Annotated in this window: 55 protein-coding genes and 2 tRNA genes (2 of these 57 cut by a window edge); 35 read left to right on the plus strand and 22 right to left on the minus strand. The window is 69.7% G+C overall.

The genetic code is table 11. The features are described from left to right. Positions 1 to 793, minus strand: the 5' portion of a protein-coding gene (locus ACIPJ2_RS13135; protein WP_402729182.1) for a hypothetical protein. Its footprint begins 458 nt before the window's first position; the window shows 793 of its 1,251 coding nt (coding positions 1-793); its start codon is at positions 791 to 793; its stop codon lies beyond the left edge, outside the window. 120 nt (positions 794 to 913) lie between these two features. Then, the gene (locus ACIPJ2_RS13140; RefSeq protein ID WP_402729183.1) at positions 914 to 1,180 is read right to left on the minus strand and encodes a hypothetical protein; all 267 of its coding nucleotides are present in this window, start codon (positions 1,178 to 1,180) and stop codon (positions 914 to 916) included. Between the two features lie 166 nt (positions 1,181 to 1,346). Between ACIPJ2_RS13140 and msrA the strand changes: the two genes are divergently transcribed. The 5 genes from msrA (at position 1,347) to ACIPJ2_RS13165 (ending at position 5,039) form a co-directional block, all read left to right on the plus strand. After that, positions 1,347 to 1,874, plus strand: a complete 528-nt coding sequence (msrA, locus tag ACIPJ2_RS13145; RefSeq protein WP_402729184.1) for a peptide-methionine (S)-S-oxide reductase MsrA — start codon at positions 1,347 to 1,349, stop codon at positions 1,872 to 1,874. Between the two features lie 43 nt (positions 1,875 to 1,917). Then, complete coding sequence (locus ACIPJ2_RS13150; protein WP_402729185.1) at positions 1,918 to 2,124, plus strand: methyltransferase; 207 nt, start codon at positions 1,918 to 1,920, stop codon at positions 2,122 to 2,124. 129 nt (positions 2,125 to 2,253) lie between these two features. After that, on the plus strand, positions 2,254 to 2,811 hold the full coding sequence (locus tag ACIPJ2_RS13155; RefSeq protein ID WP_281267319.1) for a single-stranded DNA-binding protein: 558 nt from the start codon (positions 2,254 to 2,256) through the stop codon (positions 2,809 to 2,811). Between the two features lie 52 nt (positions 2,812 to 2,863). Beyond that, a complete protein-coding gene (gene ettA / locus ACIPJ2_RS13160; protein ID WP_281267320.1) occupies positions 2,864 to 4,549 on the plus strand; it encodes an energy-dependent translational throttle protein EttA in 1,686 nt (561 codons plus the stop codon). 7 nt (positions 4,550 to 4,556) lie between these two features. Next, on the plus strand, positions 4,557 to 5,039 hold the full coding sequence (locus ACIPJ2_RS13165) for an acyl-CoA thioesterase (RefSeq protein ID WP_402729186.1): 483 nt from the start codon (positions 4,557 to 4,559) through the stop codon (positions 5,037 to 5,039). A gap of 29 nt (positions 5,040 to 5,068) precedes the next feature. On the opposite strand, the gene ACIPJ2_RS13170 is transcribed toward ACIPJ2_RS13165, so the two are convergent. After that, a complete protein-coding gene (locus ACIPJ2_RS13170; protein WP_402729187.1) occupies positions 5,069 to 5,932 on the minus strand; it encodes an acyl-CoA thioesterase in 864 nt (287 codons plus the stop codon). Between the two features lie 46 nt (positions 5,933 to 5,978). On the opposite strand from ACIPJ2_RS13170, the gene ACIPJ2_RS13175 reads away from it, so the two are divergent. Together ACIPJ2_RS13175 and ACIPJ2_RS13180 are read left to right on the plus strand one after the other, a co-directional pair. Beyond that, on the plus strand, positions 5,979 to 6,680 hold the full coding sequence (locus ACIPJ2_RS13175; protein ID WP_402729188.1) for a hypothetical protein: 702 nt from the start codon (positions 5,979 to 5,981) through the stop codon (positions 6,678 to 6,680). A 49-nt stretch (positions 6,681 to 6,729) separates the two neighbouring features. Further along, on the plus strand, positions 6,730 to 7,572 hold the full coding sequence (locus ACIPJ2_RS13180; protein WP_402729189.1) for an NAD-dependent epimerase/dehydratase family protein: 843 nt from the start codon (positions 6,730 to 6,732) through the stop codon (positions 7,570 to 7,572). Positions 7,573 to 7,636: 64 nt separating this feature from the next. Here ACIPJ2_RS13180 and ACIPJ2_RS13185 read toward each other — a convergent pair whose 3' ends face one another. The 4 genes from ACIPJ2_RS13185 to pepN form a co-directional block, all read right to left on the minus strand. Beyond that, positions 7,637 to 9,133: a chitinase gene (locus ACIPJ2_RS13185; protein ID WP_402729190.1), complete on the minus strand. Its 1,497-nt coding sequence runs from the start codon at positions 9,131 to 9,133 to the stop codon at positions 7,637 to 7,639. A 124-nt stretch (positions 9,134 to 9,257) separates the two neighbouring features. Further along, positions 9,258 to 9,728 (minus strand): globin, encoded by a 471-nt coding sequence (locus ACIPJ2_RS13190; protein WP_402729191.1) that lies wholly within the window; start codon positions 9,726 to 9,728, stop codon positions 9,258 to 9,260. Then, positions 9,725 to 10,795 carry a mechanosensitive ion channel family protein gene (locus ACIPJ2_RS13195; RefSeq protein WP_402729192.1) on the minus strand — a complete coding sequence of 357 codons (1,071 nt, stop codon included), beginning with the start codon at positions 10,793 to 10,795 and terminating at the stop codon, positions 9,725 to 9,727. Before ACIPJ2_RS13195 ends, ACIPJ2_RS13190 begins: the two co-directional genes overlap by 4 nt. A 74-nt stretch (positions 10,796 to 10,869) precedes the next feature. After that, on the minus strand, positions 10,870 to 13,449 hold the full coding sequence (pepN, locus tag ACIPJ2_RS13200) for an aminopeptidase N (RefSeq protein WP_402729193.1): 2,580 nt from the start codon (positions 13,447 to 13,449) through the stop codon (positions 10,870 to 10,872). 122 nt (positions 13,450 to 13,571) lie between these two features. Here pepN and ACIPJ2_RS13205 point away from each other — a divergent pair, with 122 nt between their 5' ends. Beyond that, positions 13,572 to 14,216, plus strand: a complete 645-nt coding sequence (locus ACIPJ2_RS13205) for a DsbA family protein (protein WP_402729194.1) — start codon at positions 13,572 to 13,574, stop codon at positions 14,214 to 14,216. 119 nt (positions 14,217 to 14,335) lie between these two features. Here the strand turns inward: ACIPJ2_RS13205 and ACIPJ2_RS13210 are convergent, their stop codons facing one another. After that, the gene (locus ACIPJ2_RS13210; protein WP_402729195.1) at positions 14,336 to 14,872 is read right to left on the minus strand and encodes a GNAT family N-acetyltransferase; all 537 of its coding nucleotides are present in this window, start codon (positions 14,870 to 14,872) and stop codon (positions 14,336 to 14,338) included. Between ACIPJ2_RS13210 and ACIPJ2_RS13215 the strand changes: the two genes are divergently transcribed. Genes ACIPJ2_RS13215 through ACIPJ2_RS13225 form a run of 3 tightly spaced genes read left to right on the plus strand, consistent with a single transcriptional unit; the run spans position 14,871 to position 16,922 of the window. Next, a complete protein-coding gene (locus ACIPJ2_RS13215) occupies positions 14,871 to 15,476 on the plus strand; it encodes a helix-turn-helix domain-containing protein (RefSeq protein ID WP_402729196.1) in 606 nt (201 codons plus the stop codon). The genes ACIPJ2_RS13210 and ACIPJ2_RS13215 overlap by 2 nt on opposite strands. Before the next feature lie 9 nt (positions 15,477 to 15,485). Next, positions 15,486 to 15,983, plus strand: a complete 498-nt coding sequence (locus tag ACIPJ2_RS13220; RefSeq protein ID WP_402729197.1) for a ribose-5-phosphate isomerase — start codon at positions 15,486 to 15,488, stop codon at positions 15,981 to 15,983. Between the two features lie 9 nt (positions 15,984 to 15,992). Then, complete coding sequence (locus ACIPJ2_RS13225; protein ID WP_402729198.1) at positions 15,993 to 16,922, plus strand: Fpg/Nei family DNA glycosylase; 930 nt, start codon at positions 15,993 to 15,995, stop codon at positions 16,920 to 16,922. A gap of 7 nt (positions 16,923 to 16,929) precedes the next feature. Here ACIPJ2_RS13225 and ACIPJ2_RS13230 read toward each other — a convergent pair whose 3' ends face one another. Together ACIPJ2_RS13230 and ACIPJ2_RS13235 are read right to left on the minus strand one after the other, a co-directional pair. Further along, entirely contained in the window at positions 16,930 to 18,399 is a 1,470-nt protein-coding gene (locus ACIPJ2_RS13230) for an amidohydrolase (protein ID WP_402729199.1), read from the minus strand. After that, positions 18,396 to 19,022 carry an FMN-binding negative transcriptional regulator gene (locus ACIPJ2_RS13235; protein ID WP_402729200.1) on the minus strand — a complete coding sequence of 209 codons (627 nt, stop codon included), beginning with the start codon at positions 19,020 to 19,022 and terminating at the stop codon, positions 18,396 to 18,398. The genes ACIPJ2_RS13230 and ACIPJ2_RS13235 overlap by 4 nt, the downstream gene beginning before the upstream one ends. 159 nt (positions 19,023 to 19,181) lie before the next feature. On the opposite strand from ACIPJ2_RS13235, the gene ACIPJ2_RS13240 reads away from it, so the two are divergent. Genes ACIPJ2_RS13240 through ACIPJ2_RS13270 form a run of 7 tightly spaced genes read left to right on the plus strand, consistent with a single transcriptional unit; the run spans position 19,182 to position 27,689 of the window. Beyond that, positions 19,182 to 20,774 (plus strand): ABC transporter substrate-binding protein, encoded by a 1,593-nt coding sequence (locus ACIPJ2_RS13240; RefSeq protein WP_402729201.1) that lies wholly within the window; start codon positions 19,182 to 19,184, stop codon positions 20,772 to 20,774. A gap of 8 nt (positions 20,775 to 20,782) precedes the next feature. After that, entirely contained in the window at positions 20,783 to 22,186 is a 1,404-nt protein-coding gene (locus ACIPJ2_RS13245) for a M14 family zinc carboxypeptidase (RefSeq protein WP_402729202.1), read from the plus strand. Next, complete coding sequence (locus tag ACIPJ2_RS13250) at positions 22,186 to 23,127, plus strand: ABC transporter permease (protein ID WP_402729203.1); 942 nt, start codon at positions 22,186 to 22,188, stop codon at positions 23,125 to 23,127. Before ACIPJ2_RS13245 ends, ACIPJ2_RS13250 begins: the two co-directional genes overlap by 1 nt. Further along, positions 23,124 to 24,014 (plus strand): ABC transporter permease, encoded by an 891-nt coding sequence (locus ACIPJ2_RS13255; protein ID WP_402729204.1) that lies wholly within the window; start codon positions 23,124 to 23,126, stop codon positions 24,012 to 24,014. Before ACIPJ2_RS13250 ends, ACIPJ2_RS13255 begins: the two co-directional genes overlap by 4 nt. Before the next feature lie 44 nt (positions 24,015 to 24,058). Continuing rightward, positions 24,059 to 25,477 carry a serine hydrolase gene (locus ACIPJ2_RS13260; protein WP_402729205.1) on the plus strand — a complete coding sequence of 473 codons (1,419 nt, stop codon included), beginning with the start codon at positions 24,059 to 24,061 and terminating at the stop codon, positions 25,475 to 25,477. Next, complete coding sequence (locus ACIPJ2_RS13265) at positions 25,474 to 26,040, plus strand: GbsR/MarR family transcriptional regulator (RefSeq protein WP_402729206.1); 567 nt, start codon at positions 25,474 to 25,476, stop codon at positions 26,038 to 26,040. Before ACIPJ2_RS13260 ends, ACIPJ2_RS13265 begins: the two co-directional genes overlap by 4 nt. Continuing rightward, a complete protein-coding gene (locus ACIPJ2_RS13270; protein WP_402729207.1) occupies positions 26,037 to 27,689 on the plus strand; it encodes an ABC transporter ATP-binding protein in 1,653 nt (550 codons plus the stop codon). Before ACIPJ2_RS13265 ends, ACIPJ2_RS13270 begins: the two co-directional genes overlap by 4 nt. Positions 27,690 to 27,850: 161 nt before the next feature. Here the strand turns inward: ACIPJ2_RS13270 and ACIPJ2_RS13275 are convergent, their stop codons facing one another. Both ACIPJ2_RS13275 and ACIPJ2_RS13280 read right to left on the minus strand, forming a co-directional pair. Further along, positions 27,851 to 28,714: a helix-turn-helix domain-containing protein gene (locus ACIPJ2_RS13275; protein WP_402729208.1), complete on the minus strand. Its 864-nt coding sequence runs from the start codon at positions 28,712 to 28,714 to the stop codon at positions 27,851 to 27,853. Between the two features lie 3 nt (positions 28,715 to 28,717). Further along, complete coding sequence (locus tag ACIPJ2_RS13280; protein ID WP_402729209.1) at positions 28,718 to 29,311, minus strand: hypothetical protein; 594 nt, start codon at positions 29,309 to 29,311, stop codon at positions 28,718 to 28,720. Between the two features lie 106 nt (positions 29,312 to 29,417). Between ACIPJ2_RS13280 and ACIPJ2_RS13285 the strand changes: the two genes are divergently transcribed. The 3 genes from ACIPJ2_RS13285 to ACIPJ2_RS13295 are packed head-to-tail and all read left to right on the plus strand — an operon-like array spanning position 29,418 to position 32,392. Further along, complete coding sequence (locus tag ACIPJ2_RS13285; protein WP_402729210.1) at positions 29,418 to 30,836, plus strand: histidine kinase; 1,419 nt, start codon at positions 29,418 to 29,420, stop codon at positions 30,834 to 30,836. 28 nt (positions 30,837 to 30,864) lie between these two features. Then, positions 30,865 to 31,527, plus strand: a complete 663-nt coding sequence (locus tag ACIPJ2_RS13290) for a response regulator (RefSeq protein WP_402729211.1) — start codon at positions 30,865 to 30,867, stop codon at positions 31,525 to 31,527. Between the two features lie 16 nt (positions 31,528 to 31,543). After that, positions 31,544 to 32,392: an EamA family transporter gene (locus tag ACIPJ2_RS13295; protein ID WP_402729212.1), complete on the plus strand. Its 849-nt coding sequence runs from the start codon at positions 31,544 to 31,546 to the stop codon at positions 32,390 to 32,392. Here the strand turns inward: ACIPJ2_RS13295 and ACIPJ2_RS13300 are convergent. The 3 genes from ACIPJ2_RS13300 to ACIPJ2_RS13310 all read right to left on the minus strand — a co-directional run bounded on the left by ACIPJ2_RS13300 (position 32,365) and on the right by ACIPJ2_RS13310 (position 34,067). Then, a complete protein-coding gene (locus tag ACIPJ2_RS13300; protein WP_281267341.1) occupies positions 32,365 to 32,517 on the minus strand; it encodes a hypothetical protein in 153 nt (50 codons plus the stop codon). The genes ACIPJ2_RS13295 and ACIPJ2_RS13300 overlap by 28 nt on opposite strands. A 126-nt stretch (positions 32,518 to 32,643) precedes the next feature. Continuing rightward, positions 32,644 to 32,952: a hypothetical protein gene (locus ACIPJ2_RS13305; RefSeq protein ID WP_402729213.1), complete on the minus strand. Its 309-nt coding sequence runs from the start codon at positions 32,950 to 32,952 to the stop codon at positions 32,644 to 32,646. 83 nt (positions 32,953 to 33,035) lie between these two features. After that, positions 33,036 to 34,067, minus strand: a complete 1,032-nt coding sequence (locus tag ACIPJ2_RS13310) for a LacI family DNA-binding transcriptional regulator (RefSeq protein ID WP_402729214.1) — start codon at positions 34,065 to 34,067, stop codon at positions 33,036 to 33,038. 104 nt (positions 34,068 to 34,171) lie between these two features. On the opposite strand from ACIPJ2_RS13310, the gene ACIPJ2_RS13315 reads away from it, so the two are divergent. The 7 genes from ACIPJ2_RS13315 to ACIPJ2_RS13345 all read left to right on the plus strand — a co-directional run bounded on the left by ACIPJ2_RS13315 (position 34,172) and on the right by ACIPJ2_RS13345 (position 43,691). Next, positions 34,172 to 35,458 carry an ABC transporter substrate-binding protein gene (locus ACIPJ2_RS13315; protein WP_402729215.1) on the plus strand — a complete coding sequence of 429 codons (1,287 nt, stop codon included), beginning with the start codon at positions 34,172 to 34,174 and terminating at the stop codon, positions 35,456 to 35,458. A gap of 35 nt (positions 35,459 to 35,493) precedes the next feature. Next, entirely contained in the window at positions 35,494 to 36,372 is an 879-nt protein-coding gene (locus ACIPJ2_RS13320; RefSeq protein ID WP_281267345.1) for a carbohydrate ABC transporter permease, read from the plus strand. Continuing rightward, a complete protein-coding gene (locus tag ACIPJ2_RS13325) occupies positions 36,369 to 37,328 on the plus strand; it encodes a carbohydrate ABC transporter permease (RefSeq protein WP_402729216.1) in 960 nt (319 codons plus the stop codon). The genes ACIPJ2_RS13320 and ACIPJ2_RS13325 overlap by 4 nt, the downstream gene beginning before the upstream one ends. Next, positions 37,328 to 38,707, plus strand: a complete 1,380-nt coding sequence (locus tag ACIPJ2_RS13330; protein WP_402729217.1) for a glycosyl hydrolase — start codon at positions 37,328 to 37,330, stop codon at positions 38,705 to 38,707. Before ACIPJ2_RS13325 ends, ACIPJ2_RS13330 begins: the two co-directional genes overlap by 1 nt. Positions 38,708 to 38,731: 24 nt before the next feature. Beyond that, on the plus strand, positions 38,732 to 41,749 hold the full coding sequence (locus ACIPJ2_RS13335) for an alpha-mannosidase (RefSeq protein WP_402729218.1): 3,018 nt from the start codon (positions 38,732 to 38,734) through the stop codon (positions 41,747 to 41,749). A gap of 46 nt (positions 41,750 to 41,795) precedes the next feature. Next, a complete protein-coding gene (locus ACIPJ2_RS13340) occupies positions 41,796 to 42,710 on the plus strand; it encodes an endo-beta-N-acetylglucosaminidase H (RefSeq protein WP_402729219.1) in 915 nt (304 codons plus the stop codon). A gap of 111 nt (positions 42,711 to 42,821) precedes the next feature. Beyond that, positions 42,822 to 43,691 (plus strand): aminoglycoside phosphotransferase family protein, encoded by an 870-nt coding sequence (locus ACIPJ2_RS13345; protein WP_402729220.1) that lies wholly within the window; start codon positions 42,822 to 42,824, stop codon positions 43,689 to 43,691. Positions 43,692 to 44,043: 352 nt separating this feature from the next. Here the strand turns inward: ACIPJ2_RS13345 and ACIPJ2_RS13350 are convergent, their stop codons facing one another. The 3 genes from ACIPJ2_RS13350 to ACIPJ2_RS13360 form a co-directional block, all read right to left on the minus strand. Continuing rightward, on the minus strand, positions 44,044 to 44,325 hold the full coding sequence (locus ACIPJ2_RS13350) for a hypothetical protein (protein ID WP_402729221.1): 282 nt from the start codon (positions 44,323 to 44,325) through the stop codon (positions 44,044 to 44,046). Further along, entirely contained in the window at positions 44,309 to 44,950 is a 642-nt protein-coding gene (locus ACIPJ2_RS13355; RefSeq protein ID WP_402729222.1) for a hypothetical protein, read from the minus strand. Before ACIPJ2_RS13355 ends, ACIPJ2_RS13350 begins: the two co-directional genes overlap by 17 nt. A gap of 567 nt (positions 44,951 to 45,517) precedes the next feature. Further along, positions 45,518 to 45,588: transfer RNA gene (locus ACIPJ2_RS13360), tRNA-Gly, on the minus strand. A gap of 53 nt (positions 45,589 to 45,641) precedes the next feature. Here ACIPJ2_RS13360 and ACIPJ2_RS13365 point away from each other — a divergent pair. The 5 genes from ACIPJ2_RS13365 (at position 45,642) to ACIPJ2_RS13385 (ending at position 48,883) form a co-directional block, all read left to right on the plus strand. Continuing rightward, positions 45,642 to 45,932 carry a hypothetical protein gene (locus tag ACIPJ2_RS13365; RefSeq protein ID WP_402729223.1) on the plus strand — a complete coding sequence of 97 codons (291 nt, stop codon included), beginning with the start codon at positions 45,642 to 45,644 and terminating at the stop codon, positions 45,930 to 45,932. A 57-nt stretch (positions 45,933 to 45,989) separates the two neighbouring features. Then, positions 45,990 to 46,066: transfer RNA gene (locus tag ACIPJ2_RS13370), tRNA-Pro, on the plus strand. Between the two features lie 35 nt (positions 46,067 to 46,101). Further along, positions 46,102 to 47,412, plus strand: coding sequence for a trigger factor (tig, locus tag ACIPJ2_RS13375; protein WP_402729224.1), 1,311 nt, complete (start codon positions 46,102 to 46,104; stop codon positions 47,410 to 47,412). Positions 47,413 to 47,567: 155 nt separating this feature from the next. Then, positions 47,568 to 48,197 carry an ATP-dependent Clp protease proteolytic subunit gene (locus tag ACIPJ2_RS13380; protein WP_281267357.1) on the plus strand — a complete coding sequence of 210 codons (630 nt, stop codon included), beginning with the start codon at positions 47,568 to 47,570 and terminating at the stop codon, positions 48,195 to 48,197. Between the two features lie 26 nt (positions 48,198 to 48,223). Further along, entirely contained in the window at positions 48,224 to 48,883 is a 660-nt protein-coding gene (locus ACIPJ2_RS13385) for an ATP-dependent Clp protease proteolytic subunit (RefSeq protein WP_281267358.1), read from the plus strand. Positions 48,884 to 49,114: 231 nt separating this feature from the next. Here the strand turns inward: ACIPJ2_RS13385 and ACIPJ2_RS13390 are convergent, their stop codons facing one another. Beyond that, the gene (locus ACIPJ2_RS13390) at positions 49,115 to 49,759 is read right to left on the minus strand and encodes a copper resistance protein CopC (RefSeq protein WP_402729225.1); all 645 of its coding nucleotides are present in this window, start codon (positions 49,757 to 49,759) and stop codon (positions 49,115 to 49,117) included. Beyond that, a complete protein-coding gene (locus tag ACIPJ2_RS13395; RefSeq protein WP_402729226.1) occupies positions 49,756 to 50,478 on the minus strand; it encodes a YcnI family protein in 723 nt (240 codons plus the stop codon). Before ACIPJ2_RS13395 ends, ACIPJ2_RS13390 begins: the two co-directional genes overlap by 4 nt. A gap of 229 nt (positions 50,479 to 50,707) precedes the next feature. Between ACIPJ2_RS13395 and clpX the strand changes: the two genes are divergently transcribed. Further along, positions 50,708 to 51,988: an ATP-dependent Clp protease ATP-binding subunit ClpX gene (gene clpX / locus ACIPJ2_RS13400; RefSeq protein ID WP_281267361.1), complete on the plus strand. Its 1,281-nt coding sequence runs from the start codon at positions 50,708 to 50,710 to the stop codon at positions 51,986 to 51,988. Between the two features lie 248 nt (positions 51,989 to 52,236). On the opposite strand, the gene ACIPJ2_RS13405 is transcribed toward clpX, so the two are convergent. Both ACIPJ2_RS13405 and ACIPJ2_RS13410 read right to left on the minus strand, forming a co-directional pair. Then, the gene (locus ACIPJ2_RS13405) at positions 52,237 to 54,261 is read right to left on the minus strand and encodes a M3 family metallopeptidase (RefSeq protein ID WP_402729227.1); all 2,025 of its coding nucleotides are present in this window, start codon (positions 54,259 to 54,261) and stop codon (positions 52,237 to 52,239) included. A 9-nt stretch (positions 54,262 to 54,270) separates the two neighbouring features. After that, positions 54,271 to 54,855, minus strand: a complete 585-nt coding sequence (locus ACIPJ2_RS13410) for a TetR/AcrR family transcriptional regulator (RefSeq protein ID WP_402729228.1) — start codon at positions 54,853 to 54,855, stop codon at positions 54,271 to 54,273. Between the two features lie 139 nt (positions 54,856 to 54,994). Here ACIPJ2_RS13410 and ACIPJ2_RS13415 point away from each other — a divergent pair, with 139 nt between their 5' ends. Next, positions 54,995 to 55,188: the start of an alpha/beta fold hydrolase gene (locus ACIPJ2_RS13415; RefSeq protein ID WP_402729229.1), read on the plus strand. The gene runs 646 nt beyond the window's last position; the window shows 194 of its 840 coding nt (coding positions 1-194); its start codon is at positions 54,995 to 54,997; the stop codon falls past the right edge of the window.

Below are 55,188 nucleotides of genomic sequence, written 5' to 3' on the forward strand. Positions count from 1 at the left end.
CGTTCGGGTCGGTGCCGCGCGTCGCGGTGTACCCGGCGACGGCACCCGCGGACGCGGCGGTGCCCGGCGTCCCGGCGGCTGCGATGCCTGCGCCGGTCCCCGCGGCGGTGGAGCCGGCGGCGGTGGCGGTGGCGGGCTGCGCGGCGGGCGTGATCGGGCCTCCCGGCCGCTGCGGCGCAGGCCGCAGGGAGGTGGTCGTCGGCGTCGGGGCCGGCGTCGGTTCCGGCGCGCGCTTGCCACTCGCCTGGTCGGCGCTCCAGTCCTGCTGACGCTTGATCAGGTCGGCGTCGGGATCGGGCGACTCGAACTTCCAGCGCTCGAGGTCGTACTTGAAGAGCTTGCGTGCCTTGCCGGGCCGGGACTGCCACTCGAGCAGCCGGTCGCGGAACTCGGCGAGGGACTGCTCCGCCTGGAAGCTGAACGTCGAGGAGTTCTTCTTGATGTCGGCGATCTCGTGCTGCGCCCAGTTCGCCGCGAGCGGCGCACCGTTGATCGGCAGCAGGCGGAGACGGATGTCGGCGTCCTCGGCGAGGTGGTCCGCGTACCCGCGCTCCTCGTGACCGAGCGAGCCCCACGACGCGGCCTTGCGTGCCGCCGAGATGATGGCGGCGACGGCGGCGTTCTTGGCTTCCCGCTCCTGCAGGCTCACCACGCGCTTGGTCGCACCGCGTCCGATGAGGGCCGCGACGACACCGGCGACGACGATCGCCACGAAGGGGATCAGCGCTCCGGAGATCACGCGCCACCCCGTGTCCGACGAGGTCCAGTCGAGAAGGTCGTTCCACCAGTCCATGCGCGCACCATACCCACGAGTCGGTCGGTTCCAAGGGAGATCAGGCGGCGTTCCGCGCATCCGGTCCGACGTGATTCCAATGTGGAACATCATCGGATCGAACCGCTCCACGCACCGAGGTCACCAGCGCAGGCAGTCCACCGCGTCGTCGACGGACCAGACGTTCGGCAGTTCGACGAACCGGCGCTCGGCGGCGATGTACCGCCGCGCTCGGAAGGCGGTGTCACCGGCAACGTCGACCCGATCGACGTACCCGACGATCTCGCCGTTGGAACGGGTCACGCGGGAGAGGTCGTCGCGGACGTCGAGGACGCGGAGGTCACCGCGGGAGCGCGCCACGGGGTGCGCGGTCCGGATGCGCAGCTGGGGTTCGGTGGTCGTCTGCATCGAGGTGCCTCCTGTTCCTGGTCGGTGTATTGCTGACGCTACGGCGCACCTCCGACACGCCGGGGCGTGGCGGTGCGCCCGGGGGACAGTGCGAGCCGGCTGCGCGTTGTGGAGGACGCACTCGGGGCTCGGGGCTCCTCGGAGGCCGGGGAGGTACGTTGTGCCCATGACCACGTTCGTGCTCGCAGGTGGATGTTTCTGGTGTCTCGACGCCGTGTACCGCACGCTCCAGGGTGTGCAGGACGTGGTGTCGGGCTACATCGGTGGGACCACGGAGAACCCGTCGTACGAGGCGGTGTGCACCGGTGCCACCGGTCACGCCGAGGCCGTCGCCGTCACCTTCGACGAGACGGAGATCCCGGCCGACGTCATCCTCGACGTGTTCTTCACGCTGCACGACCCGCGGCAGCGCAACCGCCAGGGCGCCGACGTCGGCACGCAGTACCGCTCGGCGATGTTCCCCGCCGACGACGAGCAGCGTGCGCTCTTCGAGCAGGCGATCGAGCGTGCCTCGGACATCTGGGACGGCGGGATCGTCACCACGATCGAGCCGCTCACGACGTTCTTCCCCGCCGAGGAGTACCACCAGGACTTCTTCGCGAAGAACCCCGGTCAGGGCTACTGCCTCGCAGTCGCGCTGCCGAAGGTGAACAAGGTCCGCAAGGCCTACAGTCAGTACATCCTGGCGTCCTGAACAACAGGACCGGACGTCGGGGCCACGAGGAGGTGGTCGAACGATGACACAGAACGACGGAACATGGGTCGCAGTCGGTCCGGCCGGAGCGGTGGGCAGCATCCACCGTGCGCCGGACGGGTTCCGGGTCGAGCTCTACGGACACCGGGAAGGCGGTGGCGGGGTCTACCCGTCGCTCCAGTCCGCGAAGGGTGCGGTCCACGCCGCGCTCGGTCCGCTCGCGACGCGACCGGAGTTTCACGCGCACTGATCCGACGTGGCTGCACCTGGCCAGGAGGCTCGGGGGACTCGTCCTCCACAGTCGCCTGATCGGGTCCACACCACACACATCGAGCCCCGGCCCGCCACGGCGGTCCGGGGCTCGATGACGATCGGTGGCATGAACGACACCATCACCGTCTGCGGCATCGTCGCGACCGAGCCCCGCCACCTCGTCACCGAGACCGGCATCGCCATCACGAGCATGCGACTGGCATCACCGTCCCGTCGCTGGGACCGCCAGAACTCCACCTGGACCAACGGCCCCACCAACTGGTTCACCGTGACGGCCTTCCGGTCGCTCGCGGCGAACGTGCACAAGTCCGTCAAGAAGGGCGACCGCATCCTCGTCACCGGACGGGTGCGGATCAGGACCTGGGAGCGGGACGGCCGCGGCGGCACGTCCGTGGAGATCGACGCGGAAGCGCTGGGGCAGGACCTCGCCTGGGGCATCGGCAACTGGATCAAGGTCCCACGCCACGCATCGGAAGCGACCGCGGTGCCCGGCCCTGGACCGAGCGTCAACCCCGACACGGGGGAGGTCCACGGTGCAGAGGACAGCTCGGGCGACGAAGCCGACGAGACGACTCCGGTCCCGGCAGAAGGGGTGGACGAGGAGCTCCCGGAACCGAGCGCCGCCGCCCGGGCCGCCGACGAAGTCCACCGCGAAGCGGCCTGACGTGCTCGAACCGTCACGCGGGGCCGGACGGGTCACTACACTTGACCGCGATATGGCTGAGTACATCTACCAGATGGTCCGTGCCCGCAAGGCAGTCGGCGACAAGCTGATCCTCGACGACGTCACGATGTCGTTCCTCCCCGGTGCGAAGATCGGCGTCGTGGGCCCGAACGGCGCCGGCAAGTCGACGATCCTGAAGATCATGGCCGGCCTCGACCAGCCCTCCAACGGCGAAGCGAAGCTCACGCCGGGCTTCAGCGTCGGCATCCTCATGCAGGAGCCCGAGCTCGACGAGTCGAAGACCGTGCTCGAGAACGTGCAGGAAGGCGTCGGCGAGATCCACGGCAAGATCTCCCGCTTCAACGAGATCTCCGCGCTGATGGCCGAGCCGGACGCCGACTTCGACGCGCTCCTGGCGGAGATGGGCACCCTGCAGGAAGAGATCGACGCGGCCGACGCGTGGGACCTCGACTCGCAGCTCGAGCAGGCGATGGCCGCGCTCCAGTGCCCCCCGGGGGACGAGCTCGTCACGCACCTGTCCGGTGGTGAGAAGCGTCGCGTCGCGCTCTGCAAGCTCCTGCTGCAGAAGCCGGATCTGCTCCTCCTCGACGAGCCCACCAACCACCTCGACGCCGAGAGCGTGCTCTGGCTCGAGCAGCACCTGCAGCAGTACCACGGCGCCGTCCTCGCCGTGACCCACGACCGGTACTTCCTCGACCACGTCGCCCAGTGGATCGCCGAGGTCGACCGCGGTCGTCTCTACCCGTACGAGGGCAACTACTCGACGTACCTCGAGAAGAAGCGCGCTCGCCTCGAGGTCCAGGGCAAGAAGGACGCCAAGCTCGCGAAGCGTCTGTCGTCCGAGCTCGACTGGGTGCGCAGCAACACCAAGGGTCGTCAGGCGAAGTCCAAGGCCCGTCTCGCTCGTTACGAGGAGATGGTGACGGAGGCCGAGCGCACCAGGAAGCTCGACTTCGAGGAGATCGTGATCCCAGTGGGGCCGCGTCTCGGCTCGCAGGTCATCGACGCCGAGAAGCTGCACAAGCAGTTCGGTGAGCGCGTCATCATCGACGACCTCTCCTTCACGCTCCCGCGCAACGGCATCGTCGGCGTCATCGGCCCGAACGGCGTCGGCAAGACGACCCTGTTCAAGACGATCGTCGGGCTCGAGCCCCTCGACGGCGGCACGCTGAAGATCGGTGAGACGGTCGACATCTCCTACGTCGACCAGAGCCGTGGCGGCATCGACCCGAACAAGAACCTGTGGGAGGTCGTGTCCGACGGACTCGACTACATCCAGGTCGGCAAGACCGAGATCCCGTCCCGCGCCTACGTCTCGCAGTTCGGGTTCAAGGGCCCTGACCAGCAGAAGCGTGCAGGCATCCTCTCGGGTGGTGAGCGCAACCGTCTGAACCTCGCGCTGACGCTCAAGCAGGGCGGCAACCTCCTGCTCCTCGACGAACCGACCAACGACCTCGACGTCGAGACCCTCGGTTCGCTGGAGAACGCACTGCTCGAGTACCCCGGTTGCGCCGTGGTCATCACCCACGACCGGTGGTTCCTCGACCGCATCGCGACGCACATCCTCGCGTGGGAAGGCCTGAACGAGGACGGCACGCCGAACTGGTACTGGTTCGAGGGCAACTTCGAGGCGTACGAGGAGAACAAGATCGAGCGCCTCGGTGCCGACGCGGCCAAGCCCGGTCGCGCGACGTACCGCAAGCTCACGCGGGACTGACCCGCACGTGGCCAGGCTGCACACGCCGGTCCGCATCCGCTGGAGCGACATCGACGCCTACGGGCACGTGAACAACTCCGCGATGCTCCGGCTGCTCGAAGAAGCCCGTGTGCTCGCGTTCTGGGCGCCGGATCCCGACGAGGTCGACGAGTCGGGATCCGCGCCGGAGCCGATCATCGACGGTCGGCCGGGATCCGGCACGATGACGGTCATCGCGGCCCAGCGGCTCGAGTACCTCGCATCGACGCCGTACTTCCGACGACCGCTCGACATCCAGCTCTGGATCGGGCACGTCGGCGGTGCGAGCCTCGACATCTCGTACGAGGTCTGGTCGCCGGCCGGCCACGAGCCCACCGAGCTCTACACGCGGGCCACGACGACGCTGGTGATGGTCGACGCGGCCACGAACCGTCCGCGTCGCCTCACGGCCGTCGAGCGTGCGGCGTGCGAGCCGTACGTCGAACCGCCGGTCGTGTTCTCGAGGCCGTAGCCGACCCGGCCCAGCCCCCCCTGCACGTGTCAGCGGTGCGGGATCCGCATCATGCCCTCCTGCGCCACGCTCGCCAGCAGACGCCCGTCGCGGGAGAACATCCGGCCGAACGCGAGACCCCGGCCACCCTGCGCGCTCGGCGACTCCTGCGTGTACAGGATCCACTCGTCCGCGCGACCGTCCCGGTGCCACCACATCGCGTGGTCGAGGCTCGCGCTCTTGACGCCCGGGGTGCCCCACGCGACCCCGTGCCGCCGCATGATCGGCTCCAGGATCGACAGGTCGCTCGCGTAGGCGAGCACGGCGCGGTGGAGAGCAGGATCGTCGGGCAGGTCGCCCTGCACGCGGAACCACACGGCCTGGTGCGGCACGTGCTCGCCCTGCACGTCGACGAACACCGGGCCCTCGACGTGCCGGAGGTCGATCGACCGCTCGGCCCACGCCCGCGCGACGGGGTGGTCGATCGCCGAGAGGATCGACGCCGCCGAGGGGAGCGACTCCGGCTCCGGCATGCCGACGGGGAAGGGGTCCTGGTGCTCGACGCCGTCGTCCTCCGTCTGGAACGACGCGATCATCGAGAAGATCGGGGTGCCGTTCTGGTAGGCCTGTGCCCGACGTGTGGCGAAGGACCGGCCGTCGTGGATGCGTTCGACGCCGAAGGTGATCGGCACGTCGATGTCGCCCGGTCGCAGGAAGTACCCGTGGATCGAGTGGATGTCGCGGCCGTCGATGGTGGCCTGCGCCGCCACGATGCACTGCGCGAGGACCTGGCCGCCGAAGACCCGGCCGCCGGGGGACCAGTGGTTCGCCCCGGTGAGGATCGTCTCGCGCGTACTCGCGCCGGTGTCCTCGAGTCGCAGGGTCCGCAGGAAGTCCGGTTCGTCGTTGACCACCCCCGCAGTCTACGAAGAGGAGCGCCCCGGTAGGATCGGACACGACATGAGCACCTCGTTCACGCTGCCCGACGCCGCCTCCCTGAGGGACCTCCGCACGTACCTCGGACGTGCCGCCCGCGTCGAGGACGGCTCCGTCCGCCTCATCGCCGACTCCGGGGTGCTCGCCGTCTACACGGCGATCCTGTACCCGCTGGGGTTGCTCGACGAGCTCCCGACGGTGCTCGGGCTCCGCACCTTCTCGCTGACCCAGCCGGCGTCGATCGACGTCGTCGTTCCGCTGGCCTCGTTCCAGGAACGCCTGCGGGTGCTCGCCGACGCGCAGGACGCCGAACACGCCGAGGGTGCGGACCCCACCCGCGCCACCCCGATCGAGGTCGAACTGCCGCACGAGGTCCACACCGTCACCTGGGCTGCGATCTCCCCGCCGCGCGGTGGGTGGATCCCCCTGCCCGACGTCTCCGCCGAGCTCCTCCGTCGCGCGGCGAAGGCCGGCATCGACGAGGTCGCCGACGCGGTGCCGACGAACGCCGGCGAAGCCGTTGTCCGCAAGATCCGGTCCGAGGTCTGGGGGCGACCGATCCCGGGCGTCGAGCACGTCCCGGCCGGAGCGGGGTTCGCGGGGGAGAGCCTCGGCTTCCTCGGGCACGACCCGGTGCGGCTGTTCGAGACCGGCCCTTGGAGCCGCCTCACGACCTCGCGTGGACACGTCCTGGTGAAGCGACGCGCCTGGACCCTGGCGTCCTAGCCCCCGCAGCACGGAGCGCTCGGCCAGCCCCCGGTGCCAGGCTGGCCGCATGCATGTGTTCCTGACCGGCGCGTCCGGCTACATCGGTTCATCCGTCCTCCGTGCACTCGTCGCCCACGGGCACGACGTCACCGCGATCGTCCGTTCCGACGAGAAGGCCAAGGCCGTCCGCGACGCGGGCGGTCGCGCGTTCGTCGAGGACGTCACCGACACCGAGGTCGTCGAACGCCTCGCCCACGAGGCCGACGCCGTCGTGCACACCGCGTCCGCGAAGGACGTCGACGCGGCGTTCGTCCGGACGGTCCTCGATGCGCTCACCGGGACCCCGAAGCCGTTCGTCCACACCGGCGGCATCTTCACGTTCGGCAACTCGACCGACATCTCCGAGCAGTCCCCGATCGACCCTCCGGCGATGACGTCGTGGCGCGGTGCGAACGAGGCAGTGGTCCGTGCCAGTGACGTGCGCACCACGATCGTGGCACCCGGCATCGTCTACGGGCGCGGAGCCGGTATCCCGGCGATGTTCGTCGGCGACGGCGAGCACGAGGTCCGGCTCGTCGGCGACGGGTCGCAGCGCTGGGCGACGGTCCACGTCGACGACCTCGGCGAGCTCTACGTCCTGGCGCTCGAGCGGGCGGAGCAGGACGGGTACGTGCTCGTCGCGACGGGCGACAACCCGACCGTACGGGAGATCGCCGAAGCCGGGGCACACGGGTCGCCGATCGTCACGGAGAGCGTGCACGCGTCCCGCGAGCGACTCGGTACCGCGTACACGGACGCCCTGCTCATGCACCAGGAGTGCTCGGGCGCGCACGCGCGCAGCGCGTACGGCTGGAACCCGACCCGCCCGTCACTGCTGGAGGACCTGGCGGACGGCTCGTACGTCCGCTGACGTGACCGACCGGCGGACTGGAGGCTCGTGGCGACGCCGCCACGAGCCTCCAGTCCGGTGATGGTCAGGACAGGGCGTCCAGGACCGGCCGCACCGCGTTCGCGAACGCGTAGCCGTTCGAGGCGTCCCAGTTGATCGACCAGGTCATCGCACCGCGGAGCCCGGAGTACTTCGCAGCCGGGACGAACGAGCCGCAACCGGTCCCCTTCGCGAGGCAGGTCATCGCGTTGTTCACGACACTCGGTGCGACGAAGCCGCTCCCGGCGCCGCTCGGCGAGGCGGGGAACCCGAGCCCGACCTGGTCCGCGCGCAGACCGCCCTGGAGGGACGTGCAGGCGAGCGCCGTCGCGAAGTCCACGGTGCCCTGCGCGTAGACGCCGCCGTCGCACCCGTTCATCGACCCGGAGTTGTAGTACTGCGTCTGCACGATGGTCAGGATGTCCTTGATGTTCAGCGCGAGGGCGAAGTAGTCCGATGACGTGCTGAGCATGTCGATCGTCTGCGGCGCCATCGTGATGATCATGCCGGGGTGCTTTGCCGCGACGGTGTGCAGCGCCTGAGCCATGTACGTGGGGTTCACGCCGTTCTCGAGGTCGATGTCGACCCCGTCGAACCCGAACGAGTTCATCAGGGAGTCGACGCTCGCGGCGAAGTTCGCTGCAGACGTGCTGTCGGCGACGGAGATCGTGCCGTTCTGGCCGCCGACCGAGACGATGACCTTCTGCCCGCGGGCGTGGATCGTCTGCACGTCCGACCGGAACTGCGCATCCGTGTACCCGCCGAGCTTCGTGGACAGGCCCGAGTCGACGGCGTACGTCACCGCGCCGGGCTTCGACGCGTCGGCGTTCGCGAACGCGACGGCGACGAGGTCGTACGACTTCGGGACGTCGGCGAGTCGCAGTGCCTTCGCGCCGTTGTCGAAGTCCTGCCAGTAGCCGGTGAGCGTGTGCTTCGGCAGCTGCGCGGCCGGACCGGTGCCCGGAGTCGGTGTTGGCGTCGAGGTCGGGGTCGGCGTCGGGGTGGGTGTCGAGGTCGGGGTGGGTGTCGACGTCGGTGTCGACGTCGGGGTGGCGCCTGCGCCGCCGGGGCCGCTCAGCACGATGTCATCGGCGAGGTAGGTGCCCTGTCCGTACCAGCCGTGCACGTACACCGTCGCGGTCGTCTGCGACGCTCCGGTGGTGAACGTGGTGGTCAACTGCTGGTAGCCCGCTGCGGAGGTCCACGTGCTCGCGCCGGATCCGCTCTCGCCGAGGTACACGTAGCTCCCGGAGACCCATCCGGACAGGGTGTACGCCGTACTCGGCTGCACGGCGATCGTCTGCGAGCACTGTGCGGTGTCCGACGACGTCGGCGCGCCGGAGAGGGCCTTCGTGCCGGAGTGGACCGGCGTGCTGACCACGGAGGCGCCGGAGCAGACCCACCCGCTGGTGGTCCCGGTCTCGAAACCGGGATTCGACACGAGGTTGCCGCCAGCCGCGTCGGCGATGTTCGGCAGCATGACCGCCGCGGCGATCAGGGCAGCCCCTGCGCCGACGGCTGCGAGTTTCGGAACGACCTGCATGGTTCTCCTCATGAGGCGTCGCGGCCCTCGGGAGTGGGCGCCGTGCCCGAGCCACATCATTCCGCAAGGACATTGCGGAATGGTGTGGAGAGGTTATGACCAGTTCGGCCAGAGCGTCAAGGGGTCAGTCGAAGGTGTTCGTCATCGCGTGGGCGGCACGGTCGAGGTACGCCCACAACTCCGCTTCGTCGAGGGGCGCGAGCCCGAGCGACTCAACTGCTTCCCGCATGTGGTGCAGCCAACGCTCGCGGGCCTCTGACGTGATGCGGAAGGGCATGTGCCGCATCCGCAGTCGTGGGTGCCCGCGCTGCTCGCTGTAGGTGCCTGGTCCGCCCCAGTACTGCTGCAGGAAGAGCGAGAGCCGGGAGATCGCGCCCTCGAGATCGTCCTGCGGGTACATCGGCCAGATCACGTCGTCCTGCTGCACGCCGTCGTAGAAGCGCCGCACGAGGCGGTCGAACGTCGGTGCGCCGCCGATCCGGTCGAACAGTGACCCGGTCGCGGACGTCCCGCCGAGGCCGACCCGCAACGTGATCGGCTGCGCATGCACACCGCCGGACGCACCGGAGGCGCCTGGTGTGGGGAGGTCGGTCATCGGTCGTTGTTCCTTCCGGAGTCGGGGCCGTCGGTCTCGATCGGCTGCCCGTACTGGTTGGTCTTGCGGCCGCGCCGGGGCTTCGTCGGGGCGGGCGTCGGCTGGGTCCGGACGGTACGGAGCCCGTTGATCGAGGTCGCGTTCTCCCAGCCCTCCGGCATGATCATCGCCATCGCGGGCAGCGTCACGCCGAGGTCGTCGACGGCGTGCTTCAGCCGGATGCGGAGTTCACGCCCGACGACGTCGAGCTCGGACGCGCGGGTCTTCACCACGAGCCGGAACACCATGCCCGTGTCGGTGATCGACTGCAGGCCCCAGATCTCCGGCTTCTCGATGATGCGCTGCCGCCAGCGGGGCTCCTGCGACATCCGCACGGCGGCGGCGAGCAGCGCGTCCTGGACGGCGTCGATGTCCGTGTCGTAGGGCACGGTGATGTCGACGAGCACACGCGACCAGCCCTGCGACAGGTTACCGACGCGGAGGATCTGCCCGTTCGGAACGAACCAGAGGATGCCGTTGACGTCGCGGATCTGCATGACCCGCAAGCCCACGTTCTCGACGACACCGGTGGCCTGCCCGGTGTCGACGACGTCACCGACGCCCGCCTGGTCCTCGAGGATCATGAACACGCCGGACAGCAGGTCCTTGACGATCGACTGGGCGCCGACCGCCAGGCCCGCTGCGACGAGGGACGCCCCACCCACGATCCCGACGGCGGCGCCCTGCCACACTGACGTCACGATCACTACGAGCGCGACGATCGCAACGACTACGGTGGCGAGGTTCTCGAGCACGCTGCCGAGGGTGCGCGTTCGCTGTACGACTCTGGCTGTCTGGATCGGCGACGCGATCAGAGCCTGAGTGTCAGTAGCGCCTTGACGCTTCTTGACACCGTTGACGATGCGATCGACCACCCCCTTGATCATGTGTCGCAAGATCAACCGGAGGACGATCGCGGCCAGGATCGTGAGCACGATCGTGATTGGGATGTGCCAGGTGTCGACGAACTGGGTGAATGCGTTCGACGCCCACTTCGAGACGTCGGTGTTGTCTGCAGCCAGGTTCATATCCGCTCGATGGTAGACGACGGGGCCTCGGCGCTCCTCGCAGAACGCCGAGGCCCGGTCGGACCGGACCGGATTCAGGCGTCGGCGGCCTGGACCCGCAGTGCACGCTCGGTGCCCGCGAGGTTCTCGGTCACGATGCGACGCAGCGCCGGGGTCTCCGGGTGTGCTTCGAGCCACGCGGTCGCGGCGTCACGGAGCTCCACCGAGGCGAGCGGCGCCGGGTACAGCCCGGTGACGATCGTGTCGGCGATGTGGTAGCTCCGCTCGGCCCAGATGCGCGTGAGCACGTCGAAGTACTTCGGCACGAGGCCTTCGAGCACGACCGGGGAGTTGGCGTGCTGGAACCCGATGGTGGTCTGGCGCACGATGGCGTTCGGCAGCGCGTCGGAGTCGACGAGCGACGAGAACGCCGCCAGCTTGCCCTCGGCGGTGGGGATCGTCGCACGGGCCCGTGCGGCTGCCTGCTCGCCGGACGCGGTCTTGTCGGCGGCGAGCTCGGCGTCGACCTCGGCATCCGCGGCGGCACCCGCGAGCACGAGGCCCTCGAGCAGCTCCCAGCGGAGGTCGGTGTCGATCTCGAGCCCGTTCAGCGTGACCGAGCCGTCGCGCAGCCCTGTCAGCGTCGCGACGTGCTCCGGCGTCGAGGCGATCTGCGCGAAGAACTTCGCGAACTGGAACTGGGCGTCTGATCCGGCCTCCGCCGAGGAAGCCAGGTTCCAGAGCGTGTCGCCGACGGTGCGGACCGTGGCGTCGACCTTGGCCGGCGCGACGTAGTTCCGCGTCGTCAGGAGCAGCTGCGACAGCGTCGTGCGGATCGTCGTCGACTCGGTCTCCGTCGCGATGTTGCCCAGCACGAGCCGGACGTAGTCGCTGGCTGGCGACTCGGCATCGCGCGTGGCGTCCCACATCGCACCCCAGACGATGGAGCGGGCAAGGGGGTTCGCGATCGCGGCGAGGTGCTCGATCGCGGTGCGGCGGGACTGCTCGTCGAGACGGATCTTGGCGTACGCCAGGTCGTCGTCGTTGAGCAGCACGAGGTCGCCGCGGTGCTGGCCGACGAGCTCGGGGACGTCCGTGCGGGCACCGTCCACGTCGATCTCGACGCGGTACGTACGCTCGAGCTTGCCGCCGGAGGACGCGGTGTCCGCGCCGAAGGGTGCTGCGCCGTCGGTACCGAACGCGTACAGGCCGATGGCCAGACGGTGCGGGCGGAGCGTCGGGTGGTCCGCCGGGGCTTCCTGCAGCACCGCGAAGGACGTGATCACACCGTCGGCGTCGACCTCGATCTCCGGGCGCAGCGTGTTGACGCCTGCGGTCTCGAGCCAGAGCTTCGACCACTCGCCGAGTTCGCGGCCGCTCGTGGCCTCGAGCTCGACGAGCAGGTCCTTCAGCTCCGTGTTGGAGTGGTGGTGCTTCTTGAAGTACGCGGAGACACCGGCGAAGAACGCGTCGATGCCGACCCACGCGACGAGCTGCTTGAGGACCGAGCCGCCCTTCGCGTACGTGATGCCGTCGAAGTTGACCTGGACGTCTTCGAGGTCGTTGATGGTCGCGACGATCGGGTGCGTCGAGGGGAGCTGGTCCTGGCGGTAGGCCCAGGACTTCTCCATCGCCTGGAACGTCGTCCATGCCTCGGTCCACTCGGTGGCCTCTGCGGTGGCGATCGTGGAGGCCCACTCGGCGAACGACTCGTTCAGCCAGAGGTCGTTCCACCACTTCATGGTCACGAGGTCGCCGAACCACATGTGCGCGAGCTCGTGCAGGATCGTGACGACCCGGCGCTCCTTGATGGCGTCGGTGACCTTCGAGCGGAAGACGTACGTCTCGGTGAAGGTGACCGCGCCGGCGTTCTCCATCGCGCCCGCGTTGAACTCGGGGACGAAGAGCTGGTCGTACTTCTCGAAGGGGTACGGGACGTCGAACTTCTCTTCGTAGTACGTGAAGCCCTTGCGGGTCGTCTCGAAGACGTAGTCGGCGTCGAGGTACTCGGCGAGGGACTTGCGGGCGAAGACGCCGAGTGGGATGGTGCGTCCGTCGCTCGAGGTCAGCTCGCTGCGGACGACCTCGTACGGGCCGGCGATGAGTGCCGTGATGTAGCTCGAGATCCGGGTCGTCGCCGGGAATGCCCACGTGGCGATGTCGCCGTCGACGCGCGGTTCCGGGGTGGGGGAGTTCGAGACGACCTGCCAGCGGGACGGCGCCGTCACGGTGAAGGTGAACTCGGCCTTGAGGTCGGGCTGCTCGAACACCGCGAACATCCGGCGGGAGTCGGGCACCTCGAACTGGGAGTACAGGTAGACCTCGTCGTCGACGGGGTCGACGAACCGGTGCAGGCCTTCGCCGGTGTTGGTGTACAGCGCGTCGGCGACGACGACTAGCTCGTTCTGCTCCTGCAGGTCGGCGAGCTGGATGCGCACGCCGTCGTTCACGGCCGCGACGTCGAGCGCGGTGCCGTTCAGGGTGATCGAGTGCACGGTCTTGGTGATCGCGTCGATGAAGGTCGACGCGCCGGGCGTCGCGGTGAAGCGCACGCGGGTGGTGCTGCCGAAGCTCTCGGCGCCGCGCGTCAGGTCCAGCTCGACGTCGTACGACTGGACGTCGACGATCGCCGCACGTTCCTGGGCTTCGATTCGGGTGAGGTTCTCTCCGGGCACGGACGCTCCAACTTCGCTGCGGCGCGGACGATCGATGTCCGCGCATCGGTGGCCCCGCCCGGCGTCGTGCACCGGCGGAACATGTCGGAGCCAGCCTAGCGAGCACGCGTACGCTCGCACCCGTGACCGACACGACTGTGGACAACACCCCGACGACGCCGACCGCTGTGGACTTCTGGTTCGACCCGAACTGTCCGTGGGCGTGGATGACCAGCCGCTGGGTGGGTGAGGTCGAGGGGCAGCGTCCGCTCGACGTGTCGTGGCACGTGATGAGCCTGTACGTCCTCAACGAGCACCAGGACGTGCCCGAGGACTACAAGGAGCGGCTCGCACGGGGGCAGGTGTACCCGCGACTGGTGACCGCCGCGCGGCTCCGGCTCGGCGACGACATCGTGAAGCCGCTCTACGACGCGCTCGGCGAGCACATCCACCACCGTCAGGAGGACGACCCAGCAGTGGTCGTCCCCGCGGTCCTCGAGGAGCTCGGCCTCGACGCCGACCTCGCCGAGTACGCCTGGAGCGACGAGGTCGACGCCGCGACGCGCGAGAGCCACCGCGACGGCATCGAGCGCGTCGGGCAGGACGTCGGCACGCCGGTCATCGCCGTCGAGGGCACCGCGTTCTTCGGCCCCGTCATCTCCCCGGCGCCGAAGGGGCAAGAGGCGCTCGACCTCTGGGACGGGGTCGTCGCGGCCGCCCGGTACCCGGGCTTCTTCGAGCTGAAGCGCTCCCGCACCGTCGGTCCGATCTTCGACACGACCGACTGAGCGCCCGGCCCCGCAGGTCGCGCCCCGGCACGGACATCGCGCCCGGTCACGACGGGGCGCGATGTCCGCCACGGGGTGCGAAGCGGACAGGAGGCTCGGCGCGCCTCCGACGGTCGGCCTCAGGACAGCGGGAGTCGCATCAGCGTCAGGTCGAGCCAGCGGTCGAACTTGCGTCCGACCTCCGGCAGCACCGCCACGACCTCGAAGCCGAGGCGTTCGTGCAGGGCGATCGACCCCGTGTTGGCACTGCAGATGCCGGCCATCATCACGTGCAGGTCCCGCTGCCGCGCATGGGCCACGAGTGCGCGCATGAGCACGGACGCGATGCCACGGCCCCGGAACGCCGGCAGCACGTAGACGCTGTGCTCGACCGTGTGCCGGTACCCGTCGTGCGGGCGGAACGGCCCGTACGTCACGTAGCCGGCGACCTCCCCGGCCACCTCGGCCACGAACACCGGCAAACCGGCGGCGCGGCGGTCCGACAGCCACGTGTCGAACCACGACCGCGGGTTCGGTGCGTCCTGCCAGATCGCCGTCGTGTGCAGCACGGCGTCGACGTGCAGCGCGTGGACGACGTCCAGATCGCGGGGCTCGCAGTCGCGGACGAGCACGTCCGACGCCGAGGACCCACCATTCGTCGCATATGCTGTCGCCATGTCTCAGATGGTAGACGACGATCGAGTGCTCGGCGAACGTCTCCGCGCACTCCGCGACGAGCGCCGCTGGAGCCTGACGGAGCTCGCCGAGGAGTCCGGCGTCTCCCGCGCGATGATCAACCGCGTCGAGCGCGGGGTGTCGAGTCCGACGGCGACGATCCTCGGCCGACTGTCGGGAGCGTTCGGCCTGACCATCTCGCAGCTGCTGGACGAAGGACAACCCACCGAGGTGCCGGAGTCCGGCAGCCCCGAGGACGCGACCGGCGTCCAACGCGGCGCGACCGCCGACCACTGGACCGACCCCGAGACCGGGTACCGCCGCCGTCCCGTGTCGAGCGCGGAGTTCCCCGTGGACGTCACGGAGGTGCGCCTCCCGGCCGGTGCTTCCGTGACCTACCCGGCGTCGGCGTACGCGTTCCTGCGGCACTGCATCTGGGTCGTCGACGGCGAGCTCGGGCTCGTCGTCGGCGGTGAGCCGACGACCCTCGCGGCGGGGGACCGGATCGAGCTGGGCGACCCGGCCGAGGTGACCTACCGGAACGACACCGAGGACGAGTGCCGGTACCTCGTGGTGGTGGCGAGGGGAGCTCGCAGCCGGGAATAGGATCGGATCATGCGCATCCACCTCGGAACGGACCACGCCGGCCTCGAGTTCTCGAAGACCCTCGCCGACCACCTCGCCGAGGCGGGTCACGAGGTCGTGGACCACGGCCCGACCGAGTACGACGCGCTCGACGACTACCCCTCGTTCTGCATCAACGCCGCGCACGCGGTCGTGCAGGACCAGCTGGCCGGCGTGCAGGCGCTCGGCGTCGTGTTCGGCGGCTCGGGCAACGGCGAGCAGATCGCCGCGAACAAGGTCGCGGGCGTCCGGGCGGCGCTGGTGTGGAACGAGTCCACCGCGCTCCTCGCCCGCCAGCACAACGACGCGAACGTCATCTCGATCGGTGCCCGTCAGCACACCGAGGCCGAGGTCATCGACTTCGTCGACCTGTTCATCGCGGAGCCGTTCTCGGGCGAAGAGCGCCATGCCCGGCGCATCGCGCAGCTCGCCGAGTACGAGCAGACGGGGCACATCGCCGGTAAGCAGATCGACGGCGCGGCCGAGTAGACAGGGACCATGCCCGAGGGTCACTCCGTCCACCGCATCGCCAACCAGTTCACCCGGCACTTCGTCGGCAAGCGTTGCGAGGTGTCGAGTCCGCAAGGGCGGTTCGCCGCCGGTGCAGCCAAGATCGACGGGAAGCGCATGATCGCTGCCCGGGCCGTCGGCAAGCAGATGTTCCTCGAGTTCGAGGACGACCTGTTCCTCCGGGTCCACCTCGGCCTGTACGGGGCGTGGGACTTCGCGGGCATGGTCTCCTCCGCCGAGCAGCTGTCCGAGGACGGCGACGGCGAGGAGTCGCTGACGTCGATCGGCGCGCCGCGACTCGCCCGCTACCGGATGGCCGAGCAGGAGAAGGTCGAGGACCCGATCGAGTCCTTCCCGCCGGACCCCGTCGGGCAGGTCCGCGTGCGGCTCCTCACCGAGGACACCGTCGCCGACCTCCGTGGACCCACCGCCTGCGTCGTGGAGACCCCTGCCGAGGTCCAGAAGGCGCTCGACAAGCTCGGCCCCGACCCGATCAACGACGACGGCCCCGAGGCGGAGAAGACCTTCGTCGAGAACGTCCGGAAGCGGAACGTCGCGATCGGGCAGCTCCTCATGGACCAGGCCGTGGTGAGCGGCATCGGCAACATCTACCGTGCCGAGCTGCTGTTCCGGCAGCGGATCGACCCGTACAAGCCCGGCAAGCAGATCACCGTCAAGCAGGCGAAGGCGCTCTGGGCGGACTGGTCGACGCTGTTGCACGACGGCGTCCGTGACGGCCTGATGATGACGATGGACGGCCTGTCCGAGGCGGAGCTCAAGAAGGCCCGCCGCTCCCGGAAGGACCGGCACTGGGTGTACCACCGCCAGGGCGAGCCGTGCCGGGTGTGCGGCACCGAGATCCGGATGGCCGACATGGCCGGCCGGAAGCTCTACTGGTGCCCGAAGGACCAGAAGTAGCGCTCGGTCACAGGTCGCGGTGGGTCCACCGTCCAGCGACGGCAGTGGCGAGGACGGGCATCTCCCGCAGCTGGGCCGAGGACGCCGCGAGCGGGTCGGCCGCGACGAGGACGAGGTCGGCGACGTCCCCGACCGACACCCCGACGCGACCGTCGGTCGAGCCGGTCCAGGCGGCCAGGGCCGACATGCGCTCCGACGGGTGCCACGGCTCCCGGCCGTCCCGGTCCCGCCCCACGGCGGCGGCGAGCGACACCCACGGGTCGAGGGGCGCCACCGGGGCGTCCGACCCGAGCAGCACCCGGGCGCCGGCTCTGGCGAGTGACGCGAACGCGAACGCCCGATCGGTCGAGCCCGCCCAGTAGCGGTCGGCGATGTCGCGGTCGTCCATGGCGTGCTCCGGCTGCACGGACGCGGCGACCCCGAGCCGGGCGAACCGGTCGACGTCCGTGTCCGCGAGCAGCTGGGCGTGCTCGATCGTCCCGCGGGCGCCGACCGCCTCGAACACGTCGAGCGCGAGGGTGTTCGCCCGGTCGCCGATCGCGTGGATCGCGGGCACGAGCCCGGCGGACACGGCTCGCCGGGTGATCGCCACGAGCTCCTCGAAGTCCCATGCGAGCACGCCCTCGCCGGTCGCCATCGCCGCGGTCCTGGTGCCGAGCGACCCGTCCGTCACGACCTTGAACGGCCCCATCGTGAGCAGGCCCCTGGTGCCAGGAGCGAGGTCGCCGGTGCGCAGCCCACGGGCGATCACCTCGTCGAGTTCGACGGGGTAGACGCCGGACGACACTCGCAGCGCGTCGGTGCCGCCGTGGATCCGGCGGACCCAGCGGTCGAACCCGAAGCGCATCTCGAGGTCGACGATGCTCGTCAGCCCTCGTGCTGCGCCGGCCTCCACCGCGTCGGCGACGTACCCGTCGAGCACGGCGTCCGGTACCTGCGACAACGCACCCGTCACGTCGAACGCGTCCTGTTCGCGGAGGACCCCGTCCTCGCCGGCCGCGAGCGGCCGACCGAGGGCCTCGGCGAAGTGGACGAGGGCGAGCGCGTTGCACCAGACCGCGTGCAGGTCACCGCTGATGACGACGGCCGGGAGGCCCGGTGCGGCCTGGTCGAGCAGCGCGCGTCGGGCAGGGCGGGGCCACATCCCGTCGCGGTAGCCGTGGCCGATGAGGACCGGGTCCGAGACACCGGTGCGCGCGACCTCGGCCAGCAGGTCTGCCGTGGCCTCGGCGCTGTCGCACGCCGAGACGTCGACGCGCCGGCGGACGAGCGCCCACTGGTCGAAGTGCGTGTGGTGGTCGTGGAGCCCTGGTCCGAGCCAGGCGCCGCCGGCTTCGACGACGTCGGTGTCCGGGCCGGACGGGTCGACGGTGCCGGCAGGTGCGATCGCGACGACGACGCCGTCGCGGACCAGCACGTCAGCCGGTGCCCCCGCCGTGCCGATGCGGCGGACGGTGCGGAGCAGGACCTCGGTCACGCGTGGCCACCGCCCCGGACGCGCTCCATCTCGTCGGCGAGCGCCGGCGAGGCGTAGGGACCATCGCCGCGGAGCCCGGCGATGACGTCGTCGACGACCTCTGGTGCCTTGTTCTGGGACAGCTTCGCGCGGGCGTCGAACCGGGTGACCCGGATGCGGATGCCCACGGTGCCCTTCGCGATGCGCCTGGCGGTCTCCTCGTCGACGTCGAGCGACACCGGCTCCGGCATCTCGCGCTCGAAGTGGTCGACCAGTTCGCCGAGGACGCGGAAGTTCTCCTCGTCGGACAGGATCTCCGGCGTGCCCCAGAGGTGCGCCGTGACGTGGTTCCAGGTCGGCACGAACTGCTCGGCGGGGTACCAGGCGGGGGAGACGTAGCCGTGCGGCCCCTGCACGACGACGAGGACCTCGTGCTCGCCGAGTTCGTGGGCCTGCTCGTCGGGGCGGCCCACGTGCGACACGAGGACGATCTCGTCGTCCGACGCCTCCTCGAGCAGGAACGGGTAGTGCGACGCGACGAGCCCCGCGGCGGTGTGGGACACGATCGTCGCCCACGGGTTCCCGCGGACGAGCCGCTTGACCTCGTCGACGTCGGTCATCAGGAAGTGGGGCGTGTGTCGCATGCTCGCCAGCGTTGCACAGGAGCCCCCGTCAGCGCGACAGGTGTCGTTTCCCGAGTGTTTCAGAACGGTAAAAGTTTCAGAGTTCATTGAAAGAAGCATTGCCTCGGGGTCACGAGCAGGCCTAGCTTCACTCATCAACGACGACCCGAGGAGAACTTCATGCGACGCAGGACGATCGCCGCGCTGGCCGCGGCGGCCACGGTGGCACTGGTGGCGACCGGCTGTTCGGCAAGCGGCACCGCCGACTCGGGCTCCGGCTCTGGCGGCTCCCTGGTGTACGCGACGGGCGAGCCCGACCACCTGACCCCCGGGCGACAGACCGTCGCCTTCGACCAGGTGATGAGCTTGTTCGCCCCGCTGACGCAGACCGACGCGAAGGGCGAGCTCCACGACGTCGCCGCGAAGAGCGTCGAGAGCGACGACGCCACCACGTGGACGATCACCCTCCGCGACGGCTGGAAGTTCCAGAACGGCGAGACGGTCACGCCCGAGAGCTACGTCAAGGCGTGGAACCACGTCGCCTACGGCCCGAACGCATGGGAGAACAGCGGGCAGCTCGCCTCGATCGTCGGCTACACCGACCTGAACCCGGCCTCCGGGACGCCGAAGACCAAGGAGATGTCGGGCCTGAAGGTCACGGGCGACGACACCTTCACGGTGACCCTGACCCACGCGGACAGCCAGTTCCCGCTGCAGCTCAGCCAGGCGCAGACGGCGTTCTACCCGATGCCCGACGCCGCCTACGACGACATGAAGGCGTACGACAAGAAGCCGATCGGCAACGGTCCCTACGAGATGACGAAGGCGTGGAAGGCAGACCAGGAGTTCACCGTCTCCGCATGGAAGGGCTACGAGGGCACGAAGCCCACCACCCCGAACGTCACCTTCCGCAGCTACTCGGACATGAACACCGCCTACACCGACGTGCTCGCCGGGAACGCGGACGTGCTGTTCCTGCCGACCGACAAGATGACGAGCGCGAAGGCCGACTTCGGCGACAAGCTGCACTCGTTCGACGCACCCGGCATCGACTACCTCGGCTTCCCGCTCTGGGACGAGCGGTACTCGAACCCAGACGTCCGCCGCGCGATCTCGATGTCGATCAACCGCGAGCAGGTCAACAAGGCGATCTACGGTGGCCTGTACGAGCCCGCCACGGCGCTCACCCCGCCGTCGATGTCCGGCACCGAGGAGGGCATCTGCGGTGATGCCTGCGAGTTCGACCCGGCGGCTGCCAAGAAGCTCCTGGCCTCGGCCGGCGGCTTCGACGGCACGATCACGCTCGTCTACCCGGGCGGCAACGGCCTCGACTCGCTGTACCAGGCGTACGCGAACCAGATCCGCCAGAACCTCGGCGTCGACACCGAGGCGAAGGCCACCACCGACTGGGCGTCGTACTACTCGGAGCTCACCGACAAGAAGATCGAGGGCCCGCACTTCGGACACTGGGGTGCGCTCTACATCAGCCAGCAGAACACCCTCCGGGCGCTCTTCACGACCGCAGGCGGCTGCTCGCCCTGCACCGGGTACTACCAGAGCGACGAGGTCGACTCGCTGCTCGCGAAGGCGGACTCCGCCGGGTCGCAGGCCGAGGCGAACGAGTACTACACGCAGACGCAACAGGCGGTCCTGCGGGACTTCCCGATCGTGCCGACCTTCTTCGACAAGTACTCGTACGTCACCAGCGACAAGATCGCGAAGCTCCCCGCGGTGGCCGGCAGCCCTGTCATCGCGCAGATCGCCGTGAAGTAGGGCACCACATGGACCGCGACACCATCCTCCGCCTCGTCTCCGAGGTCCCCGACCACGACGGCTTCCCGCTCGTCGACGACCTGCACGCCCGGTTCGACGCGCTCGCTGCGGCCCACCCGGACCAGGTCACGGTCACCCGCATCGGGACGAGCCGGCTCGGTGAGCCGCTCCACAGCTACCGCATCGGTTCCGGGTCGCACGCCGCCGTCATCGTCGGCGGCGTGCACCCGAACGAACCGATCGGCTCGTGGACCGCGCTGCACCTGGCGTCGACGATGCTCGAGGACCCGGTGGCGGCGGCGGCGCTCGACGTCACCTGGCACATCGTCCCGACGATCGACCCGGACGGGATGCGGCTCAACGAGGCGTGGTTCCACGACCCGCACGACCGGGTGTTCTACTCCCGGCACTTCTACCGGCCGGCTCCGGACAGCCAGGTGGAGTGGACGTTCCCGAACAGCTACAAGTCGGTGTACTTCGACCAGGTGCTGCCCGAGACGCTCGCGTTCATGCGCCTCATCGACGACACCGAGCCCGACCTGCTCGTGTCACTGCACAACGGCGAGATGGGCGGCGTCTACTACTACCTCTCCGAGGACCTCCCCGACGTGATCGACCTGCTGCACGCCGTCCCGGAGTCGCTCGGGCTGCCGCTCGACACCGGGGAGCCCGAGTCGCCGTTCCTCCGCGAACTCGCCCCGGCGGTGTTCGCGATGGACGGCATCGAGACGGCGTACGACTACCTCGAAGGGCTCGGCGTCGACCCGGGCGAGCACATCCACGGGGCGTCGAGCGCGTCGTGGGCGATGCGGCACGGCGCCCTGTGCATGGTCGCGGAACTGCCGTACTGGAGCCACCCCGACGCGGACGACCAGACGCCGACGGACGAGTCGTACGCCGACCTGCTCCGACGCTGTGCTGACGAGCTCGGCGCGTCGGGGACGGAGCTGCAGGAGATCCTCGACCTGGCGTCGCCGATGACCACGATCGAGACGCCGTTCCTCGAGGGGTCGCGGGCGTTCGTCCCGATGCTCCTCTCCGGCCCGGAGACCGACCGCGCCCGGGCTGATCGTGAGCCGGCCGACCGGATGGCCACCGTCGCCGAGCGCTTCGGCTGCGAGGACCTGGTCCGCTGCTTCCGTCTCCGCTACGGGGGCATGCTGCTGCGGGCGCTCGAGGCGGAGACGACCGCGGGCACGGCATCGGCGCCGCTCCGGCGGCTCCGGGACCGGCTCGCCGAGCGCTACGCGCTCTGGCAGGCGGACGCGGTGACCGGCGCGGAACCGATCCCGGTGGGCAGGCTGGTGGGCGTGCAGTACGGGGCGATCCTCGCCTGCGCCGCGCACGTGGCGGACCCGACCCGAGCCTCCCGTCCGGCCATGGCCACCACGAACCTGCCGGGAGGCTCGTGATGCGTCCGACGCTCACCGTCGGCCGCCGCCTCGGCGGCCTGGTGATCGTGTTCCTCGGGGTGACGTTCCTCATCTACGCGATGACCTTCGCCCTGCCGGGTGACCCGATCCGGGCGCTCGGTGGGGACCGACCGCTCAGCGACTCGGTCGTCCGGGCGCTGCGCGCCGAGTACCACCTCGACCAACCGCTCTGGCTGCAGTACCTGCAGTACCTCGGCGGGCTGTTCCGCGGGGACTTCGGCACCGACTTCAACGGCCAGTCGGTCGGGGAGCAGATGGCCTCCCGCTGGCCGGTCACGATCACGCTGGCGCTCACCGCGTGGGCGCTCGAGATCGTCCTCGGCATCGGGCTCGGTGTGCTGTCGGCGCTCAAGCGCGGGACGGCGCTCGACAAGACGGTCCTCGTCGGCACGATCGTCGTCGGCGCGATCCCGGTGTTCGTCCTCGGCGTCGCGCTGCAGCTCGTGTTCTCGGTGCGGCTGCACTGGTTCCCGGTCGCCGGAGCCACCGCCGGCTGGCCGACCGCGTACGTCCTGCCGGCGTTCGTCATCGCGCTGTTCGGGCTCGCGGCGGTGTCCCGGCTCACCAGGACGTCGATGATCGAGACGCTCGACGCCGACTACGTCCGGACGGCCCGCGCGAAGGGACTCACGCCGGGGCGGATCGTCGGGGTGCACGTCATGCGGAACTCGCTCATCCCGACGGCGACCTACCTGGCGACTGACCTCGGGTACCTGATGGGCGGCACCGTGATCATCGAGGGCATCTTCAACCTCCCAGGCGTCGGCAACCTGCTGTTCCAGGGGATCCGGTCGCACGAGGGCGCGGTGGTCGTCGGGATCTCGACGGCGCTCATCCTCGTCTTCCTGGTCACGAGCGTGCTCGTCGACCTGCTGCACGCCGCCCTCGACCCGCGCGTCCGGACGGGAGCCGCCGCATGACCACATCAGCCATCGGTGCGACCGTCGAACCGGTCGTCGCCGCTCGACGCCGGCCCCTCGTCGCCGCGGTCCGGACCCCGGGGTTCTGGGTACCGGCAGCGGTGCTCGCGATCGTCCTGCTCATCGCGGCCTTCCCGCAGCTGTTCGCCGGGCTCTTCGGCCACGGGGACCCCCGCGTCTGCCAGCTCGGGCGGAGCGGTGCGTCCCCGACGGCCGGGCACCCGTTCGGGTTCGACCTGCAGGGGTGCGACGTGTACGCGAACGTGGTCTACGGCACCCGGTCGTCGATCTCCGTCGCCGTGCTGACCACCGTGCTCGCCGGCATGGTCGCGGTCGTCGTCGGCACCGTCGCGGGCATGGTCGGCGGATGGGTGGACGCGGTCCTCGCGCGCCTGACGGACGTGTTCCTCGGCTTCCCGTTCCTGCTCGGAGCCGTCGTCGTGCTGAACAGCGTCGGCGAGCGCTCGGTCCTGACCGTGTCGCTCGTGCTCGCGCTCTTCGGCTGGCCGACCATGGCCCGACTCGTCCGGTCGAGCGTCCGCGGCGTCCGGAACGCCGAGTTCGTGCTCGCCGCCCGCACGATGGGACTCTCCACGTGGCGCATCACGACCAGGTACGTGCTGCCGTCGTCGATCTCGCCGCTGCTCGTCCTCGCGACGATCACGATCGGCGGGGTGATCGTGTCCGAGTCGACGCTGACCTACCTCGGCATCGGCCTCGAGAGCCCGGCGATCTCCTGGGGGCTGCAGCTCTCCGCTGCCACGAGCCAGTTCCTCCGTGCCCCGCACATGCTCATCGCTCCCGCCACGTTCCTCGCGGTCACCGTGCTCGCCGTGATCGCACTCGGCGACACGCTGCGCGCGGCGCTCGACCCCCGACGGCGCTGAACAGGCCAGTCTTGACCCAAGTGACCAGACCTCGAGAGGACACCATGACCGACACCGCCGTCACACTGGACGCGTACCGGAAGACCCTGCCCTACATCCGCGAGTGGGTGGCGTACAAGGTCTGGCAGCTCCGTGTGCCCGGCGTGCAGGTCGCGATCGGGTTCCGGGGCGAGGAGCTCTTCTCCGATGCCTGGGGGTACGCGGACGTCGAGGCCGGCCGCCGCCTGACCACGGACGACATCTTCCGGATCGCGTCGCACTCGAAGACCTTCACCGCGACCGCGCTCCTGCTGCTCGCGGAGCGCGGGTCCCTCCGACTCGACGACACCGTCGGCACGTACGTCCCGGCGCTGGTCGACGGCGGGTCGCCCATCGCGGACGCCACGATCCGGGAGCTCATGGAGATGGGCGCAGGCGTCATCCGCGACGGGCACGACGGCGACTACTGGTCGCTGCAGCGCGCGTTCCCGGACGAGTCGGAGCTCCTGGCGCTCGTGCTCGACCGTGGACAGAAGGTCCCGGCCGGGTCGTCGTTCAACTACTCCAACCTCGGGTACTCGTTGCTCGGGCTGGTCATCGCCGCGGTGTCGGGGAAGTCCTACAACGACTTCGTCCGAGAGGCCGTCGTCGAACCCCTGGGCCTGCGGAACACCGGCCCCGACTACGACCCCGCCCGCGAGGACGAGTTCGTCGTCGGCTACTCCGGCTTCCACGTCGCGCGCACCCGGCAGCGCATCGCCCACGTCGACACCCGGGCGATGGCCGCGGCGACCGGCTTCCACGGCACCGCCGCGGACCTGGTCCGCTACTTCTCCGCCCACGTCCTCGGCCAGGGCGACCTGCTGAGCGACCACTCGAAGCGTCTGGCGCAGCGGAAGTCGTGGAGCGCATCGGACGACGACCCGAGCGCCCGCGGCTACGGTGCCGGGTTCATCGTCGACCGCATCGGAGGTCGCGAGATCCGCGGCCACTCCGGTGGCTTCCCGGGGCACATCACGCAGTCGCTCTTCGATCCCGCGTCCTCGCTCGTCGTCTCGGTGATGACCAGCGCCGCGGCCGGCCCCGCGACGCTCCTCGCGACCGGGATCGTGCACCTGCTCGACGCCGCCGCAGACGCCGGCGCACCCGGAGCTGCGGTCACCGACGACGCCGTCGCCGCGAGCTACACCGGCCGGTACGCGAACCCGTGGGGCGTCACCGACGTCGCGCGGGTCGGGGACCGCCTGCTCGCGATCGACCCGTCCGGCCCCGACCCCCTCGAGTCGCCGACGCGCCTGGAGGTCGTCGACGCCGACACCCTCCGGATGACCCACGGCAACCGCTTCGGCTCCGTCGACGAGGACATCGTGTTCACCCGCGACGCCGACGGCGCGGTGACCGGCATCCGCGGCAGCGGCGGTATGAGCGAAGAGCCGTGGTCCGTCCCCGAGGAGACCCCGACGGTCGCGGCGGGCCTGGCGTGAGCAACGGCACCGAGGGGGACCGGGCCGACCACCTGCACCTCGAACCCGAGCGCCAGGCGTTCGTCGAGGAGTTCGCGATCATGCTCGCGGACGGCGCCGGCATGCCGCTCACCGATGCGAGGGTGCTCGGCTACCTCATCATGACGCGTGCCCCGTACTCGTCCTCCGCGGACCTGCAGGCAGCACTCGGCGCCAGCTCGGGGTCGGTGTCGATGGCCACGAGGCGGCTCGCCGACGCGGGGTTCGTGAAGCGTCACACGGTGCCGGGGGAGCGGAGCCACTTCTTCCGCGCCGAGACCGACGTGTGGGGCAGCTGGCTCGCCGGGGAGCGGAAGTACCTCGACCGGCAGCGCGACATCATCGCCCGCGGGCTCGCCGTGGTCGAGCAGGACGGCCACACCGCGGCGGGGGACGTCGACGCTCCCGTGCGCGAGCGACTCCGCAACGGCCGCGACTACATGCAGTGGCTGAACGGCCACCACCACAAGATGCTCGAGGACTGGGAGGCCTTCAAGGCCGCGCGGGACACGGGCGACGACGCACCAGGAACGGGATCGCCATGACCGACCACGTGCTCGAGATCGACCACCTCACCGTCACGTTCGACGTCGACGGCGAGCGGGTCGTCGCCGTCGACGACGCGTCCTTCTCGGTCGCGCGCGGCGAGGTGGTCGCGGTCGTCGGCGAGTCCGGATCCGGGAAGAGCATGACCGCGATGACGGCGATGGGCATCGCGCCGGACGGGGCACGAGCGTCCGGTTCGGTCGTCCTCGGTGGTGTCGAGGTCCTGACCGCGAGCGAGCAACACCTCCGCGAGGTCCGCGGCCGCCGCGTGTCGATGATCTTCCAGGACCCGTCGGCCGCGCTCAACCCGGTGTTCACCATCGGGTTCCAGATCGCGGAGGCGGTCCGCCGCGCCGAACCGTCGCTCGACCGGGCCGGCGCGCGCGAGCGGTCCCTCGAGCTGCTGCGCGTGGTCGAGGTCCCGGAACCCGAGCGCCGGCTGCGGCAGTACCCGCACGAACTGTCGGGAGGCCAGTGCCAACGCGTGATGATCGCGATGGCGCTCGCCGCCGACCCGGAACTCCTCATCGCGGACGAGCCGACGACCGCGCTCGACGTCACCGTCCAGGCCGAGGTCCTCGACGTGCTCCGCCGGCTCCGGGACCGCACCGGCACCGCGATCCTCCTCATCACGCACGACATGGGCGTCGTCGCCGACATCGCCGACCGCGTGGTCGTGATGCGTCGTGGCCAGGTCGTCGAGACCGGGACGGCGAGCGCCGTCTTCGCGGCCCCCGCCGCCGACTACACCCGTGACCTGTTGGCCGCTGTCCCACGCATGGCCCTGCACGCACTGGAGGACCGGGTCGACCCCGCCACGTCGGTCCCGACGACCGTCCTGGACGTCCAGGGCCTCGTCGTCGAGTACGGCGGTGGGTTGCGGCGGCGCTTCCGCGCCGTCGACGACGTGTCGTTCACCGTCGGACGCGGGGAGATCGTCGGCCTGGTCGGCGAGTCCGGCAGCGGCAAGACGACCATCGGGCGGGCTGCGGTCGGTCTCGCGCCGATCACCGGCGGCACGATCTCGGTGGACGGCACGGACGTCGCCGGAGCGAGCCGTGCTGCGCGTCGCACGATGCGGCAGCGTGTCGGTGTCGTCTTCCAGAACCCGCTCCGGTCGCTCAACCCCCGCTACTCGGTCGGCCAGACCGTGGCGGAGCCGCTGCGGCAGATCCTCCGGCTGTCCGCGCGGGAGACCGAGGAACGCATCGAGCGGCTCCTGTCCGACGTCGGGCTCGACGGCGGGTTCCGCGAGCGGTTCCCGCACGAGCTCTCGGGAGGACAACGGCAACGCGTCGCCATCGCCCGCGCCGTGGCCCTCGATCCGGCGCTGCTCATCGCCGACGAGCCGACGAGTGCGCTCGACGTGTCGGTCCAGGCGCGCGTGCTGGACGTGTTCCGCGAGCTCCAGGAGCGCCTCGGGTTCGCATGCCTCTTCGTGACCCACGACCTCGCCGTCGTCGACACCCTGTGCGACCGCGTCGTCGTGCTGCACCAGGGTCGTGTCGCCGAGCAGGGCACGTGCGACGACATCCTCCGCGACCCACAGGACCCGTACACCCGCCGACTCATCCAGGCAGCCCCGGTCCCCGACCCCGAGGAACAAGCCGCCCGCCGCGCGACCCGTCTGGCCACCGCGGCCTCCTGACCCGCGCCTGCGCGCCCACTCGCGCGCACTCGCGCGCGCCCGCTTGCCCACCGCGTGCCTGACCTCACCCCGAGCATCCCCCGATCCTGCGCGCAGGTTTTCCCATTTCCCGATGACGGATCCGGTCCCCGAACCCCGGGGATCGGGAACCGGATCCGTCATCACCGAATCCAAAGTCCTGGTCCGGCCCGGACGATGTCGTCCGCGCTCGCGTCGACCCGTGCGAGCGTCCGGCGGAGCGCCTTCGCGGACCGGAACCCGAACCGTCGTGCGGCGTCGGTGGGCTCGGCGCCGAGGCGCAGTGCCGTCCTGACCTCGAGTGTCCGGAGCCACCTGGAGAACTCGTCGGGTGTCAGGCCGGTCTGCGCACGAAAGCGACGGAGGAGCGTGGACGGTGAGACGTTCGCGAGCGCGGCGAGCTCCGGCACCGTGGGCAGCCGCCCGGGTTCCGCCATGGCGTTGATGCAGCGCGTGAGGCTGTTGTCGCGGAGGACCGGTGGGCGCCACGCTGCGACGAGCGTGACGACCAGCATCCGCGCAAGGGCGTCCTGCTGTGGACCCGGCCACCGGTGTTCTGCCTGCTCCGACATGTGTTGCAACGTCAGCGCGACGTCCACGTCCGCAACCGGGTGCTCGATGGTGGACACGAAGTCGGGGATGGGGAGCGCCTCTGACGCCAGCGGTCCGAACTTCGCGCTCCCGTGGTGGACTCCCGACTTGTGGAACGGGAGGCCGAAGAAGGCGTCCGTGTCGGACACCCGTGGTGGTGGGTCGTGGGCGGAACTCGTCCCGACCCATGCCGGCGCTCCCGGGGCGATGAGCGCCGCGCTTCCCCGCTGGAGCAGCTCGGTCTCGTCGCCACGCCCCACCCAGATGCTGCCGGACTGCGTGGCGATCCACAGGTGCCCGGACCGCGCCGTCGGGAAGTGGTGGGTCCAGGCGGAGTCGGGGTCTGCCTCCAGTTCGGCGCAGTACGCGACGTCGAGTCCGACCGCATCCACCAGCGCGCGGAGCGCGTCGGCCATGTGTCAGCGCACGTCTGCCGTGGTCCAGAGGTAGCGCGCTCCGGAGCGGACCGGACGGAGGAGCGGGCCGACGAAGAGCGCGGCGGCGGCGAGGAACGCGACGATCTGGGCGACCGCCGGGATCGCGAAGAGGACGCTGAGCATGGTCTGTGTCACCTGTGGAAGGGCCGCGAACCAGAGTCCGAGTCCACCGAGCAGCCACACCGCGGCGGCGACGGCGATCACCCAGCCGGCGATCCGCGTCGCGCCGGTGCTGCGCCGGAGCACCACGACGCCGAACGCGATGAGCAGGGCTTCCGACGCGATCGACAGGATCGTCGAGACCGGGAACGACAGCGCACCCAGTGGGACCCAGCTCAGCGCGAAGCAGAGCGCCGCCAGTGCGAACCCGAGCGTCGTGCGGTCGCTCCGACGCCACGCGACCCACCCCACGACGACCGCCGCGAGCCCGCCGAGGACGGCGCCGACGCGCAGGGCGACCGTCCCCGGGTCCCACTGCGTCAGGGTCACCAGGCCCGCGAAACCGCTCAGCGCGGGTGCGAGCGCGGCGACCACCGCGGCGAGGGCGATCCATCGGTCTCGAACAGCTGCGTCCATGGATGCAACATACTGTGCGCGGTCCGAGCGGGGTGGGGTTATCCCCACCCCGGATCCGGGAGGGGGCAGGATGGGGTGGGAAGCCCGTGTTCGCGAGGCTTGAGCCATGACCGACACCGACCGTCTCGACCAGGCAATCACCGTGCCGCTGGACGACGCCATCCCCGCACCGCCAGGAGTCACACCGCCCATGCCCCCGCAGCCCACCGCAGGCTCGTTCTACCGCGAGGCATGGAAGCGGCTCCCGCGCGACTTCGGCTACATGGCGCTGACGGCGGTGCTGCTCTGCACGCTCTACTTCGTCTTCCCCGCTGCGGTCCTCGGCGGCGGGTTCCGCGACCTCTTCAACCCGTTCGTCCTGCTGATGTTCTTCATCGCGCTGTTCGTGGCGCGGTGGCTCGGCCAGTTCGAGCGGCTCCGCATCTCGTGGGCCGACCCGCGGCCGATCCGCCCGGTGGACTGGACGCCGCGTTGGCAGCAGAACTGGTGGACGCGCACGGGATCGGCGGTCGCGAACCCGCACTACTGGCTCTACCTGCTGCACGCGGCGGTCGTCTACCCGCTCACCGCGCTCGTCACGGTGGGTGCCGGTGCGCTGCTCGTCGTCGGGTTCTTCGGGCCGTTCGTCGCCGGGTTCACCGCGCTGCGCTACGGCTGGGAGATCAACGTCTTCCTGATGCAGAACAGCTTCGACCAGAGCTGGGCGTGGATCCTCGGGGCGCTGGCCTGCGCCGTGAGCGTCTCGGCCTCGGTCGTGCTGTTCCCGCTCTGGGCACGCGGTTCCGTACTCGCGCACTACTGGGTCGACTTCGGGCTGCTCGGCGGATTCCGTGCCGAGGTGCTCGAGCGTCGGGTCGCCGGGCTCCAGGCCTCCCGCGCTGGTGCGGTGACCGCAGAGGGACAGGCGCTCCGACAGATCGAGCGTGACCTGCACGACGGCCCGCAGCAGCGCCTCGTGCGGCTGCGGATGGACCTCTCGGCCGCCGAGCGCGCGTTCGACAAGGACCCCGACAAGGCGAAGCAGCTCATCGGCGAGGCGTCGGAGCACGCGAAGGACGCGCTCGACGAGCTCCGCGCACTCTCCCGCGGGTTCGCGCCCCCGATCCTGCTCGACCGCGGGCTGGTCGCAGCGCTCGAGGCCCTCGTCGCACGCACCCCGATCCCCGTCGGCCTCGACGTCCGCCTGCCGGACGGGCTCGAGCTCGCGACGGAGATCCAGCGGAACGTGTACTTCACGGTGTTCGAGCTCCTGACAAACACCACGAAGCACGCCGGAGCGTCGACGGCCGGGGTGTACCTGGGGCTCGTGGTGGACGCCTCCTCGGTCTGGTACCTCACGGTCAGCGTCACGGACGACGGCGTCGGGGGAGCGAGCGTGCAGGAGGGCCACGGCATCGAGGGGCTCATGGGGCGCATGCGAGCCCTCGACGGTGAGCTGACGGTGTCGAGCCCCGAGGGTGGTCCGACCGAGGCCACCGCGCGCATCCCGCTCGGCGCACTGAACGGAGCACCCGTCGCCCGCTAGGGTCCCCGTCTCCCGGTAGGGTTGGGGCATGACCGACGGCCCGGATGCAGCACGCATCCGGGCCGTCGTCGTCGACGACGCGGTCCTGCTCCGCGAGGGGCTGTCCCGCGTCCTCGACGAAGCGGGCATCGAGGTCGTCGGGCAGTACGCCGACGCCGTCTCCTTCCTCGCGACGCTGCCCGATGGCGCCCCCGACGTCGTGATCATGGACGTCCGGATGCCGCCGACCTTCACCGACGAGGGTGTCCGCGCCGCCGTCGAGACCCGCCGACTCGCACCGGCCACCGGGGTGCTGCTCCTGTCCCAGTACGTCGAGGCCACCTACGCCGAAGACGTCCTGGCGTCGGGCTCGTCGGGCATCGGCTACCTGCTCAAGGACCGTGTGACGCGGCTCGAGGAGATCGACGACGCCGTGCGACGGATCGCCTCCGGCGGCACCGTCCTCGACCCCGAGGTCGTCACGCAGCTGATGAGCCGCCGCCGCGATCCGCTCGAGGCGCTCACGCCGCGCGAGCGCGAGGTCCTGGGGTTGATGGCAGAGGGCCGGACCAACGCCGCCATCGCTCGGGCGCTCGTCATCGGCACCGGCGCCGTCGAGAAGCACGTGTCGAGCATCTTCGCCAAGCTCGCGCTCGAGGACACCGGCGAGGACCACCGCCGCGTCCTCGCCGTGCTCGCCTACCTGGGATGAAGCGGGGCCCGCTCGGATGACCCGTGTGCCCGCGCCGCTGCTGGCGCTCGCCGCGATCGTCTCCGTGCAGCTCGGCGCCGCCATCGCGAAGACCCGCTTCGACGAGGTCGGCTCCGTCGGCGCCGCCACGCTCCGGCTCATGATCGGTGCGGTCGTGCTCGCACTCGTCGTCCGTCCCCGTGTCCGGCACTGGAACCGGGCGCAGTGGCTCGGCGCGATCGGCCTCGGCCTGGCGCTCGGTGGCATGAACGTCTTCATCTACCTGGCCTTCGCGAGCATCCCCATCGGGGTCGCCGTGACGATCGAGTTCCTCGGCCCACTCGCACTGTCGCTCGTGCACACCCGACGGTGGCGCGACGTGCTCTGGGCGGTCCTGGCGCTCGCCGGCGTCGTCTTGCTCGGTGTCGGGCCGTCCGCGGTCACGCAGCTCGGCGGCATCGCGTTCGCCGTGGCCGCCGCGGTGTGCTGGGCCGGCTACATCGTGATGAACCGGCACGTCGGATCGATCATCCCCGGCGTCGACGGGCTCGCCGTGTCGATGCTCGTCGCGATGCTGGTGTCCCTGCCGTTCGGACTCCGCACCGCCGTGACGGGCATCGTCGCCGACCCGACGCTGCTCATCGTCTTCGGTGCCGTCGCGGTGCTGTCGAGCGTGCTGCCCTACGCGTTGGAGATGCTCGCGCTCCGGCGGATGCCGACGCGCGTGTTCGGCATCCTGCAGAGCCTCGGCCCCGCGGTCGCCGCGCTCGCCGGACTCCTCGTGCTCCACGAGGCGTTGTCACTCGTCGAAGTCCTGGCGCTCGCGTGCGTCACCGCGGCGAGCGTCGGCGTGACCGTCTACTCCTCGCGGAGGAAGTCGGCGTAGGTCGGTTCGTGCTGCTCACCCGACAGGAGCGCCGGATCGTTCACGCGGCGGTCGACGTAGGCGGCGATGACCTCGGGCGGCGTGAGCACGTGTGCGACCCAGGACGGCACCTCACTGCGCTTCATCGTGCCTCCTTCCGGTCGTGCGTTCCGAGCCAGAAATCTCGATGATCGAGATTCTTTGCGTTCCCGCACTCCGTAAACGATCTCGCTCGCGATGTGCTGTGTCAATCGAGTGCGTCATACGGACTCTCAGCGCTCGTTCCGCCCCTGGTCGGCCCTGAGCGTCCGGTGTTTGACGGCTGATCGCCAGACCCAAGCCTCCGCCTGTTGCCCGAACTGCGCCCACTCGACGAGCACGGCATCGCGGGTCCAGCTCTTCGCGAACGCCTTGACACGCACGTGGAAGGTCGGGAACTGGATCCACGCCCACACCGGCACGGGTGTGACCGCGTGACACGCGTCCGGTCCGCGGGCGTCGTCGGACAGGGAGTAGGCGCGCGGACGTTCGACCTCCGGGTGCTCCGGGGGCTGCCACCGGTTCTCGCGACGCCGTCCCACGACGGTATTCGAACGTGTGTTCGAACGGCCGTCAAGTCGTGCGCGCCGAGCGGCCCGCGCGCGAACGCGCTGTGGGCGTGTCGTCAGGCCGGTGCCGGCCCCGTCGACTCGCGCACGCTGAGCGTCAGGAGCGGCCCCGGCTCGGACGGCAGCACGGTCTCGAGGTCGATCTGTCGACGGAGCAGGGTCGCCGCGTGCTGCCCGAGCTCGACGGTGTCACGCGTCAGGGAGGTGATCGCGGGTCGGACGAGCTGGATCATCGCCGAGTCGTCGAACGACACGATGGACACGGCACCCGGCACCGACCGGCGCATCTCGCTCGCGACGCCGAGGCCGGCGACGGCGAGCACGTCGTTGTCGTACACGATCGCCGTCGGTGGTGCCGCGCGGGAGAGGAGGTCCCTGGTCGCGGCGGCACCGCTCTCGGCCGAGTAGTCGGTGGGGATCGAGAGGGTCTCGGTGAGCCCGTGCGTCGACGAGAACGAGCGGAGTCGGTCGATCCGCATCGCGGTGTGCTCGAACTCCGGACGCCCGGCCACGTGTGCGATCCGCCGGTGCCCGAGTGCGTGCAGGTAGCGGAACACGGTGTCCGCCGCCTCCGAGTCGTCGATCCACACGCTCGGTGCTGCGCCGGTGCTGGACGGGTGCGATCCGACGACGACGGTCGGCATGCCGAGGTCGGCGAGCAGTCGGAGTCGCGGATCGTCGCGCCGCGGGTCGATGAGCACGACACCGTCCACCCGGTGCCCGCTCCACCAGTCGCGGTAGGTCTGGAGCTCTTCCTCGGCATCGCGGGCGACGAGCAGGTTCATCCCGACGTGTGACCCCGCGAGACCGAGTTGGATGCCGGAGATCAGGTCGCCGAAGAAGGACTCCGTGCCGAGTGTGCGAGCGGGCCGGTTCAGCACGAACCCGATCGACCCGGCCCGAGCGCCCCCGAGCGCCCGCGCCGCGGTGTGCGGCTGCCAGTCGAGTTCGCGCGCGACCGCCCGGACCCTGGCGCGGGTCGCGTCGGACACCCCGGGGCGGTCGTTCAGCGCGAACGACACGGCGCTGATCGACACGCCGGCCTTCGCGGCGATGTCCGCGATCGTCGTTCGTCGCTTGCTGGCCACGGGCTTGACTATAGCGTTTTAGTTCTTCATAGTCATGCACATCCACCGGTTCGGCGACCAGTACTGAACCGGTTCAGTCGCCACGAACAAGGGAGTCCGACGCGATGAGAACGACCACACACACCACCGGGCGCGCCATCGCCCTCCTCGCCGGGGCCGCTGCCACGGCGCTCGTCCTCGCCGGCTGCTCCACCGGCGGCGGCGCGTCGAACGGCGACGGCTCGGTCTCCGGCACGATCACGCTCCAGACGTGGGCGCTCACGCCGACGTACACCGGCTACCTCAACGGCGTGATCGCGGACTTCGAGAAGGAGCACCCCGACGCGAAGGTCAAGCTCCAGGACCAGCCCGGCGACGGCTACGCGGACAAGGTCCTCAGCCAGGCATCGAGCAACTCGCTCCCCGACGTCATCAACCTGCCGCCGGACATCGCGCTGCCGCTGGCCAAGCGCGGATTCCTGCAGGACGTGTCAAAGGACGACAGCAAGCTGTCCAGCACCTACGTCGCCGGGGCGCTCGATGCGTACCAGTACAAGGGGCTCGACGGCACGTACGGCTACCCGTGGTACCTCAACACCGACGTCGACTACTGGAACTCCGACATGTTCGCCAAGTGCGGGCTCGACGCGGACAACCCGCCGAAGACCGTCGACGACCTCTTCACGCAGGCCGAGACGATGCACAAGGCCTGCCCCGACGACTACCTGATGAGCCGCAAGCCGGGCCTCAGCGACTTCTCGCTCGCCGGCGTGAAGATCATCAACGCCGACGGCACGAAGTTCACCTTCGCGGACTCGACCAAGGCGGCCGACCTCATCGACCGGTACGCCAAGGCCTACCAGGACGGCCTCATGCCCTCCACGGTCCTGAACAGCGACTACCTCGGCAACTCCACCCTGTTCACGCAGGGCAAGGTCGCGTGGACGACCGGTGGCGCCACCGCGCTGAGCGACATCGAGAAGAACAACCCGTCGCTGCAGGGCAAGGTCACGGTCTCCCCGGCGCTCGACACCCCACCGCTGTACGTGCAGGGCCTGTCGGTGTCGAGCAAGTCGAAGCACCTCGCCACGGCCGAGGCCTTCGCGCAGTTCATGACGAACGCCGACAACCAAGAGGCCTTCGCCCACAAGGTCAACATCTTCCCGTCGACGAAGTCCTCGCAGTCGGACCCGTTCTTCTCGAAGGACGACGGCACCGTGAACGGCAAGGCCCGCGTGCTCGCGAACGAGGCCCTGAAGACCGCGAAGAACCTCAACCCGGTCCAGGCGAACTCCGCGATGACGGACTTCCTCGACCAGCAGATCGCGCTCGCGATGAAGGGCCAGGTGACCGCGAAGCAGGCGCTCGAGACGGCGCAGACGAAGATGAACACCCTGCTCGCCAACGGCTGATCCGGCCCCGAAGAAGAGAGAGAGGGAGGATCGCCATGCGCGCGAATCGTTGGTTCACCCCCTGGCTGCTCGTCCTGCCGGCACTCGTCTGGCTCGTCGCGTTCAGCCTCTGGCCGTCGATCAACACCGTCCGGCTGTCGTTCACGAACGCCAGCCCGCTCGGTGGGGTCAGCCGCTGGGTCGGTCTGCAGAACTTCCAGACGCTGCTCGCCGACCCGCAGGTGTGGGAGGCGCTGCTCAACAGCGTCGTCTACATGGCGATCTGCCTGCCGCTCCTGACGGTCCTCCCGCTCCTCATGGCCGTGCTCGTCCAGCAGAAGCTGCCCGGCATCGCCTTCTTCCGCACGGCGTACTACACGCCGGTGATCGCCAGCGCCGTGGTCGTCGGGCTGATCTGGAACTGGATCCTCGACGACCGCGGTGTCATCAACGAGATGGCGCAGTCGCTCGGGATCGTGCACGGGAGCATCCCGTTCCTCACCGACCGGTGGCTCCTGCTGTTCAGCGCGATCAGCCTGACCGTCTGGAAGGGCCTCGGGTACTACATGATCATCTTCCTCGCGGCCCTCGGGAACGTCGGCAAGGAGCTGCACGAGGCCGCAGCGCTCGACGGCGCCGGTGCGGTTCGTCGGTTCTGGTCGGTCACGATGCCCGGCGTCCGCGGCACGATGACCCTCGTCGGGATCCTGGTGTGCGTGAGTGCGCTCCGGGTGTTCAGCGAGCTCTACATCCTGACGAACGGGACGGGCGGCCCCGGCGGCCAGGACAACTCGATCGTCATGCTCATCCAGCAGTACGCGCGGGGCTTCACCGGCAACCTCGGGTACGCGTCGGCACTGAGCCTGTTGCTCTTCGTCGTGACGCTCATCCCGATGCTCGCCCTCGCGCGGATCAACAGCAGGGCGGACCGATGACCAACACGACCAGCACCAGCGAACCCGCCCTCGGCGGGGCACAGGGCGGGGCCAGCCCGACGCCGGACGTGGCCGGCGCGACGGGCGGAGGACGAGCCTCCCGTCCGCCCCGCCGCCGGGCCGCCTGGGGCGTCATGTCCACCCGCGAGAAGGCGATCCGCTACGTCCTCCTCGTCGTGGTGCTCTTCATCACCATCGGCCCGTTCCTCTGGCAGCTTTCGACGTCGCTGAAGGGCGCCGGCGAGGACATCTACACGGCGAACCCGTCGTTCATCCCGACACAACCGACGATCGGCAACTACCTGCGGGTCGGCGACGCGATCCCGGTGTTCGGGTACATCGGCAACTCGCTCGTCGTCGCGGCGATCGACGTCCTCGGGAACATCGTGTTCGCGACCTTCGCCGGCTTCGCCCTCGCCCGGCTCCAGTGGCGCTTCCGCAAGGCCGTCCTCGGACTGTTCCTCGCGACGCTCGTCCTGCCGGGAGAGGCGACGATCATCTCCCAGTTCGTCACCGTGAAGGACCTCGGCCTCGCCGACAACCTGGTCGGCGTCGCCCTGCCGGGCATGATCGCCGCCCTCAACGTGCTGCTCATGTTCAACGCGTTCCGGCAGATCCCGGACGAGATCGACCAGGCCGCGGTGATGGACGGCGCGAACGCCTGGCAGCGGTTGCGGTACATCTCGCTCCCGGCCGTCCAGGGCACGATCGCCGTCATCGCGATCTTCTCGTTCATCGGCGCGTGGGACGACTTCCTCTGGCCGCTCATCGTCCTGCAGTCCCCGGAGAAGCTGACGCTGACCGTCGGGCTCGAGTACCTGCGCGGCACGTTCGGCACCGACCAGCGGCTGATCGCGGCCGGCACCATGATCGCGTTCATCCCGATCGCCGTGATCTTCGCCGTCCTGCAGCGCTTCTTCTTCAAGGGTGTGGAAGAGGGCGGTGTGAAGGGCTGATGCGCTTCGGGGTCAACTACACGCCATCGGTGGGGTGGTTCCACTCGTGGCTCGACTTCTCGTGCTCCGAGACGGCGCGCGACCTCGAGGCGATCGCGTCCCTCGGCGCCGACCACGTGCGGATCTTCCCGCTCTGGCCCGTGGTGCAGCCGAACCGGACGCTGATCAGGGCCTCGGCGCTCGAGGACGTCGCCCGCGTCGTCGACATCGCGGCGTCGTTCGGGCTCGACGTCAACGTCGACGCGCTGCAGGGACACCTGTCGAGCTTCGACTTCCTGCCCTCGTGGCTCGACTCGTGGCACCGTCGGAACATGTTCACCGACCCGGACGTCGTCGACTCGACGGCCGCGTACGTGCACGCCCTCGCCGCGGCGGTGGGTGACCGGCCGAACCTGCTGGGCATCACGATCGGCAACGAGGTCAACCAGTTCGCGCACGCGCCGCACCCGTCCCCGCACGACATCACGGCGGCCGAGGGACACGCGTGGGCGGCACGGATGGTCGCCGCGGCGCGGTCCGGCCTGTCGTCCGGCGCGTCCGGCCCGTCCGGCCTGGAGGCTCGGCACCCGTCCGACGCGTCGCGCGCCTCCGGCAGCGGGTCGGCCCCGGCGCCGCTGGTCACCGTCGCCCAGTACGACGCGGCCTGGTACGACGACGCGCAGCCGTTCGGGCCCGAGCACGCCGCCGACCACGGCGACGCCACCGTCACGCACTCGTGGGTGTTCAACGGCTCGGCCGCGGTGCACGGCGCCCTCGGAGCCGGTTCGGTCCGGCACGGGGAGTACCTGCTGCAGCTCGCGGCGGCGTGGAACCGCGACGCGGCCCGACCGAACTGGTTGCAGGAGGTCGGCGCGCCGACGAACGTCGTGGACGTGGCCGAGGCCGGGTCCTTCACCGAGCAGACCATCCGGCACGCCCTCGACGTGCAGCACCTGCTCGGGGTGACGTGGTGGTGCTCGCACGACGTGTCCCGCTCACTCGCGGACTTCCCGGAGCTCGAGTACGACCTCGGCCTGCTCACGAACGACGGCCGGGTGAAGCCGACGGGGGAGCGCTTCCGCGAGGTGGCCACCGCCTCCGGCGACACCCGACGTCCCGCGTCCACCGGCTCGGAGCTCGGACTGGTGCTCGACGACGTCGACGCCGCAGGCGCGCCGCTCCCGATGACCAGGGCCGACAGCGCGCCGGGCGGCCGGTTCGCCGCCGCGTGGCTGGCGCTCGCCGAGGAGCACGGCCGCGGCCCGCAGGTCGTCCTGCGCTCGCGCCTCGGCGACACACCGCTCCTCGCCGCACGCGGCATCACCACCTGCGTCGACGTCCCGTCCGACGCCAGCACCTCCACCCCGCTCGCGGTCGCGCACCCCGCGACGATGCCCTGACCCACTCCGTCTCCGGAAGGCACCATGCACGACGACATCCCCCTCACCACCGGCCGAGCCCGACGCGTCCTCGACGAGCGGATCCGACCTGCGGTGCACGCCACGGCGACGCCACTCGAGACCGCGTGGCACGAGCTGCCCGGCGAGCCGATCCCGCCCGCGGAGGGGCTCGCGCTGACGTTCGAGCCGTACGAGGTCGGGACGACCTGGGGTGCCGCGTGGGGGACGACGTGGTTCCGGCTGTCCGGGACGGTGCCGGTCGAGTGGGCCGGTCGGCGGGTGGAGGCCGTGATCGACCTCGGCTTCGACATCAACATGCCGGGGTTCCAGTGCGAGGGGCTCGTGTACCTCGCCGACGGCACCCCGGTGAAGTCGATCAACCCCAGGAACCAGTGGGTGCTCGTCGCGGAGGAGGCCGTCGGCGGAGCGACCGTCGAGTTCTTCGTCGAGGCGGCGTCGAACCCGGTGCTGCTCGACTACCACCCCTTCCTCGTCACGCACGAGGGCGACATCCAGACCTCGTCGTCGAAGCGGCTGTACACGAGCCGCCGGATGGAGCTCGCCGTATTCGAGTCCGAGGTGCACGAGCTCGCACTCGACATCGACGTGCTCCTCGAACTCCAGGCGGAGCTGCCGGAGGGCCCGCGGCGCATGCGCATCCTGCAGGCCCTCGACGACGCGCTCGACGCCCTCGACCTGCAGCACATCGCGGCAACGGCGCCCGATGCCCGCGCGGCGCTCGCCGATGTGCTCACCTCGCCCGCCGAGGCATCTGCACACCGGATCTCCGCCGTCGGGCACGCACACATCGACTCCGCATGGCTCTGGCCGGTGCGGGAGACCATCCGGAAGGTCGCGCGGACGTCGTCCACGATGACGGAGCTCATCGACCAGACCGACGACTTCCTCTACGGCATGTCCAGCGCGCAGCAGTACGCCTGGATCAAGGAACACCGGCCTGAGGTCTACGCCAGGGTCAAGGACGCCGTCGCCGCCGGACGCTTCCTGCCGCTCGGCGGGATGTGGGTCGAATCCGACACGGTGATGCCGACCGGCGAGAGCATCGTGCGCCAGTTCACGCAGGGACAGCGGTTCTTCGAGCGTGAGTTCGGCATCCGCCCGAAGGGCGTGTGGCTGCCGGACAGCTTCGGGTACTCGCCGGCTCTGCCGCAGCTGATGCGCCGCGCGGGCTTCGAGTGGTTCTTCACGCAGAAGATCTCGTGGAACCAGGTGAACAAGTTCCCGCACCACACGTTCCTGTGGGAGGGCATCGACGGATCGCGGGTGTTCTCGCACTTCCCGTCGATGGACACGTACAACTCGCGGCTGTCCGGGTCCGAGGTCGCCAAGGCATCGCGGCAGTTCCGGGAGAACCGGCTGGCGTCGGGGTCGATCGCCCCGGTGGGCTGGGGCGACGGCGGCGGTGGGACCACGCGTGAGATGACCGGTACCGCTGCGCGACTGGCCGACCTCGAGGGGAGCGCCCGCGTGACGTGGGAGCATCCCGACGTGTTCTTCGACCGGGCGAAGGCCGAGCTGCCCGATCCGCCGGTGTGGGTGGGGGAGCTCTACCTCGAGCTGCACCGTGCCACGCTGACCAGCCAGCACCAGACCAAGCAGGGCAACCGCCGGAGCGAGCACCTGCTCGTGGAGGCTGAGCTGTGGGCCGCGACCGCCGCCGCCCGGACCGACTTCGTCTACCCGTACGACGAACTCGACGCGCTCTGGCAGCAGGTGCTCCTCCAGCAGTTCCACGACATCCTCCCCGGCACGTCGATCGCGTGGGTCCACCGCGAGGCGGTGGCGAAGTACGCGGAGGTCGCGGACCGCCTGGAGGCCCTCATCGCCGCCGCCCTGTCGGCGCTCGTCGGTGCCGGGGACCGGACCGTCGTGGCCAACCCGGCCCCGAGCCTCCAGTCCGGCGCCTCCGCGCTCGGCGCGACGCTCGCCGCGGACGTCACCGTCGCGGCCCCGGTCGCCCTCGACGCGGTCGACGGCGGGTTCGTGCTCACGAACGACCTGGTGCGCGTCGTCGTCGACGCCAGGGGGCTCGTCACCAGCGCGGCCGACCGCAGCACCGGACGAGAGGCGATCGCGCCGGGACAGGCGGCGAACCTGCTCCAGCTCCACCAGGACTTCCCGAACATGTGGGACGCGTGGGACGTCGACCGGTACTACCGGAACCGGGTCGAGGACCTCGACGAGGTGACCGGGCTCACCGGCTCGGTCGACGCGGACGGCACCGCCCGGGTCGTGGTGGAGCGGGCGTTCAGCGCGTCGACGCTGACGCAGGAGATCACCCTCGCGCCGGGATCGCGCACCCTGGAGATCGACCAGACGACCGACTGGCACGAGACCGAGAAGTTCCTCAAGGTGGCCTTCCCGCTCGACGTCCGCGCCGAGCACACCATCGCCGAGACCCAGTTCGGCGCGCAGAAGCGTGCGACGCACACGAACACTTCGTGGGAGGCCGCGAAGTTCGAGACCTCGATGCACCGCTACGTGCTCGTCGAGGAGCCCGGGTTCGGGGTCGCCCTGGTCAACGACTCCATCCACGGGTTCGACACCACCCGCGACGCCGTCGACGGGCACGTCACCACCACGGTCCGGCTCTCGCTCCTCCGCGCGCCGCGGTTCCCCGACCCGGAGACCGACCAGGGTGTGCAGACGCACCGGTTCGGGCTGGTCATCGGGACCGACATCGTAGGGGCCACGACCGCCGGGACGCTCATGAACACGGCGTCGCGCACCGTCACGGGCGACCGTGGCTTCGCGCCCCTCGTGCAGGTGTCCGGCGACGTCGTGGTGTCGAGCGTGAAGCTCGCCGACGACCGCTCCGGCGACCTCGTCGTGCGGGTGTACGAGCCTGCGGGCCGCCGGGGGACCGGTTCGATCGCCGTCGACGGGCCCTTCGGCGACCCCGTCGAGGTCTCGCTGCTCGAGGAGCCTCTGCCCGAGGGCTCCGCAGACACGTCCTCGATCGACGCGGCGTTCGCCGTGGACGCGTTCGAGGTGCGCACGTTCCGCTTCGCGCGGAACTGAACAACGTCGGCGGCGACCGCCGTCGCGACACTCGAAGAGGAATGACATGAAGAAGTCGATGAAGTTCGGGATCGTGGCGGCGCTCGCCGCGATGGTGGCGGCACCGCTCGTGCCGACCGCAGCAACGGCGGCGCCTGCGGGGGGTGCCACTCCGGCTGCTGCTGCGACCAAGAGCGGGCCGACGAGCATCGCCTACGTCGAGGTCAACAACGACCAGCTGTCGAACGTCGGGCGGTACACGCTGTCCAACGGGGCGAACGCGTTCGACGTGGCGATCATCTTCGCCGCGAACATCAACTGGAACGGCTCGAAGGCGGTGCTGTACAACAACGACAAGGTGCAGGCGACGCTCGACGCCGCGGCGACGCAGATCAAGCCGCTGCAGGCGAAGGGGATCAAGGTCTCGCTGTCGATCCTCGGCAACCACCAGGGAGCCGGGATCGCGAACTTCCCCTCGCAGGCAGCAGCTCAGGACTTCGCGTCCCAGGTCGCCGCCACGGTCACGAAGTACGGGCTCGACGGGGTCGACCTCGACGACGAGTACTCCGACTACGGCACGAACGGCACCCCGCAGCCGAACGACCAGTCCATCGGGTGGCTCATCACCGCGTTGCGCGCCGACATGCCCGGCAAGCTGATCTCGTTCTACGACATCGGCCCGGCGTCGTCGTCGCTGTCGAAGGCGAGCAGCACCATCGGGTCGAAGCTGAACTACGCGTGGAACCCCTACTACGGCACGTACTCGGCGCCCTCGATCCCCGGCCTCGGCAAGAGCTCGCTGTCGGCCGCTGCGGTCGACATCCAGAACACACCGCAGTCCACCGCGGTGTCGCTGGCACAGCGCACGAAGTCGGACGGCTACGGCGTCTTCATGACGTACAACCTGCCCGGAGGGGACAAGAGCGGGTACGTGTCGTCGTTCACGAACGTGCTCTACGGGCAGGCGGCGGTCTACAAGTAGGGGCGAGTCCCGCGACTCGTTCCGCGGCTCGTTCCGCGGCTCGTTCCGCGAAAGCGACAGTGTGCGGCAGAACTCCCGTCGGACACTGTCGCTCTCCCGTAGCGTTCTGGCATGGAATCCAGCACTGACGCGGTCGGCTGGGCGCGCGCGACCCTCGCGGAGCAGGGCGCCGACGTGCTCGGTGTCGAGGAGGTGCACCGGCGCGCGTGGAGCACCGTCTGGCGCGTGACCACCGGCGACGGCGACCTGTTCCTGAAGTCCGCGCCGGAGGGCGTCTCACCCGAGCCGGCGCTCCTCGACGTGCTCGCGCTGCACGGGGTCCCGCACGTGCAGCGTCCCGTCGCCGTCCAGGGCACCTTCGTCCTGCTGCCGGACGGCGGCCCGATCGTCCGCGAGGCTGATGACCGCGAGACCGTGTGGCGTGCGGTGATGCGGCACTACGCCGAGCTGCAGTGGGCGACCGAGCCCGCGGCAGCCGAGGACCTGGTGCGCGCCGGCGTGCCCGACCTCCGGCTCCCGGTGCTCCCCGATGTCGCAGCCGAGGTCGTCGCGCGGTGGACACCGGAACGCCCGGCCGTGCTCGCGCGACTCCGGGACGCCGCGGCCGAGCTCGACGAGCTGCTGCCGATGGCCACGATCGAGCACAGCGACCTGCACGACGGCAACGCGTTCGTGCGGGACGCCGTGCCGTTCGACTGGGGCGATGCCTGCGTGTCGCACCCGTTCCTCAGCCTGCTCGTCGCCGGGCAGGAGGACGTGCCCGGAGCCGTCGACGCGTACCTCGAGACGTTCTTCGGCGAGCCGGGAGTCGCCGAGGATCCCGACGTGCAGCACATCGTGGCGCTGGCGAAGACGGTCGGCGTCGTGCCACGGGCCCTGAGCTGGCAGCGGGCGATCGACGCCGCCGGCGACGCGATGCCCGACGAGTACCGCGATGCCCCGCGCCAGTGGCTCCTGACCCTCGTCGACGGAGCACGCTGACCGGTTCTCCACAGTTCGTCACGCCCCTCGAGTTCGCGCTGCCTCGCGAACCTCGAGCACCGACTGACCCGCCTGCACTGCTGATGGCTGGAGGCCGTGATGACGAGCTACTCCCTGCGTCTCGAGTGTGAAGCACTCTGCGCTGACGCCGAGCAGGTCCGGGCCGACTTCGAAGCCTCCGCCGAAGCCCTGTACGAGATGGACGGCGTCTTCGACCAGGAGGTCGAAGCGGACCTGACACGGAAGACCCTGACCTTCTCGCTCGGCGTCACGTCATCGACTCCCTGGGGAATATCCGCGCCTGACGGTCAGCAGGCTCGCATGCCGATCGGTGCGATTCACCGAGCTGCACCTACATCCAGTCGTCAAATGACACGGTAGAGCCGTCTCCGAGTTCGTGCAGAATTTCCTCACGCAAGAGCTCGCCGTCTTTTCGGAACTGGGCTCCCACTTCGGGGTCGGCCCATCCTGTCTCTTCGTGGTAGCCGGCGATGAATGTGTCAGCCCACGCGACTATCTGCTGCTTCAGGTGTTCGGAAAGCGGCGCATCGGAAATCGAATCGAGGATATCTCCATCGAACCAAAGCGGCCAGCGCTGGCCGTAGTCCGGGACGAGCCTAACCGAATATCCCACTGCAACGCTCCCGCGAAGTCGGAATTGCGGTGACGATCTTTTTGTTGTTCTGGGAGACATAGACCGTCGGCTCGTAGTGACCGAGCACGTCCCCGCTCGGTACCTCCTTGATCTGGATGAGCCCGGCGTAGCAGGTCTTCTGTGCGACCGCGTCTTCCGAGGTCGCCAGCGGTGCGCTCAGAGCGGTCTTCATGTCGAAGTCGGCAACGTCACTCCAGTCCAAGCCTGTGGTCGGCCCGTACTTCGCGTACTGCCCGAGCCATTCGGCTGCGTGCCGGTCCCTGATGTGGATGAAGCCGTTGGCCGAGTTGCCGCACTGCAGCGAGACGGACCCGACCGTGTACCCGGGTGCTGCCGTGGCGCTGTAGGACTTCAGCTGGAAGTCGGACGCTGCTGTGTCACAGTACGTGTTCCCGTACGGGCCGATGCTCTGGGTTGAGATGCCAGACCCAGACGAGAGGATTCGTGATTCACCGGTCTGCGGTGCATACAACTCGAATTGCGTAGCTGTCGTGTCATCAGCAGCCTGCGCTTCCGCGGCGGGACCTGCGAGGCAGGCGGCTACTGCGGCCGCTGCGATCATGATGGCGAATGCTGTCTTCTGATTTCCCCCATGTTGTTTCATGGTGAAACCGTATCAGTCGTTGCGTCATCCTGTTCCGCCCCGGGTCCGATGGAGGTTGGGACTGTTGCGGTCCCGATCGCGCGACAAGGGTCAGTATCCGGCTGCCCGGAGAATCGCTCGGACATGGTCCCGATCAGGCAGATACGACGGGGCGATGTGGTGCCGACGCACGACGAAGTCGCTCATGTAGATACGTACGAGCCGGAGCCCATGTGTGGGCACGAGCTGGTCGCGACGTAGGTCGTACAATCGCCGCTGACCGTTGGCTCCGCCTCTCGGGACGCCCGAAACGGTCAACCTGTCGAGCTTGTCGAAGTGGGGAACAGGGTCGGAGTGCTGGCGCTCGTTGAACTCATCACGAGCCCGAGGAGCTCCCAGTAGGCGTCTACTGGGGGCTGCTTGCCACGCGGGTTCTTCGGGTAGGGGTCGCCTCGAAGTCAGTCGAACGTCTGTTCTCGTGATGCGGCCATGCCGAGGACCTCGTCGCAGAGGTCGGTGACGTACCGCTGATCCTGTCTGTGTACAGCACCATGGCCGGACGGGCCTACTTCCCAGTAGCCGCAAGGGAGGGGATGACGGGAATCGAACCCGCGTAGCCAGTTTGGAAGACTGGGGCTCTACCATTGAGCTACATCCCCGCGCCTGCGCACGAAGCGCAGCCCCACCACTGTAGCGGACGAACACACCCCTCATGGTCCTCTTGCCACCGGACGAGTCGTCCCAGCGCACGATCAAGCGTTCCCGGGTGCTCTCCTACGTCCTGGTGGTGCTCGCCGCGGTGGTCCTGTCGCTCCGCCCTGACCTGTTCGGCGACCCGCAGGCCCAGCCGGCGCACGCGCTCCTGCACGTCTGGCGGATCGTCCTCGGCATCGTCCTGGCAGTCGCCGCACTCGGGGTACAGGTCCTCGTCGGCGTGCGCTGGCGACGGAGTCTGCGCACAGACTCCCGAGCTCCCGGGAACCGCGGACCACATCCCCGCTAGACTCATCGGCGTCGCGTGCGCCCCTTCGGCGTGCGCGAGCACCCTGGCTCAGACAAACGGGGCGTAGCTCAGCTTGGTAGAGCGCCCGCTTTGGGAGCGGGAGGTCGCAGGTTCGAATCCTGTCGCCCCGACCAGGACACATCACCGCCAACCATCAGGAGAACCCCCCTTGGCCAACAGCACCGTCGACAAGGTGAGCGAGACCCGCGTCAAGCTCACGGTGAACGTGACGCCGGAAGAGCTCAAGCCGAGCATCGACCACGCGTACAAGCACATCGCCGAGCAGATCAACATCCCCGGCTTCCGCAAGGGCAAGGTCCCGCCGGCGATCGTCGACCAGCGTGTCGGCCGCGGCGAGGTCCTGAACCACGCCGTCGGCGACGCGATCGACACCTTCTACCGCCAGGCGGTCGAAGAGCAGGAGCTCCGCATCCTCGGCCGTGCCGAGGCGGACGTCGCCGAGCTCCCGAACGTCAAGGACTTCACCGGTGACCTCGTCCTCACCTTCGAAGTGGACGTGCGTCCGGAGTTCGACCTCCCCGACTACAGCTCCTACGAGCTGACGGTCGACGCGGTCGAGGTCTCCGACGACGAGATCGAAGAGGAGCTGCAGAACCTGCGCACCCGCTTCGGCACGCTCGTCACGGTGGACCGTCCGGCGACCAAGGGCGACTTCGCCCAGATCGACCTGACCGCGACCATCGGCGACGACGAGGTCGACTCGGCCACGGGCGTCTCCTACGAGCTCGGCTCCGGCGACCTGCTCGAGGGCATCGACGAGGCGCTCGAGTCCCTCACCGCCGGTGAGTCCACCACGTTCGAGTCCACGCTCGTCGGTGGCGACCGCGAGGGCGAGACCGCACAGATCGCCGTGACCGTCACCGCCGTCAAGGAGCGCGAGCTCCCCGAGGCCGACGACGAGTTCGCGCAGATCGCGTCGCAGTTCGACACCATCGAGGAGCTCAAGGGCGACCTCAAGGAGCAGATCGCGAAGTCCAAGACCTTCGGTCAGGGCGCAGCGGCTCGCGACAAGCTCGTCGAGAAGCTCCTCGAGGACGTCGAGATCCCGATCTCGGAGAAGCTCATCGAGGACGAGGTACACCGTCACCTCGAGCAGGAGAACCGCCTCGAGGACGACGAGCACCGCAAGGAGGTCGCCGAGTCCAGCGAGACCGCCTTCCGCTCGCAGATCCTCCTCGACTCCATCGCCGAGAAGGAGTCGATCCAGGTCTCGCAGGAAGAACTCACGCAGTACCTGATCCAGGCCGCGGCGCAGTACGGCATGGAGCCGGGTGAGTTCATCAAGGTCATCGACCAGAACGGGCAGATCCCCGGCATGGTCGGCGAGGTCGCTCGCTCGAAGGCCGTCGCGACGGTCCTCTCCAAGGTGACCGTCAAGGACACCGAGGGCAACGACGTCGACCTCTCCGCGTTCACCGCTGGTGTCGCGCAGGAGCCAGCCACGGCCGACGCCGAGTAGTCACCACCCACCGGACGGGAGGCACGGTGCCAGCTGGCACCGTGCCTCCCGTCCGCATTTCCGGCCACCCGCATTGCCGACAGCGAACAGGCGCGAACTGATGCGTTGCAACCGATAAGTTCGACATCAAGCGACAACTGAACGGGAGCTTTTCCATGGCCGAAGCGACACTGAACCCCAGTGTTTTTGACCGCCTTCTGAGAGACCGGATCGTGTGGCTCGGCTCCGAGGTCCGCGACGACAACTCGAACGAGATCGCAGCCAAGCTGCTGCTGCTCGCCGCCGAGGACCCTGAGAAGGACATCTACCTCTACATCAACTCGCCCGGTGGTTCGATCACCGCCGGCATGGCGATCTACGACACGATGCAGTTCGTGCCGAACGACATCGTCACGGTGGGCATCGGCCTCGCCGCCTCGATGGGGCAGTTCCTGCTCTCGTCGGGCACGCCGGGCAAGCGCTACATCACGCCGAACGCGCGCGTGCTGCTGCACCAGCCGTCCGGTGGCTTCGGCGGGACCGCCGCGGACATCCAGACGCAGGCGAAGGTCATCCTCGACATGAAGCAGCGGATGGCCGAACTGACCGCCGAGCAGACCGGCAAGACGGTCGAACAGGTCCTCAAGGACAACGACCGCGACAACTGGTTCACGGCGCAGGAAGCGCTCGACTACGGCTTCGTCGACCACCTCCGCGCGTCCAGCGCCGAGGTCATCGGCGGCGGCGGGACCGTCAGCGACGGCGAGACCCCCACCGCGGCAGCCGACCCCGACGCCCAGTCCTGATCCCCACCGAAGAAAAGGAAACGAGAATGCATCTCCCCATGCTCGGTGGCGCGCAGAACGTCCCGGCTCCCACTGATCGGTACATCCTCCCGAGCTTCGAAGAGCGCACGGCCTACGGCTACAAGCGGCAGGACCCGTACGCGAAGCTGTTCGAGGACCGCATCGTGTTCCTCGGCGTCCAGGTCGACGACGCGTCGGCCGACGACGTCATGGCCCAGCTGCTCGTGCTCGAGTCGATGGACCCGGACCGCGACATCGTGATGTACATCAACTCGCCCGGTGGCTCGTTCACCGCGATGACGGCGATCTACGACACGATGCAGTACATCCGTCCGCAGATCCAGACGGTCTGCCTCGGTCAGGCCGCGTCGGCGGCGTCGGTGCTCCTCGCTGCCGGTACCCCCGGCAAGCGTCTGGCCCTACCGAACGCCCGCGTCCTCATCCACCAGCCCGCGACCCAGCAGGGTGGCGGCCAGGCGTCGGACATCGAGATCCAGGCGGCGGAGATCCTCCGCATGCGCACCTGGCTCGAGGAGACGCTGTCGAAGCACTCCAACAAGACGCCGGAGCAGGTCAACAGCGACATCGAGCGCGACAAGATCATGTCTGCGGCCGAGGCCGTCGAGTACGGCCTGATCGACCAGGTCCTGACGAGCCGGAAGAACCTTCCCGCACTCGTCAAGTAGCGAACGAAGAGGGCCCCCGCACCGACTGGTGCGGGGGCCCTCTTGCGTGCCGGGGTGTTCCGGGGCCCGGCGCTCCCGAGACCCGCCGGACGGCCACGACACGCCGTTGGTTGGGTGCCGAGTGGTCGGGAAGTGTCGCCCGGCGGGCTGTCGAGCGACGGGCTTCGACCGGTCGGCGGAGCTGAGCGGGGTGTTGTGACCAGTCAGGCGTCAGGCGTCGGGCGGCGGGGGTCAGTCCTCGTCGTCGGTGGGGGCTGGGCGGCGACGGAGGAGGAGCAGGACGGCGACGACCGCGGCGATGAGCACCAGGCCGCCGGCGCCGATCCAGATCGCGTCGGACATCGGGGAGTCCGTCGTCCCGGATGCGGTGCCCGTGGTGTCCGACGAGCTCGACGACCCGGCGGTCGCGCAGGTCGGCGGCTTCGCGGAGCCCTTCGCCGGCGTGAACCCCGAGGGTGCCTTCCACGTGAACGCGTACTCGTCAGAGACGGTGTGGCCGTCGGCGGAGACGATCTGCCACTCGACCTCGTACTTACCGGAGGCGCCGAGCGCGGCCTTCGTGGTCATCGACGGGCCGTCGACGGCGACGCAGCCGTCCTCGTAGTAGCGCTTGTCCGGCCCGACGATCCGGAAGGCGAAGCCGGACCCGGTGCCACCGATGTCGAGCAGCTTGTCGTTCGTGGTGATCTCGAACGCGTCCGGCAGGGACGTCAGCGTGCCGTCGACCTTCGGTGTCGACGCGATCATGTAGTTGTGCGCGCTCGCCGGACCGGCGAGCCCGAGGACCGCGCCGCCCGCGATCGCGACGGACGCGGCGGTGCCGGCCACGAGCCTCCAGGCCCGGGACCGGCCACCTGCCGGACGGACGGTCGTCACTTGGCGCTGCGGCGTCGGGTCGCAGCGACGGCGACGACGAGGCCGGCCGCGCCGACGACGAGTCCGCCGAGGCCGAGGAACCGGCCGACGAGGTCGGGCTCGGCCGTCGTCGAGGTGCTCGTCGCGGTGGCGTCGTCGGTGGCTGCGGCAGCGTGGTGGTCGTCGTCGCCGGTCGAGGCGGCGGTCAGCGTGATCGAGGGCGCGGGGTGCTCGGGCTCGGCCTCGCCCGCCTTCTGCTCCTGGTCCCACTCGGTCGACCCCTGCTCGCAGGTCTGCGTGACGGGGATCGCGACGACGTCGCCCGGCTTGCCGTCCGGCAGCGAGAACGACAGCGAGAAGGTGTCGCGCTCGTCCGCGGGGAGCGGGGTCTTCGCGGTGTAGGTGATGCTCGTGACGCGCTCACCGGCGTCGGCGGCGGTCTCGTCGTCGGCGGAGGCGGAGGGGCTCGTGTAGGGCTCGGTCGCCTTCGTGATGTCCCAGTTCGGGTTGACGGTCGGCGTGACCTCGATCACCGAGGACGGCACGTGGAACTGCAGCTTCGTCGTGGGGGAGCCGTCGCAGCCGTGCGGGACGGAGAAGGTCGCGGTCGTGTACGAACCCGCGGCGGACGACGTGCTCGTCGCCTCGACGTGGGCGCTGGCGGACGCCGCGGTGCCGAGGACGATCGCGGCGGCGACGCCGAGGGTCACTGCGCCACCGGCGGCGAGACGCTTCTGCATGGGGTTCCTTCCGGATGGTGTTCTACAACTTGTAGAGAAGACTGCATCACCGTAGCAGCACTGCACGCCCTGGGCGAACGCGCGCCCGGAAACGCGCACGGCGTCGCCGTCAGTGTCACCGGATGCGGTTAGGCTCGACAACACGACGACCTCGTGCACGCGAGCAGTGGTGCTCGTCGACTGCAGTGCACGTCGACTGCAGCGCACGTCAACCAGGGAAGGCCGGAGCATGGCACGCATCGGAGAGAGCGGGGACCTCCTCAAGTGCTCCTTCTGTGGCAAGAGCCAGAAGCAGGTGCAGCAGTTGATCGCCGGTCCCGGCGTCTACATCTGCGACGAATGCGTCGAGCTCTGCAACGAGATCATCGAAGAGCGTCTCGCTGAAGCGAGCGACGAGACCGGCAGCGGCGAGTTCGAGCTCCCGAAGCCGCGCGAGATCTTCGACTTCCTGCAGGAGTACGTCATCGGGCAGGACCCGGCGAAGCGTGCCCTGGCGGTCGCCGTCTACAACCACTACAAGCGCATCCGTGCGCAGGGGCAGATCACGGCCGCCGAAGACCGCGACGACGTCGAGATCGCCAAGTCCAACATCCTGCTGATCGGCCCCACGGGCTGCGGTAAGACGTACCTGGCGCAGACGCTGGCCAAGCGGCTCAACGTGCCGTTCGCCGTCGCGGACGCCACCGCACTGACCGAGGCGGGCTACGTCGGCGAAGACGTCGAGAACATCCTGCTCAAGCTCATCCAGGCCGCCGACTACGACGTCAAGCGCGCCGAGACTGGCATCATCTACATCGACGAGGTCGACAAGATCGCCCGCAAGGCCGAGAACCCGTCGATCACGCGCGACGTCTCCGGCGAAGGCGTGCAGCAGGCACTGCTCAAGATCCTCGAGGGGACGGTCGCGTCCGTCCCGCCGCAGGGTGGTCGGAAGCACCCGCACCAGGAGTTCATCCAGATCGACACGACGAACGTGCTGTTCATCGTCGCCGGTGCGTTCGCGGGTCTCGAAGAGATCGTGTCCTCTCGGGTCGGCAAGCGGGGGATCGGCTTCGGCGCTCCGCTGCACAGCCCGCTCGACCAGCAGGACCTCTTCGCCGACGTCCTGCCGGAAGACCTGCACAAGTTCGGGCTCATCCCGGAGTTCATCGGCCGTCTGCCCGTCGTCACCACCGTGTCGCAGCTGGACCAGTCGGCGCTCATGCAGATCCTGACGGAGCCGAAGAACGCGCTCGTCCGGCAGTACCAGCGGATGTTCCAGATCGACGGGGTCGAGCTCGAGTTCGACCAGGGTGCGCTCGAGGCCATCGCGGACCTCGCGGTGCTCCGCCAGACCGGTGCGCGTGGGCTCCGAGCGATCATGGAAGAAGTGCTCGGGCCGATCATGTTCGATGTGCCCTCCGACGACGACGTCGCCCGCGTGGTCGTCACGCGCGAGTCGGTGCTCGAGAACGCGGCGCCGACGATCGTCCCGCGGCCGCGGACCAAGCGCGTCGAGAAGTCCGCGTAGCGCGACAGCACGTCAGAAGGGCCCGCATCGTCATCGACGGTGCGGGCCCTGTTGGCGTGCGGGTGTTCCCGCGGGGGCGCGCGGTGTTCCCCTACGCGCGTTCCTTCCCATCACGCTCGGAGTGGGAAGTCGATTCGCGCGTAGGGGGTCGGAACGACGTGCTTCCTACGCGCGAAACGACTCGCTACGCGCGAAACGACCTCCTACGCGCGAAACGGCCGACCGGACCGGGCCCGGGGCGCCGCGCGCTACTCCAGGCCGCGGCGGCGCAGCAGGGGGCCGACCTCGGCGTCGCGGCCGCGGAACTCGCGGAAGGCCTCGATCGGGTCCTTCGACCCACCGACGCCGAGCAGCAGCGTGGCGAAGCGGCGCCCGGCAGCGCGGTCGAGCCCGCCGTGGTCGCGGAACCACTCCACGGTGTCGGCGTCGAGCACCTCGCTCCAGATGTAGCCGTAGTAGCCGGCGTCGTACCCGCCAGAGAACGTGTGCGCGAAGTACGTCGAGGAGTACCGCGGCGGAACGGCGGCGACGTCGACCCCGGCGTCCGCCAGGGCCTGGCGTTCGAAGGCCTCGACGTCCGTGACTGCGTCGGCCTCGGCCTTCGACAGGCGGTGCCACGCCTGGTCCAGGAGTGCGGCGGCGAGGTACTCGGTCGTCCCGAATCCCTCGTTGAAGCCGGCGGAGTCGCTCAGCCCGAGGACGAGCTCCGGCGGCATCGGCTCGCCGGTCTCGTGGTGCTTCGCGTAGTTCGCGAGGACCTCGGGCCAGGACACCCACATCTCGTTCACCTGGCTCGGGAACTCCACGAAGTCCCGCTCGACGTTCGTGCCGGAGAACCGCGGGTACGTCGTCCGAGCGATCAAGCCGTGCAGCGCGTGCCCGAACTCGTGGAAGAGCGTCTCGACCTCGTCCTGGATGAGGAGCGTCGGCGATCCGGCGGCGGGCTTCGCGACGTTGAGGTTGTTCACGACGACGGGCAGGGTGCCCATCAGCGCGGACTGCTCGACGACGGGGTTCATCCATGCGCCGCCGCGCTTGCCGTCTCGTGTGTAGAGGTCGAGCAGGTACAGGCCCACCGGAGCGTCGTGCTCGTCGGTGACCTCGAAGACGCGGACGTCGTCGTTGTAGCCGTGCAGGTCGGGGCGCTCGGCGAACTTCAGGCCGTAGAGCGCGTTGGCGGCGAAGAACACGCCGTCGTGCAGCACCCGGTCGGCCTCGAGGTACGGGCGCATCGCGGAGCTGTCCGCGGCGAACTGCTCGCCGCGGAGGATCTCGGTCGCGTACGCCCAGTCCCAGGACTCGACGTCGAACCCGACGGTGCGGGACCGGACCGCGCGCTCGTCCTCGGCGTTGCGCGCGGCCGCCGGTGTGAGCGAGGACAGCAGCCCGGCGACGGCGGCGGGATCGCCGGCGGTCTCGTCTGCCGTGACGACCGACGCGTGGTCGGGGAAGCCGAGGAGTTCGGCGCGTTCGGCCCGGAGCCGGACGATGCGGAGCAGGACCTCGCGGTTGTCGTGCTCGTTCCCGCGGCGACCTCTGGCGAGGGATGCACGCATGATGCGCTCGCGCAGCCCGCGGTCGGTGAGCGACGCGAGCCACGGGTGCCCGGTGTAGAGCGGCAGGGTGATGAGCCAGCCGTCGAGCCCGCGGTCGGCTGCTGCACCGGCGGCAGCGGACTTCGCGCCGTCGTCGAGTCCCGCGAGCTCGTCCTCGGCGGTGACGTGGACCGCGGAGTCGTTGGTGTCCTCGAGGAGGTTCCGCTCGAACGTCGTGGTGAGCGTCGAGAGCTCCTGGTTGATCGTGGTCAGGCGGCCCTTGCCCGCGTCGTCGAGCCCGGCGCCGGCGAGGGTCATCTCGGTGAAGGTGCGCTCCACGAGCCGGAGGTCCTCGCCGGTGAGGCCCTCGGCAGCGACGGTGTCCCGGACAGCGCGCACCCGCTCGTACAGCCGCGAGTCGAGCGTGATGGCGTCACGGTGCGCTGCGAGCAACGGGGAGACCTCGGCCTCGATGTCGTGCAGCTCCGGGGTGGAGTCGGCGGACGACAGCGTGAAGAACACCATGCTGACACGGGACAGCAGCTGACCGGTGCGCTCGAGCGCCACCAGGGTGTTGTCGAACGTCGCAGGCTCCGGATTCGCAGCGATCGCCTCGACCTCCGCGCGCTGCTCGGCCATGCCGGCCTCGAATGCCGGGCGGTGGTGCTCCAGCCGGACGTCGTCGAACGGGGGGAGTGCGTACGGCAGTGAACTCGGTTCGTCGAACGGCGTCGTCATCACCCCACCCTAGCGACGGGTCGCGGCGTCGATCAGGGTGGCGGCCGCACGACGGGCGTGCCGCGCGGGTGCGGTGTCGCCGGCGATCGCCGCGGTGGTCTGGGCGCCCTCGGCGAGCAACGCGAGCTGGGCGGCGAGCTCGTCGGCGGCAGCCGGGTCGGCAACGGCCCGAGTGGTGAGTGCCGCGACGAAGGACTGGAACGACTCCTTGTGCCGGCGGGCGATCGAGGCGACGGCTGGGGAGGTCGCTCCGAGCTCGCCGAACGCGTTGATGAACCCGCAGCCGCGGAAGGTGTCGTCCCCGAACCAGGACTCGAGGAAGTCGTACATCGCCAGGAGCTTGTCGCGGGGCGAGGCGGCGGCGTCCACCGCCTGCTCGATGCCGTGCTCCCAGATCTCGTGGCGTCCCGCGAGGACGGCGGCGATGAGCTGGTCCTTGCCGGGAAATGCCGCGTAGAGCTTCTTCAGGGAGACGCCGGCGCCCGTGCGGATCTCGTCCATGCCGACGGACTGGATGCCGCGGGCGTAGAAGAGTGCATCGGCGACGTCGACGATGTGGGCCTTCGTGTCGGCCTCGATCGTGTTCGCGCTCATGTCGTACCCCGTTCGCTGTGTGTTCACCGTCTCCGAGTTGCATGGGGAACGGTCGTTCTCTACTGTAAGGCACATCGACGGGGAACGACCGTTCTCTTGTCGTAGCGAAGTCAGCAAGTCCGTCACGGAAGGAACGACCATGGGTGAGATCACCGTCGGGACCGAGAACAGCGCCGACATCCGGCTGCACTACCAGGACAAGGGGACCGGGCAGCCGATCGTGCTGATCCACGGCTTCCCGCTCGACGGCAACTCCTGGGAAGGGCAGATCCCGCCGCTCCTGGACGCCGGGTACCGCGTCGTGACGTACGACCGTCGCGGCTTCGGCCAGTC

This window comes from Curtobacterium sp. NPDC090217, from assembly GCF_044746705.1.
GTDB lineage: Bacteria > Actinomycetota > Actinomycetes > Actinomycetales > Microbacteriaceae > Curtobacterium.

Excerpts from the sequence above, each read along its gene's own strand:
- ACIPJ2_RS13140 (WP_402729183.1), bottom strand. The coding sequence starts at position 1,180 with ATGCAGACGACCACCGAACCCCAGCTGCGCATCCGGACCGCGCACCCC.
- msrA (WP_402729184.1), top strand. The coding sequence starts at position 1,347 with ATGACCACGTTCGTGCTCGCAGGTGGATGTTTCTGGTGTCTCGACGCC.
- ACIPJ2_RS13150 (WP_402729185.1), top strand. The coding sequence starts at position 1,918 with ATGACACAGAACGACGGAACATGGGTCGCAGTCGGTCCGGCCGGAGCG.
- ACIPJ2_RS13155 (WP_281267319.1), top strand. The coding sequence starts at position 2,254 with ATGAACGACACCATCACCGTCTGCGGCATCGTCGCGACCGAGCCCCGC.
- ettA (WP_281267320.1), top strand. The coding sequence starts at position 2,864 with ATGGCTGAGTACATCTACCAGATGGTCCGTGCCCGCAAGGCAGTCGGC.
- ACIPJ2_RS13175 (WP_402729188.1), top strand. The coding sequence starts at position 5,979 with ATGAGCACCTCGTTCACGCTGCCCGACGCCGCCTCCCTGAGGGACCTC.
- ACIPJ2_RS13180 (WP_402729189.1), top strand. The coding sequence starts at position 6,730 with ATGCATGTGTTCCTGACCGGCGCGTCCGGCTACATCGGTTCATCCGTC.
- ACIPJ2_RS13185 (WP_402729190.1), bottom strand. The coding sequence starts at position 9,133 with ATGCAGGTCGTTCCGAAACTCGCAGCCGTCGGCGCAGGGGCTGCCCTG.
- ACIPJ2_RS13190 (WP_402729191.1), bottom strand. The coding sequence starts at position 9,728 with ATGACCGACCTCCCCACACCAGGCGCCTCCGGTGCGTCCGGCGGTGTG.
- ACIPJ2_RS13195 (WP_402729192.1), bottom strand. The coding sequence starts at position 10,795 with ATGAACCTGGCTGCAGACAACACCGACGTCTCGAAGTGGGCGTCGAAC.
- ACIPJ2_RS13215 (WP_402729196.1), top strand. The coding sequence starts at position 14,871 with ATGTCTCAGATGGTAGACGACGATCGAGTGCTCGGCGAACGTCTCCGC.
- ACIPJ2_RS13210 (WP_402729195.1), bottom strand. The coding sequence starts at position 14,872 with ATGGCGACAGCATATGCGACGAATGGTGGGTCCTCGGCGTCGGACGTG.
- ACIPJ2_RS13220 (WP_402729197.1), top strand. The coding sequence starts at position 15,486 with ATGCGCATCCACCTCGGAACGGACCACGCCGGCCTCGAGTTCTCGAAG.
- ACIPJ2_RS13225 (WP_402729198.1), top strand. The coding sequence starts at position 15,993 with ATGCCCGAGGGTCACTCCGTCCACCGCATCGCCAACCAGTTCACCCGG.
- ACIPJ2_RS13235 (WP_402729200.1), bottom strand. The coding sequence starts at position 19,022 with ATGCGACACACGCCCCACTTCCTGATGACCGACGTCGACGAGGTCAAG.
- ACIPJ2_RS13240 (WP_402729201.1), top strand. The coding sequence starts at position 19,182 with ATGCGACGCAGGACGATCGCCGCGCTGGCCGCGGCGGCCACGGTGGCA.
- ACIPJ2_RS13245 (WP_402729202.1), top strand. The coding sequence starts at position 20,783 with ATGGACCGCGACACCATCCTCCGCCTCGTCTCCGAGGTCCCCGACCAC.
- ACIPJ2_RS13250 (WP_402729203.1), top strand. The coding sequence starts at position 22,186 with ATGCGTCCGACGCTCACCGTCGGCCGCCGCCTCGGCGGCCTGGTGATC.
- ACIPJ2_RS13255 (WP_402729204.1), top strand. The coding sequence starts at position 23,124 with ATGACCACATCAGCCATCGGTGCGACCGTCGAACCGGTCGTCGCCGCT.
- ACIPJ2_RS13260 (WP_402729205.1), top strand. The coding sequence starts at position 24,059 with ATGACCGACACCGCCGTCACACTGGACGCGTACCGGAAGACCCTGCCC.
- ACIPJ2_RS13270 (WP_402729207.1), top strand. The coding sequence starts at position 26,037 with ATGACCGACCACGTGCTCGAGATCGACCACCTCACCGTCACGTTCGAC.
- ACIPJ2_RS13275 (WP_402729208.1), bottom strand. The coding sequence starts at position 28,714 with ATGGCCGACGCGCTCCGCGCGCTGGTGGATGCGGTCGGACTCGACGTC.
- ACIPJ2_RS13280 (WP_402729209.1), bottom strand. The coding sequence starts at position 29,311 with ATGGACGCAGCTGTTCGAGACCGATGGATCGCCCTCGCCGCGGTGGTC.
- ACIPJ2_RS13285 (WP_402729210.1), top strand. The coding sequence starts at position 29,418 with ATGACCGACACCGACCGTCTCGACCAGGCAATCACCGTGCCGCTGGAC.
- ACIPJ2_RS13290 (WP_402729211.1), top strand. The coding sequence starts at position 30,865 with ATGACCGACGGCCCGGATGCAGCACGCATCCGGGCCGTCGTCGTCGAC.
- ACIPJ2_RS13295 (WP_402729212.1), top strand. The coding sequence starts at position 31,544 with ATGACCCGTGTGCCCGCGCCGCTGCTGGCGCTCGCCGCGATCGTCTCC.
- ACIPJ2_RS13300 (WP_281267341.1), bottom strand. The coding sequence starts at position 32,517 with ATGAAGCGCAGTGAGGTGCCGTCCTGGGTCGCACACGTGCTCACGCCG.
- ACIPJ2_RS13315 (WP_402729215.1), top strand. The coding sequence starts at position 34,172 with ATGAGAACGACCACACACACCACCGGGCGCGCCATCGCCCTCCTCGCC.
- ACIPJ2_RS13320 (WP_281267345.1), top strand. The coding sequence starts at position 35,494 with ATGCGCGCGAATCGTTGGTTCACCCCCTGGCTGCTCGTCCTGCCGGCA.
- ACIPJ2_RS13325 (WP_402729216.1), top strand. The coding sequence starts at position 36,369 with ATGACCAACACGACCAGCACCAGCGAACCCGCCCTCGGCGGGGCACAG.
- ACIPJ2_RS13330 (WP_402729217.1), top strand. The coding sequence starts at position 37,328 with ATGCGCTTCGGGGTCAACTACACGCCATCGGTGGGGTGGTTCCACTCG.
- ACIPJ2_RS13335 (WP_402729218.1), top strand. The coding sequence starts at position 38,732 with ATGCACGACGACATCCCCCTCACCACCGGCCGAGCCCGACGCGTCCTC.
- ACIPJ2_RS13340 (WP_402729219.1), top strand. The coding sequence starts at position 41,796 with ATGAAGAAGTCGATGAAGTTCGGGATCGTGGCGGCGCTCGCCGCGATG.
- ACIPJ2_RS13345 (WP_402729220.1), top strand. The coding sequence starts at position 42,822 with ATGGAATCCAGCACTGACGCGGTCGGCTGGGCGCGCGCGACCCTCGCG.
- ACIPJ2_RS13355 (WP_402729222.1), bottom strand. The coding sequence starts at position 44,950 with ATGAAACAACATGGGGGAAATCAGAAGACAGCATTCGCCATCATGATC.
- ACIPJ2_RS13365 (WP_402729223.1), top strand. The coding sequence starts at position 45,642 with ATGGTCCTCTTGCCACCGGACGAGTCGTCCCAGCGCACGATCAAGCGT.
- ACIPJ2_RS13380 (WP_281267357.1), top strand. The coding sequence starts at position 47,568 with ATGGCCGAAGCGACACTGAACCCCAGTGTTTTTGACCGCCTTCTGAGA.
- ACIPJ2_RS13385 (WP_281267358.1), top strand. The coding sequence starts at position 48,224 with ATGCATCTCCCCATGCTCGGTGGCGCGCAGAACGTCCCGGCTCCCACT.
- ACIPJ2_RS13395 (WP_402729226.1), bottom strand. The coding sequence starts at position 50,478 with ATGCAGAAGCGTCTCGCCGCCGGTGGCGCAGTGACCCTCGGCGTCGCC.
- clpX (WP_281267361.1), top strand. The coding sequence starts at position 50,708 with ATGGCACGCATCGGAGAGAGCGGGGACCTCCTCAAGTGCTCCTTCTGT.
- ACIPJ2_RS13405 (WP_402729227.1), bottom strand. The coding sequence starts at position 54,261 with ATGACGACGCCGTTCGACGAACCGAGTTCACTGCCGTACGCACTCCCC.
- ACIPJ2_RS13410 (WP_402729228.1), bottom strand. The coding sequence starts at position 54,855 with ATGAGCGCGAACACGATCGAGGCCGACACGAAGGCCCACATCGTCGAC.